Source organism: Kitasatospora sp. NPDC059812, from assembly GCF_042732075.1.
In the GTDB taxonomy this organism is placed as follows: Bacteria; Actinomycetota; Actinomycetes; order Streptomycetales; family Streptomycetaceae; genus Kitasatospora.
Genome location: NZ_JBHWIO010000003.1, coordinates 28,396 through 84,272 on the forward strand (window position 1 = coordinate 28,396; position 55,877 = coordinate 84,272).

Annotated in this window: 48 protein-coding genes, 2 pseudogenes and 2 riboswitches (1 of these 52 running past the window's edge); of the genes and pseudogenes, 27 read left to right on the forward strand and 23 right to left on the reverse strand. The window is 73.6% G+C overall.

What is annotated here, in order from left to right; translation table 11 throughout:
* Positions 1–103: 103 nt before the first annotated feature.
* Entirely contained in the window at positions 104–589 is a 486-nt protein-coding gene (locus tag ACFV6D_RS02205) for an ATP-binding protein (protein WP_380557807.1), read from the forward strand.
* Between the two features lie 228 nt (positions 590–817).
* On the opposite strand, the gene ACFV6D_RS02210 is transcribed toward ACFV6D_RS02205, so the two are convergent.
* A complete protein-coding gene (locus tag ACFV6D_RS02210) occupies positions 818–949 on the reverse strand; it encodes a hypothetical protein (protein ID WP_363376953.1) in 132 nt (43 codons plus the stop codon).
* A 633-nt stretch (positions 950–1,582) separates the two neighbouring features.
* On the opposite strand from ACFV6D_RS02210, the gene ACFV6D_RS02215 reads away from it, so the two are divergent.
* Together ACFV6D_RS02215 and ACFV6D_RS02220 are read left to right on the forward strand one after the other, a co-directional pair.
* Positions 1,583–2,404, forward strand: a complete 822-nt coding sequence (locus tag ACFV6D_RS02215) for a hypothetical protein (protein ID WP_380557810.1) — start codon at positions 1,583–1,585, stop codon at positions 2,402–2,404.
* 114 nt (positions 2,405–2,518) lie between these two features.
* The gene (locus ACFV6D_RS02220; protein WP_380557813.1) at positions 2,519–2,992 is read left to right on the forward strand and encodes a DIP1984 family protein; all 474 of its coding nucleotides are present in this window, start codon (positions 2,519–2,521) and stop codon (positions 2,990–2,992) included.
* A gap of 298 nt (positions 2,993–3,290) precedes the next feature.
* Here the strand turns inward: ACFV6D_RS02220 and meaB are convergent, their stop codons facing one another.
* The 4 genes and pseudogenes from meaB to ACFV6D_RS02240 all read right to left on the reverse strand — a co-directional run.
* Positions 3,291–4,292, reverse strand: coding sequence for a methylmalonyl Co-A mutase-associated GTPase MeaB (gene meaB / locus ACFV6D_RS02225; protein WP_380557816.1), 1,002 nt, complete (start codon positions 4,290–4,292; stop codon positions 3,291–3,293).
* 12 nt (positions 4,293–4,304) lie between these two features.
* Positions 4,305–6,509 carry a methylmalonyl-CoA mutase gene (scpA, locus tag ACFV6D_RS02230; protein ID WP_380344392.1) on the reverse strand — a complete coding sequence of 735 codons (2,205 nt, stop codon included), beginning with the start codon at positions 6,507–6,509 and terminating at the stop codon, positions 4,305–4,307.
* Positions 6,506–8,068 (reverse strand): annotated as a pseudogene (locus ACFV6D_RS02235) (methylmalonyl-CoA mutase family protein); the annotation flags it as partial. The pseudogene ACFV6D_RS02235 and the gene scpA, both read right to left, overlap by 4 nt.
* 187 nt (positions 8,069–8,255) lie before the next feature.
* Positions 8,256–8,504: pseudogene (locus tag ACFV6D_RS02240) on the reverse strand (methylmalonyl-CoA mutase); the annotation flags it as partial.
* A gap of 302 nt (positions 8,505–8,806) precedes the next feature.
* Between ACFV6D_RS02240 and ACFV6D_RS02245 the strand changes: the two are divergent.
* Entirely contained in the window at positions 8,807–9,877 is a 1,071-nt protein-coding gene (locus tag ACFV6D_RS02245) for a C40 family peptidase (protein WP_063346507.1), read from the forward strand.
* Between the two features lie 233 nt (positions 9,878–10,110).
* Complete coding sequence (locus ACFV6D_RS02250) at positions 10,111–11,130, forward strand: acetamidase/formamidase family protein (protein WP_063346506.1); 1,020 nt, start codon at positions 10,111–10,113, stop codon at positions 11,128–11,130.
* 38 nt (positions 11,131–11,168) lie between these two features.
* Here ACFV6D_RS02250 and ACFV6D_RS02255 read toward each other — a convergent pair whose 3' ends face one another.
* The 4 genes from ACFV6D_RS02255 to ACFV6D_RS02270 form a co-directional block, all read right to left on the reverse strand.
* The gene (locus ACFV6D_RS02255; protein WP_380557818.1) at positions 11,169–12,104 is read right to left on the reverse strand and encodes a M56 family metallopeptidase; all 936 of its coding nucleotides are present in this window, start codon (positions 12,102–12,104) and stop codon (positions 11,169–11,171) included.
* Positions 12,101–12,469: a BlaI/MecI/CopY family transcriptional regulator gene (locus ACFV6D_RS02260; protein WP_063350923.1), complete on the reverse strand. Its 369-nt coding sequence runs from the start codon at positions 12,467–12,469 to the stop codon at positions 12,101–12,103. Before ACFV6D_RS02260 ends, ACFV6D_RS02255 begins: the two co-directional genes overlap by 4 nt.
* Before the next feature lie 146 nt (positions 12,470–12,615).
* Positions 12,616–15,366, reverse strand: coding sequence for an FtsX-like permease family protein (locus ACFV6D_RS02265; RefSeq protein WP_380557821.1), 2,751 nt, complete (start codon positions 15,364–15,366; stop codon positions 12,616–12,618).
* Positions 15,363–16,259, reverse strand: a complete 897-nt coding sequence (locus tag ACFV6D_RS02270; protein WP_063346503.1) for an ABC transporter ATP-binding protein — start codon at positions 16,257–16,259, stop codon at positions 15,363–15,365. Before ACFV6D_RS02270 ends, ACFV6D_RS02265 begins: the two co-directional genes overlap by 4 nt.
* A 139-nt stretch (positions 16,260–16,398) precedes the next feature.
* Positions 16,399–16,576: riboswitch (M-box (ykoK) riboswitch) on the forward strand.
* A gap of 356 nt (positions 16,577–16,932) precedes the next feature.
* Here ACFV6D_RS02270 and ACFV6D_RS02275 point away from each other — a divergent pair.
* From ACFV6D_RS02275 to ACFV6D_RS02285, 3 genes are all read left to right on the forward strand, one after another.
* On the forward strand, positions 16,933–18,585 hold the full coding sequence (locus ACFV6D_RS02275; protein ID WP_380426873.1) for an NRAMP family divalent metal transporter: 1,653 nt from the start codon (positions 16,933–16,935) through the stop codon (positions 18,583–18,585).
* Between the two features lie 120 nt (positions 18,586–18,705).
* Positions 18,706–19,440: an MgtC/SapB family protein gene (locus ACFV6D_RS02280; RefSeq protein WP_063346501.1), complete on the forward strand. Its 735-nt coding sequence runs from the start codon at positions 18,706–18,708 to the stop codon at positions 19,438–19,440.
* A 59-nt stretch (positions 19,441–19,499) separates the two neighbouring features.
* Positions 19,500–20,177, forward strand: a complete 678-nt coding sequence (locus tag ACFV6D_RS02285; RefSeq protein WP_380557824.1) for a YoaK family protein — start codon at positions 19,500–19,502, stop codon at positions 20,175–20,177.
* A gap of 48 nt (positions 20,178–20,225) precedes the next feature.
* Here ACFV6D_RS02285 and ACFV6D_RS02290 read toward each other — a convergent pair whose 3' ends face one another.
* Positions 20,226–20,894 carry a hypothetical protein gene (locus tag ACFV6D_RS02290; protein ID WP_063346499.1) on the reverse strand — a complete coding sequence of 223 codons (669 nt, stop codon included), beginning with the start codon at positions 20,892–20,894 and terminating at the stop codon, positions 20,226–20,228.
* Positions 20,895–21,427: 533 nt separating this feature from the next.
* Between ACFV6D_RS02290 and ACFV6D_RS02295 the strand changes: the two genes are divergently transcribed.
* From ACFV6D_RS02295 to ACFV6D_RS02305, 3 genes are read left to right on the forward strand one after another with little or no spacing between them, the layout of a single operon-like run.
* Positions 21,428–21,952, forward strand: coding sequence for a PadR family transcriptional regulator (locus ACFV6D_RS02295; protein WP_063346498.1), 525 nt, complete (start codon positions 21,428–21,430; stop codon positions 21,950–21,952).
* A complete protein-coding gene (locus ACFV6D_RS02300) occupies positions 21,949–22,665 on the forward strand; it encodes an ABC transporter ATP-binding protein (protein ID WP_063346497.1) in 717 nt (238 codons plus the stop codon). Before ACFV6D_RS02295 ends, ACFV6D_RS02300 begins: the two co-directional genes overlap by 4 nt.
* On the forward strand, positions 22,662–24,902 hold the full coding sequence (locus ACFV6D_RS02305; protein ID WP_380557827.1) for an FtsX-like permease family protein: 2,241 nt from the start codon (positions 22,662–22,664) through the stop codon (positions 24,900–24,902). The genes ACFV6D_RS02300 and ACFV6D_RS02305 overlap by 4 nt, the downstream gene beginning before the upstream one ends.
* 109 nt (positions 24,903–25,011) lie before the next feature.
* On the opposite strand, the gene ACFV6D_RS02310 is transcribed toward ACFV6D_RS02305, so the two are convergent.
* Together ACFV6D_RS02310 and ACFV6D_RS02315 are read right to left on the reverse strand one after the other, a co-directional pair.
* On the reverse strand, positions 25,012–25,464 hold the full coding sequence (locus ACFV6D_RS02310) for an NUDIX hydrolase (RefSeq protein ID WP_380376571.1): 453 nt from the start codon (positions 25,462–25,464) through the stop codon (positions 25,012–25,014).
* Positions 25,465–25,505: 41 nt separating this feature from the next.
* Entirely contained in the window at positions 25,506–26,996 is a 1,491-nt protein-coding gene (locus tag ACFV6D_RS02315) for an SDR family NAD(P)-dependent oxidoreductase (protein WP_380483941.1), read from the reverse strand.
* A 297-nt stretch (positions 26,997–27,293) separates the two neighbouring features.
* On the opposite strand from ACFV6D_RS02315, the gene ACFV6D_RS02320 reads away from it, so the two are divergent.
* A complete protein-coding gene (locus ACFV6D_RS02320; RefSeq protein ID WP_380343415.1) occupies positions 27,294–28,733 on the forward strand; it encodes a GuaB1 family IMP dehydrogenase-related protein in 1,440 nt (479 codons plus the stop codon).
* Here ACFV6D_RS02320 and ACFV6D_RS02325 read toward each other — a convergent pair.
* From ACFV6D_RS02325 to ACFV6D_RS02335, 3 genes are all read right to left on the reverse strand, one after another.
* Positions 28,694–29,719 (reverse strand): DUF5995 family protein, encoded by a 1,026-nt coding sequence (locus tag ACFV6D_RS02325; RefSeq protein WP_380557830.1) that lies wholly within the window; start codon positions 29,717–29,719, stop codon positions 28,694–28,696. The genes ACFV6D_RS02320 and ACFV6D_RS02325 overlap by 40 nt on opposite strands.
* A 102-nt stretch (positions 29,720–29,821) precedes the next feature.
* Positions 29,822–30,211 carry a DUF3224 domain-containing protein gene (locus ACFV6D_RS02330; RefSeq protein ID WP_380557833.1) on the reverse strand — a complete coding sequence of 130 codons (390 nt, stop codon included), beginning with the start codon at positions 30,209–30,211 and terminating at the stop codon, positions 29,822–29,824.
* A 130-nt stretch (positions 30,212–30,341) separates the two neighbouring features.
* Positions 30,342–31,430: a PP2C family protein-serine/threonine phosphatase gene (locus tag ACFV6D_RS02335; protein ID WP_380557836.1), complete on the reverse strand. Its 1,089-nt coding sequence runs from the start codon at positions 31,428–31,430 to the stop codon at positions 30,342–30,344.
* Positions 31,431–31,760: 330 nt separating this feature from the next.
* On the opposite strand from ACFV6D_RS02335, the gene ACFV6D_RS02340 reads away from it, so the two are divergent.
* The 3 genes from ACFV6D_RS02340 to ACFV6D_RS02350 all read left to right on the forward strand — a co-directional run bounded on the left by ACFV6D_RS02340 (position 31,761) and on the right by ACFV6D_RS02350 (position 34,615).
* Positions 31,761–32,729 (forward strand): pseudouridine synthase, encoded by a 969-nt coding sequence (locus tag ACFV6D_RS02340; RefSeq protein ID WP_380557839.1) that lies wholly within the window; start codon positions 31,761–31,763, stop codon positions 32,727–32,729.
* 72 nt (positions 32,730–32,801) lie between these two features.
* Complete coding sequence (locus tag ACFV6D_RS02345) at positions 32,802–33,551, forward strand: SDR family NAD(P)-dependent oxidoreductase (RefSeq protein WP_363369728.1); 750 nt, start codon at positions 32,802–32,804, stop codon at positions 33,549–33,551.
* Positions 33,548–34,615 (forward strand): S-adenosylmethionine:tRNA ribosyltransferase-isomerase, encoded by a 1,068-nt coding sequence (locus ACFV6D_RS02350; RefSeq protein ID WP_380557842.1) that lies wholly within the window; start codon positions 33,548–33,550, stop codon positions 34,613–34,615. Before ACFV6D_RS02345 ends, ACFV6D_RS02350 begins: the two co-directional genes overlap by 4 nt.
* Before the next feature lie 95 nt (positions 34,616–34,710).
* On the opposite strand, the gene ACFV6D_RS02355 is transcribed toward ACFV6D_RS02350, so the two are convergent.
* Together ACFV6D_RS02355 and ACFV6D_RS02360 are read right to left on the reverse strand one after the other, a co-directional pair.
* Complete coding sequence (locus ACFV6D_RS02355) at positions 34,711–38,391, reverse strand: SpoIIE family protein phosphatase (RefSeq protein WP_380557843.1); 3,681 nt, start codon at positions 38,389–38,391, stop codon at positions 34,711–34,713.
* A gap of 196 nt (positions 38,392–38,587) precedes the next feature.
* Positions 38,588–40,096, reverse strand: a complete 1,509-nt coding sequence (locus ACFV6D_RS02360; RefSeq protein WP_380557845.1) for an MFS transporter — start codon at positions 40,094–40,096, stop codon at positions 38,588–38,590.
* 123 nt (positions 40,097–40,219) lie between these two features.
* On the opposite strand from ACFV6D_RS02360, the gene ACFV6D_RS02365 reads away from it, so the two are divergent.
* On the forward strand, positions 40,220–40,759 hold the full coding sequence (locus tag ACFV6D_RS02365) for a winged helix-turn-helix transcriptional regulator (protein WP_380557848.1): 540 nt from the start codon (positions 40,220–40,222) through the stop codon (positions 40,757–40,759).
* Positions 40,760–40,815: 56 nt separating this feature from the next.
* Here ACFV6D_RS02365 and ACFV6D_RS02370 read toward each other — a convergent pair whose 3' ends face one another.
* The 5 genes from ACFV6D_RS02370 to ACFV6D_RS02390 all read right to left on the reverse strand — a co-directional run bounded on the left by ACFV6D_RS02370 (position 40,816) and on the right by ACFV6D_RS02390 (position 46,253).
* Positions 40,816–42,009 (reverse strand): alpha/beta hydrolase family protein, encoded by a 1,194-nt coding sequence (locus ACFV6D_RS02370; RefSeq protein WP_380557851.1) that lies wholly within the window; start codon positions 42,007–42,009, stop codon positions 40,816–40,818.
* Between the two features lie 206 nt (positions 42,010–42,215).
* A complete protein-coding gene (locus ACFV6D_RS02375) occupies positions 42,216–43,022 on the reverse strand; it encodes a hypothetical protein (protein ID WP_363369716.1) in 807 nt (268 codons plus the stop codon).
* 157 nt (positions 43,023–43,179) lie between these two features.
* The gene (locus ACFV6D_RS02380) at positions 43,180–44,256 is read right to left on the reverse strand and encodes a serine hydrolase domain-containing protein (RefSeq protein ID WP_380557854.1); all 1,077 of its coding nucleotides are present in this window, start codon (positions 44,254–44,256) and stop codon (positions 43,180–43,182) included.
* A 189-nt stretch (positions 44,257–44,445) separates the two neighbouring features.
* Positions 44,446–45,513, reverse strand: coding sequence for a glycoside hydrolase family 19 protein (locus ACFV6D_RS02385; RefSeq protein ID WP_380492598.1), 1,068 nt, complete (start codon positions 45,511–45,513; stop codon positions 44,446–44,448).
* Between the two features lie 326 nt (positions 45,514–45,839).
* Positions 45,840–46,253, reverse strand: a complete 414-nt coding sequence (locus ACFV6D_RS02390) for an HIT family protein (RefSeq protein ID WP_363369713.1) — start codon at positions 46,251–46,253, stop codon at positions 45,840–45,842.
* Positions 46,254–46,420: 167 nt separating this feature from the next.
* On the opposite strand from ACFV6D_RS02390, the gene ACFV6D_RS02395 reads away from it, so the two are divergent.
* Entirely contained in the window at positions 46,421–46,609 is a 189-nt protein-coding gene (locus ACFV6D_RS02395) for a DUF1508 domain-containing protein (RefSeq protein ID WP_063346479.1), read from the forward strand.
* Positions 46,610–46,666: 57 nt separating this feature from the next.
* Here ACFV6D_RS02395 and ACFV6D_RS02400 read toward each other — a convergent pair whose 3' ends face one another.
* Entirely contained in the window at positions 46,667–47,362 is a 696-nt protein-coding gene (locus ACFV6D_RS02400; RefSeq protein WP_380343448.1) for an MSMEG_1061 family FMN-dependent PPOX-type flavoprotein, read from the reverse strand.
* A 141-nt stretch (positions 47,363–47,503) separates the two neighbouring features.
* Between ACFV6D_RS02400 and ACFV6D_RS02405 the strand changes: the two genes are divergently transcribed.
* The 10 genes from ACFV6D_RS02405 to ACFV6D_RS02450 form a co-directional block, all read left to right on the forward strand.
* Positions 47,504–47,818 (forward strand): antibiotic biosynthesis monooxygenase, encoded by a 315-nt coding sequence (locus tag ACFV6D_RS02405; RefSeq protein WP_159398348.1) that lies wholly within the window; start codon positions 47,504–47,506, stop codon positions 47,816–47,818.
* Positions 47,819–48,015: 197 nt separating this feature from the next.
* A riboswitch (FMN riboswitch) is annotated at positions 48,016–48,143 on the forward strand.
* A 208-nt stretch (positions 48,144–48,351) separates the two neighbouring features.
* Positions 48,352–49,014 carry a riboflavin synthase gene (locus tag ACFV6D_RS02410; RefSeq protein WP_063346476.1) on the forward strand — a complete coding sequence of 221 codons (663 nt, stop codon included), beginning with the start codon at positions 48,352–48,354 and terminating at the stop codon, positions 49,012–49,014.
* Between the two features lie 56 nt (positions 49,015–49,070).
* Positions 49,071–49,658 (forward strand): nicotinamide riboside transporter PnuC, encoded by a 588-nt coding sequence (locus ACFV6D_RS02415; protein ID WP_380376590.1) that lies wholly within the window; start codon positions 49,071–49,073, stop codon positions 49,656–49,658.
* The gene (locus ACFV6D_RS02420) at positions 49,655–50,932 is read left to right on the forward strand and encodes a bifunctional 3,4-dihydroxy-2-butanone-4-phosphate synthase/GTP cyclohydrolase II (protein WP_380557856.1); all 1,278 of its coding nucleotides are present in this window, start codon (positions 49,655–49,657) and stop codon (positions 50,930–50,932) included. Before ACFV6D_RS02415 ends, ACFV6D_RS02420 begins: the two co-directional genes overlap by 4 nt.
* Before the next feature lie 98 nt (positions 50,933–51,030).
* Positions 51,031–51,504: a 6,7-dimethyl-8-ribityllumazine synthase gene (gene ribH / locus ACFV6D_RS02425; protein WP_063346473.1), complete on the forward strand. Its 474-nt coding sequence runs from the start codon at positions 51,031–51,033 to the stop codon at positions 51,502–51,504.
* A 100-nt stretch (positions 51,505–51,604) separates the two neighbouring features.
* On the forward strand, positions 51,605–51,877 hold the full coding sequence (locus ACFV6D_RS02430) for a phosphoribosyl-ATP diphosphatase (protein WP_063346472.1): 273 nt from the start codon (positions 51,605–51,607) through the stop codon (positions 51,875–51,877).
* 45 nt (positions 51,878–51,922) lie between these two features.
* A complete protein-coding gene (gene hisG, locus ACFV6D_RS02435; RefSeq protein WP_363369700.1) occupies positions 51,923–52,771 on the forward strand; it encodes an ATP phosphoribosyltransferase in 849 nt (282 codons plus the stop codon).
* A 194-nt stretch (positions 52,772–52,965) separates the two neighbouring features.
* A complete protein-coding gene (locus ACFV6D_RS02440; protein WP_063346470.1) occupies positions 52,966–53,406 on the forward strand; it encodes a PH domain-containing protein in 441 nt (146 codons plus the stop codon).
* A gap of 310 nt (positions 53,407–53,716) precedes the next feature.
* Complete coding sequence (locus tag ACFV6D_RS02445; RefSeq protein WP_380343456.1) at positions 53,717–55,060, forward strand: hemolysin family protein; 1,344 nt, start codon at positions 53,717–53,719, stop codon at positions 55,058–55,060.
* A protein-coding gene (locus tag ACFV6D_RS02450) for a hemolysin family protein (RefSeq protein ID WP_063346468.1) crosses the window boundary here: on the forward strand, positions 55,057–55,877 show its 5' portion. It continues 226 nt past the right edge of the window; the window shows 821 of its 1,047 coding nt (coding positions 1–821); it begins with the start codon at positions 55,057–55,059; the stop codon falls past the right edge of the window. Before ACFV6D_RS02445 ends, ACFV6D_RS02450 begins: the two co-directional genes overlap by 4 nt.

Sequence of the window (55,877 nt, forward strand, 5' to 3'; positions counted from 1 at the left end):
TTGACTGACGGTAAGGAATCGGCTTGTGCTTTGGTGTCTCGGCTGCTGCCGAGACACCAACGTCGGGCCCTGTGCTGGCAGTTGTGCCCGGCTGGTTTGGAGGGTGTCCGTGGTGGTCAGTCCACTGAGTAATGCGCGGTTTCCGGTTCCGCTGGAGTGGGGTGAGCCGCCCGGGGCCGAAGCGGTGCCGGCGGCGCGGCGGTTGGTGGGGGCGATCGTGCGGGAGTGGGGTGTGCCGCTGTCGGCGGACGGGCTTCAGGAGGTGGAGCTGTGCGCCAGCGAGGTGATCGCCAATGCGCTCGTGCACACCAAGGAGCGCTGTGCCGTGACCGTCCGGTGGTGTGCCGGGCGGGTGCGGGTGGAGGTCGCCGATCGGTGCCCGGAACTCCCGAAGCGCGAGCGTGACGCCGGATCGACCAGCGGGCGTGGCCTCCTGCTCGTCGAAGCGCTGGCGCACACGTGGGGCTGGCGCCCGGCGGGGGTGGGCAAGGTGGTCTGGTTCGAGTACCTGGAAGTCGCCGAAGTGCCGTGCCCCACGCATGGATGGGGCACGGCACTGGACCTTCACGCTCTGCGAGAGGTGGCGTAGTGGCGACCGTCGGGCGCCTCGTGACTGTGACGGATTGTTGACTGACGGTAAGGAATTGGCTTGTGCGTCGGTGTCTCGGCTGCTGCCGAGACTGAGCCAGGACACGTTGGCTGGAACTTGGTCACGGTTGTTGGAACCGGAGTGCCCCAGCGCTGGAATCGCTCTTGGGGCTACTACTCCAGCTGTAGTTCGTGAGGCGTGTGTGACTGAAGGCGTGAAATGGGTTGATCATTCCCAGCCGTGCTCGGCGTAGGTCCGGTTGTCCCACTCCGGGTGCTCTGTGGTGTAGGTGCCCCAGCCCATGCGCTGGTAGTACAACGTCATCGCGTCGAAGTAGCTCGCGGCCTCAACGGTCCACACGAGCCGGGCACCTTCGGACAAGAGCGCACGAGCCCCGTCTCCGCGCGGTCCGGCCAGGCAGAACATCTTTCCCTCTTCGCCTTCGTCCCACAGCTCGTGAAGCATTGGTTCAGGATAGGTCCCAAGCGGCGCGGTGTGACGACAACGGTTGAACCGCTGTCGTCCCCGCCGCTCCAGTTGTCCTGCGTACGCGCTCGCTCGGTTCCAAGCCCCTCAGCGGAGCGGCCACGGACGCCGCGAGCCTGGGTAGTTCGGAACTGGTTCCAACATGAATGGCAATCCACCGCAGGTTGCAAGAAGGATGGCCAGATGGTTCCAACAAACGTGTCCCACCGGGTCGAAACGGCCAGGTCATCACACCGCGTTAGTTCCACCTATCGTGTCCCGGCTCAGAGACACCGACGTTAGGCCCTGTGCTGGCAGTTGTGCCCGACTGGCTCAGAGGGTGTCGGTGGTGGTCAGTCCACTGAGTAATGCGTCGGGGTGGGGTGAGCCGCCCGAGCATCCTCGGCAAGTGATTTTGATCGGTTGTCAGGTGATGCCGGTGGATCGAGTGGCGGTCCTGGGGTCGTGCCCGTGTGGGTGCGTCAAATGTGGTGGCGGTCCGGTGCTGGGGGTGGTCATTCTGGGTGGATGGGTGATCGTGCGAATTTTGTCGTTGTCCGCGAGAGCGGTGAGTTCGAGCTGTACCTGTCGCGGTTCGGGGCGGTAGGAATCGACCTCGACCTCCTGGCCGGGCCGGCGGAGGCGCTCTCGATGGTCCGGCGCCTGAGAGCGGTCGACTGGTGGCTGGACGATGTGCACTGCCAGGGTGCGGCGCTGATCGACCTCGGCCGGAAGGTGCTGATGCTGTTCGCCTGGGAAGGGCCGAGCGCCGAGATGCGCCACAGGGCGGCCACTCTGGAACTGTTGCAGGAAGCATGGGTGGGGTGGGACGTCCGGTGGATGTACGACGGCCCTGCCGAGCTGCGGACGTACCTGGGGCTGGACCCCGAACACGTCCGTGCTCGTGGGCGCGGGCATGCGGTGGGGCCGCTGCTCGAACCGGGCGACGAGGAACTGGCTGACCCCGAGTCGATGGTTGCGGTGGTGACGGTCGGGACGGAGCACTGCTACGTGCTGGCGAACGTCAACGACCATCCGGTCCGGGAGGGGGCTGCGCTGCTCGACCGGCTGGCGGGCGGCCCCGAGCACGGGGTCTGCCAGGCGTCGGCCGATGCCGGCATCCACGTCGATCCGCTGCGCCGGCGGGTGGGCTGGTGGGTGCTCGGGGCGTCGGCAGAGGCGTACGAGATGCCGCAGCGATGGCCCGGTTGGACGGTGGAGTTCTGGCAGGACCGCTGGGAGGAGCACGTACTGGCGGCGCCCGGACGCTTCTCGCCCCCGCCGGTCGACCGCGCGAGGGCGCTGGCGGACGTACGGGCTGCAGCGGCCGAACGCCGTCGAGAGGCATGAACCCGCCCGGCGCCCGCCGGGTCGGCCCGGCCGACCCCACCCCGCGAACCGTGCCGGCAGGCACCGACGTGCATACTTGCCGGACGATCAGCAGGACGTAGAGGTGATGACGCGGTGAAACTGGCTGAAGCGCTCGCGCAGCGCGCGGCTGCGGTGCGGCGGGTGGAGCAGTTGCGGGCGCGCGTCGTCGGCAGTGCCCGCTACCAGGAGGGCGAGGAGCCGGCCGAGCCCGCGGCGGAGGTCCTGGCCCAGGCCGGAGAGGTGCTGGACGAGCTGGAGCGGCTGATCCGTCAGATCAACCGGACCAACTCCACCGCGCTCATCGAGGGCGGCGGCACGCTGACCGACGCCCTCGCCCGCCGGGACGTCCTGCGGCTGCGCCACTCGGTGATCACCGCAGCCGCCGACGCCGCCTCCGGGCGCGACCAGCGCGGAGCCGTACGGCAGTTGCGGTCCGAACTCAGGATCCTCGCCGCCCTGCCGGTCGCCGAGCTCCGCGCCCAGGCGGACGCCCTGGCGAAGGAGATCCGCGAGGTGGACACCCTGATCCAGCGCACCAACTGGGAGATCGACCTGATCGAGGACTGACCCCACCAGCTGGGTGTGGGAAGCAGGTAGTCGCCACGGAGGCGTGCACACACCGCGGGCCGGCGGTTCATCCGGCCCTTGGCGCGTGAAGAGCAACGCAGGGGGTTCGATTCCTCATCAAACAATGCAGCTCAGCATCGCGTACAGGTGACAGAGCACACCGAACAGCTCACCACCACGTGCAGATCCGGGCGACGAGGGCGGGAACGGGGCGCCCCACACCCGGTGCGAGGGCCGTGCACACCAGCACGGCCCTCGCACCTGTTCCTCCCCGGGGCTGCTCAAGAAGCGCCTCCCGTCAGGGCGCGCCGAAGAAGCCGAAGAAGGCGTCCAGGATCTGCTGCGCGGCCAGCCCCGCCGGCATGGTGCCGGCGCGGACCTGGGCCTCCAACTCGACCGCGAGCCGCCGCACTTCGGGGTGTTCGTGCAGCCGCGCGTAGAGCTGGTCGTGGACCATCGTCCAGGTCCATTCGACCTGCTGTTCCCGCCGTTTCGCGGCCAGTGCGCCGGTGGCGTCGAGGACCTTGCGGTGTTGCTGGAGCCGTTCCCACAGCACGTCGAGTCCGGCGCCGTCGCGGCCGCTGCAGGTCAGCACGGGCGGCGTCCACGCCGCGTCGGGGGCCTGCAACAGCCGTAGGGCGCCGGCGAGTTCGCGGGCGGCGGCGCGGGCGTCGGGTTCGTGCGGGCCGTCGGCCTTGTTGACGGCGATGACGTCGGCCAGCTCCAGGACGCCCTTCTTGATGCCCTGCAACTGGTCGCCGGTGCGGGCGAGGCTGAGCAGCAGGAAGGTGTCGACCATCCCGGCGACGGCGGTCTCGGACTGGCCGACTCCCACCGTCTCGATCAGGACCACGTCGTAGCCGGCGGCCTCCATCACCACCATGGACTCCCGGGTGGCCTTGGCGACGCCGCCCAGCGTCCCGGAGGTGGGCGAGGGGCGGACGAAGGCGTGCGGGTCGATGGCGAGGCGTTCCATCCGGGTCTTGTCGCCGAGGATGGAGCCGCCGGTGCGGCTGGACGTGGGGTCGACGGCGAGTACGGCGACCCGGTGGCCGAGCGCCGTGAGCATGGTGCCGAAGGAGTCGATGAAGGTCGACTTGCCGACACCGGGCACGCCGGTGATGCCCACCCGGACCGCGCCGCCCGCGTGCGGCAGCAGCCGTTGGAGCAACTGCTGCGCGAGCGCGCGGTGGTCGGGCCGGGTGGACTCGACGAGGGTGACGGCGCGCGCGATCCAGGCGCGCGAGCCGTCGAGGACGCCTGTCACATAGCTGTCGAGGTCGATCGTCCGCGGAGGCATACGATCAAAATCTCACAGCTCGTGGCCGAGGTCGGCCGCCAGCGAGGTGAGCAGGTCGTAGGCGGCGTCCGGGATGACGGTGCCCGGCGGGAAGACCGCCGCCGCTCCCGCCTCGTACAGCGCGTCGAAGTCCTGCGGGGGGATCACCCCGCCGACCACGATGGTGATGTCCTCCCGGCCGGCCTCGGCGAGTGCGGTGCGCAGCGCGGGGACCAGGGTGAGGTGCCCGGCGGCGAGCGAGGAGACGCCGACGATGTGCACGTCCGCCTCGACGGCCTGGCGGGCGACTTCGTCGGGGGTCTGGAAGAGCGGGCCGACGTCCACGGTGAAGCCGAGGTCGGCGAAGGCGGTGGCGATCACCTTCTGGCCGCGGTCGTGGCCGTCCTGGCCCATCTTGGCGACCAGGATGCGCGGGCGCCGGCCTTCGGCCCGCTCGAACCGCTCGACCAGGTCGCGGGTGCGCTGGAGGGAGGCCGAGGGGCCCGCTTCGTCTCGGTACACGCCGGAGATGGTACGGATCTGGCCGCTGTGCCGGCCGTACACCTTCTCCAGGGCGTCCGAGATCTCGCCGACGGTGGCCTTCGCCCGGGCCGCGTCGACGGCCAGGTGCAGCAGGTTGCCGTCGAGCGAGCCGCCGCGCTGCGGGCCGGCCTCGGCGGCCCGGGTGAGCGCGTTCAGCGCGTCCTGGCAGGCCGCCTCGTCGCGCTCCTCCCGGAGCCGGCGCAGCTTTTCGAGCTGGCGGGCGCGCACCGAGGAGTTGTCGACCTTGAGCACGTCGATCTGCTCGTCGCTGTCCACCCGGTACTTGTTGACGCCGATGACCGGCTGGCGGCCGGAGTCGATCCGGGCCTGGGTGCGGGCGGCGGCCTCCTCGACGCGCATCTTCGGGATGCCCGCGTCGATGGCCTTGGCCATGCCGCCGGCCGCCTCGACCTCCTGGATGTGCTGCCAGGCGCGGCGCGCCAGGTCGTGGGTGAGCTTCTCGACGTAGGCGGAGCCGCCCCACGGGTCGATGACCCGGCAGGTGCCGGACTCCTGCTGGAGCAGCAGCTGGGTGTTGCGGGCGATCCGGGCGGAGAAGTCGGTGGGCAGGGCCAGCGCCTCGTCGAGCGCGTTGGTGTGCAGCGACTGGGTGTGGCCCTGGGTGGCGGCCATCGCCTCCACACAGGTGCGGGTCACGTTGTTGAACACGTCCTGGGCGGTGAGCGACCAGCCGGAGGTCTGCGAATGGGTGCGCAGCGACAGCGACTTGGCGTTCTTCGGGTCGAACTGCTTGACCAGCTTGGCCCACAGCAGCCGGGCCGCGCGCAGCTTGGCGACCTCCATGAAGAAGTTCATGCCGATCGCCCAGAAGAACGACAGCCGCGGCGCGAAGGCGTCGACGTCCAGGCCCACGTCCAGGCCCGCGCGCAGGTACTCCACCCCGTCGGCCAGGGTGTAGGCCAGCTCCAGGTCGGCGGTGGCCCCGGCCTCCTGGATGTGGTAGCCGGAGATGGAGATGGAGTTGTACCGGGGCATCTTCTGCGAGGTGTACGCGAAGATGTCCGAGATGATCCGCATCGACGGCTGCGGCGGGTAGATGTAGGTGTTGCGGACCATGAACTCCTTGAGGATGTCGTTCTGGATGGTCCCCGCCAGCTTCTCGGGTGCCACCCCCTGCTCCTCGGCGGCCACGATGTACAGGGCCAGGACGGGCAGGACGGCGCCGTTCATGGTCATCGACACCGACATCTTGTCCAGCGGGATGCCGTCGAAGAGTTGGCGCATGTCGTAGATCGAGTCGATCGCCACGCCCGCCATGCCGACGTCGCCGGTGACGCGCGGGTGGTCGCTGTCGTAGCCGCGGTGGGTCGGCAGGTCGAAGGCGACCGAGAGGCCCTTCTGGCCGGCTGCCAGGTTGCGGCGGTAGAAGGCGTTGGACTCCTCGGCGGTGGAGAAGCCCGCGTACTGGCGGACGGTCCACGGCTGGTTGACGTACATGGTCGGGTACGGCCCGCGCAGGTACGGGGCGATGCCCGGGTAGGTCTCCAGGAAGTCCAGGCCGGCCAGGTCCGCCGTGGTGTACAGCGGCTTGACGCCGATGCCCTCGGGGGTGTCCCAGACCAGCTCGTCGACGTCCTTGCCGGTGGACTGCCGCCAGGCGGCCCGCCACTGGCCGTCGGTGACGTCCCCGGAGGGATCCCCGTTCAGCCCGATTCCGGTGAAGTCGGGGATCATCGTGCCACTCCGATCTGGTCGAGCAGGGAGGTGAGGACGGCGATGGCGTCCCCGCCCGCGTGGATGAACTCGTCTACTCCTGCCGGGACTTCGCCGAGTCGACCGGCCAGCAGCACCCGTCGGGCTCCGGCCGCCTTCAGTGCGCCGGCGACGGCCTCGGCGTGCTCGCCGTACTGCGCGTCGCCGGAGCACAGGCAGGCGGCGGTGGCGCCGGAGGCGGTGAAGGCCTCGGCGAAGGCGGCCGGGTCGACGGACTCCAGCGAGGTCGTCGCGATGCCGCCGGCCTGGAACAGGTTGGCGGCGAAGGTGGTGCGCGCGGTGTGCGCGGAGGCGGTGCCGATCGAGGCCAGGAACAGCTTCGGCCGCTCGCCGGTGGCCGCGAGCTGCGCGTCCGAGCGGTCGCGCAGCGCCTCGTACGCCTCGGCGCGGCGCACCTGCGGCAGCCCGCCGCCCGGTGCGGCCGGGGCCGGTTCGCGGACCAGCGGCTGCTCCTCCAGGTGCGGGAACTCGCTGACACCGGTGACGGGTTCGCGCCGCTTGGCGAGCTTGACGGAGCGCTCCGCCCAGGTCGCGGCGATCCGCTCGCGGACCGTCCCGTCGGCGAGCGCCGCCTGCTGGCCGCCGGCCCGCTCGATCTCCTGGAACCAGGCCCAGGCGGCCGCCGCCAGCTCCTCGCCCAGCTGCTCGACGTACCAGGAGCCGCCGGCCGGGTCGATCACCCGGGCGAGGTGGGACTCCTCCAGCAGGATCGACTGGGTGTTGCGGGCGATCCGGCGGGCGAAGGCGTCCGGCAGGCCGAGGGCGCTGTCGAAGGGCAGCACGGTGACGGCGTCGGCGCCGCCCACGCCGGCGGCGAGGCAGGCGACGGTGGTGCGCAGCATGTTCACCCACGGGTCGCGGGCGGTCATCATCACCCGGGAGGTGACGGCGTGCTGGCGCTGCGCCGAGGCCGCCGCGGAGGCCCCCGACACCTCGGCGACGCGGGACCAGAGGCGGCGCGCGGCACGGAACTTGGCGATGGTGAGGAACTGGTCGGCGTCGGCCGCGTAGCGGAATTCCAGCTGGCCGAGCGCGGCGTCCACCGACAGCCCGGCGGCGGTGAGCGCCCGCAGGTAGGCGACGCCGGTGGCGAGCGAGCAGCCCAGCTCCTGGGCGGGCGAGGCGCCGGCCTCGTGGTAGGGCAGGGCGTCCACGGTCAGCGCCCGGACGCCGGGGTACTCGGCGGCGCAGCGGGCGGCCAGCGCGGTGGCCTCGGCGAGCAGCGCGGCGGTGCGCCCGGTCTCGCCGGTGCGGGCCTGGAGGCCCAGCGGGTCGGCGCTGAGGTTGCCGGCGGCGGCGCCGGGGGAGACCTCGCGCTCCTCGTACAGGGCGAACAACTGCTCGGCAGCGGCGGTGAATTCGGGTCCGGCGTCGAGTGCCACGGCGGCCAGGTCGAGGTACACGCCGGTCAGCGTCTCGGGCAGGGCCGTGACGGGCAGGCCCGCGCCGCCGAGCTCCAGCCAGAGCGAGCCGACGCCGTTCTCCAGGTCGGCCAGGACCGCCTCGTTGGTGCGCCGGCGGTCCGGGTCGGCGTGCCGCTGGCGGACGTCCCAGCCGGCGACGGCCGCGCCCTGCGGCCGGGGGGGGGGGGCGGGGGGGGGGGGGCGGCGGGGGCCGCGGGGGGGGGGGGCGGCGGGCGCGGGGGGGAGCCGGCGGGTGGGCGTGCCGCGGGCGGACGACCCCGCCGGCGCCGGCCGCGCCCGGCGGCCGGCCGCCGCGGACGACGGGGGGGACGCCGGGGTAGCCGGCTTCGGCCGGGGCGTCCTCGGCGGTGTACAGCGGGCGGGCGCGCAGCCCGTCCGGGAGTTCGGTGGTGAGCGCCCGCTCGGCGGCGGCGCCGTCCGCGGGCTGCGCGCCGGACTTGCGCAGCACGCCCTCGACGAGCTGCTGCCACTGCTCGCGGTGTGCGGCCGGGAATTCGGCGGCGAGGGGGAGCCCTTCGGGCAGGACGTTCATGACCGCAGGTTAGCGCTCGTTCGCAGGCCCGCAGGAGGGGCGGCCCGTGTGACCTTTCCCTCGATTTGGCACGTTCTCAGCACTCCGGGCGGCGAGGAGTGCCGCGGACGGTGGCACCCGAGGTCAACGCCGGTGCCGGGGGCCACGATCGATCGCCCGGAACGGCCCGGAACAGGGGGATTGCGGAACCCCTCCACTCATCTATTAAGTTACTTCGAAGAAGGTGGGCGGGGACCGAACCCCCGTAGGTCCTCGCCCGCCTTCGCCGTCCCCTGCCGTCCCCCGAAGGAGAGCCCCCCGCCATGGGAAAGCGTCGCAAGCCCAGCCCCCCGAGCCGGGCCCGCATGGCGGTCCTCACCACGGCCATGGCCGGCGGCGCCGTCCTCGCCTCCGGCACCGCCCACGCCGAGCCCGCCCCCAACCTGGCCTCCGTCAAGGAGCAGGTGGACAAGCTCAACGAGGAGGCCGAGCAGGCCGTCGAGCAGTTCAACGGCTTCCAGGAGAAGCAGCAGAAGCTCCAGGGCGACGCCAGCAAGATCCAGGAGAAGGTCGCCCGCGGGCAGGAGGCGATGAACGAGCTGCGCTCCCAGCTCGGCGCGGTGGCCGCCGACCAGTACCGCACCAACGGCATCGACCCGTCCTTCCAGCTGATGCTCGACTCCGACCCGGCCGCCTACCTGGAGCGCGCCTCGGTCCAGAACCACCTCGCCGACTCCCAGATATCCCTGCTCAAGCAGGCCCAGAACGAGCAGCGCAAGCTCGACCAGGACCGCGCCGAGGCCACCGCCACCCTGGCCCAGCTCGACTCCGTCGGCACCGAGCTGGGGGAGAAGAAGAAGCAGATCCAGGTCAAGCTCGCCCAGGCGCAGGGCATGCTCAACAAGCTGAGCGCCGAGGACCGCGCCAAGATCAACGCCCAGCAGAACGCCGAGAAGGCCAAGGCCGAGGCCCAGGCGGCGGCCGCCGCCGACCGGGCCTCCCGCTCCTCGGAGCGCCCGAACATGAACACCCCGGCGCCGCCCGCCAGCGGTCGCGCCGCCGCCGTCCTCCAGTTCGCCTACGCCCAGCTCGGCAAGCCCTACGGCTGGGGCGCGACCGGCCCCAACAGCTTCGACTGCTCCGGCCTCACCGGCGGCGCCTACCGCGCGGGCAACGTCAAGCTGCCCCGGATGTCCCAGGACCAGTGGAACACCGGCTCCCGCGTCCAGCGCGCCGACCTCCAGCCCGGCGACCTGGTCTTCTTCTACCCCGACATCCACCACGTGGGCATCTACATCGGCGACGGCAAGATGATCCACGCCCCGCGCACCGGCAAGAACGTCGAGGTCCTCCCGATCAGCGCCATGCCGTACGTGGGCGCCGTCCGGCCGTAGCCGTAGCCGTAGCCGTAGCCGTAGCCGTAGTCCGTGGCTGCAGCTGTGTGCTGTGGCCGGCAGCCCGGCAGCCCGGCAGCCCGCTCCCGCCTCGGCGGGGGCGGGCCTTCGCGTTCTCCGGGGCCGCCATCTGGACATACTTGCCTCCGCAGTCTCCCCACACCCGCAGGGTCGTCACGGAGAGAGAGCACCATGGTTGACACGCCCGCGCCCACCACCCGCGAGGAGAACCCGTGAGCCTGCCCGAGACCGTTCAGCTGGCCCCCGCCCCGGCCGACTACGCCTACACCTTCGGCGGGCGCGCACCGCTCGTCACCGTGCAGCCCGGCACCATCGTCGAACTGACCACCGAGGACTGCTTCGGCGGCAAGGTGCGCGGCACCGGCGACCTGCCCAGCCAGGTGTGCGTCTTCCCCTACCTCAACCCGGTCACCGGGCCGATCGCGGTGGCGGGCGCGGAGCCCGGCGACGTCCTCGCGGTGCACTTCGTGGAGATCACCCCGGCCCGCGACTACGGCGTCTCCAGCACCTTCCCGCACTTCGGCGCGCTGACCGCGACCCACAGCACGGCGATGCTGCACCCGCCGCTGGAGGAGCGGGTCTGGGTCTACGACCTGGACCTCAAGGCGGGCGTCTGCCGATTCCGGGCCCGCAACAGCGACTTCACGGTGGACCTCCCGCTCGACCCGATGCACGGCACCGTCGGGGTCGCCCCGGCGGCCGGCGAGGTGCTGGCCTCGATCACGCCGGGCGCGCACGGCGGCAACCTGGACACCCCCGAGATGCGGGCCGGCACCACCGCCTACTTCGGGGTGAACGTCCCGGGCGGGCTGCTCGCCATCGGCGACGGCCACGCGCGCCAGGGGGAGGGGGAGGTGTGCGGGACGGCGGTGGAGGCGGCCATGCGCACCACCGTGATCGTCGACCTGGTCAAGGGCGGCGGACCGGCCTGGCCCCGGCTGGAGGACGACCGCTTCCTGATCAGCACCGGCTCCGCCCGCCCCCTGGAGGACGCGTTCCGGATCAGCCAGCACGACCTGGTCGGCTGGACCGGGCACCTGCTCGGCCTGGACCAGCTCGACGCCTACCAACTGGTCAGCCAGGCCGGGCTGGCGCCGGCCGCCAACGTCTGCGACACCAACTACACGATGGTCGCCAAGCTGCCGAAGAGCCTGCTCGGGCGGGTCCGCGCCTACGACGGCCTGCACGACCGCCTGCGCGAGACCGCCGAGGCGTACCTGCGGCACCGGTAGGGTCGGTCCGGGATCGTGACCGGGGGGCGGCGGACGCCCTACGGGTGCGGCGCGCAGGCCAGCAGGTACGGCAGCAGCGGGAGCGCCGACACCGCCAGCCAGAAGGCCAGTTGGCGCCCGCGCCGACCGTGCCCCGGGCGGGCCAGCCGGCGGACCCGGGCCAGCACCCCGCTGGCGGCCGCCGCCAGCGCCCCGCCCGACGCGGGGCCCAGCGACCCGCCCGGCGGGATGCCGGGCGCGGCGCCCGTCGGGGCCCCGGACGTCGCCAAGGCGCAGAGCGCGGAGGCCAGTTCGCTGCGCGACACCCGTGCCAGCGCGGCGTCGTCGGCCGCCATCTCCAGCAGCAGCCCCACCTCCGCCCGCCCGCGCCGGGCCAGCGGCAGCGGGCCGAACAGCAGGGCGAAGGTGTCCGCCGGGAGCCGGAACAGGTGGTGGCGGCCGCGGATGTGTCCGTGCTCGTGCGCCACCGCCGCGGCCAACTGCCGTTCGTCCAGCAGCCGCAGCGCCCCGCGCGACAGGACCACCCGGGAGCTGCGGCCGGGCAGGCAGTAGACGGTCGGGTGGGCGTGCTCCAGGATCAGGGCGCCCCAGCGCCCGTCCCGGACGGCGACCAGGTCCAGCATCGCCCGGTGCCGCCGGCGCGCCCGCCCGGCCCGGACGCCGACGGCCGTCACCACCGTGGCGATCGCGGCCCCGGCGGCGGCCAGCAGCCACCAGTCGTGGGTGTGCGGGGCGACGGGCCCGACCGGCTCCGGGTGCGGGAACAGCCCGACCAGCCCGGCCGGCTCGTGGGCGAACGGCTCCACCGCGTGGTGCGCCGCCAGCAGCAGCGCGACCAGGAAGGAGGCCATCAGGGCCAGCCAGAGCGCGGCGCCCGCCGCCGGGCGCGCCTGCAACCGGGCCGAGCCGGCCAGCCGGCGCGGCAGCAGGACCCCGGTCACGGCCAGGTGGAGGCCGAGCAGCGCGAGGGTCACTCGGCGTCCCGGGCCTTCACCTGTTCCAGCGCCGCCAGCAGCGCGGACGCCTCGTCGCTGCTCATCCCGTCGACGAAGTGCAGCAGCGCACCCGCCCGGTCCGGCGTGGTCTCCAGCGCCTGGCGCATCAGCTGCGCGGTGTAGGCCTCCCGGGTGCAGGTCGGCTCGTACGCCCAGGCCCGGCCCACCTTGTCCCGGCGCAGCCAGCCCTTGGTGTGCAGGATGTCGGCCACCGTGGTGACGGTGGTGTACGCGACCGGCCGCTGACGCTGGAGGTCGTCCACCACCTCGCGTACGGTGGCGGGCCGGCCCCAGGACCACAGCCGGTCCATGATCTCGGCCTCCAGGTCGCCGAACCCGCGCAGCACCGCCGTTCTCTCCCTCGCCGACCCGCCGGCGCCCTTCGCCCGCTAGAACCCGCCCATGGTACGGCCCTCTCGCGTGTGGGTCGCCCGCGCACGCCGAAGCCCGCCCCCCATTTCGGAGGGCGGGCTTCGGCGTGCGCCGGGGATCAGGACAGCCGCCGCCCCATCGGGATGCGGGAGCGGGTCAGCAGGGCGGCGAGCAGCCCCGCCAGCACCGGGAGCACCAGGACGACCAGCAGCAGCTGGCCCCAGGGGGCGGTGATCAGGGCCGGGTGGCCGCCGAACCCGCTAGCCCGGGACTTCAGCAGGCCCACCGCGGGGACGAAGCCGTTGACCGCCCCGAGCAGCGCCCCGAGCAGGGCGATCATCGCGCACTGCAGCCCCGCCATGGTGCGGCGGATCCGCGGTGGTGCGCCGACGGCGGCCAGGGTGGCCTGGTCCTGGCGGGAGTCGGCGGCGGCCAGGCCGGTGGCGATGCCGGCGGCGCCGAGGACGACCAGCCCGGCGAAGCCGCTGAGGGCCAGGGTGAGGGCGTCGCCGCGGGGCTGGAAGCCGCGCTCGACCTCCAGCTGGGCGGCCCGGTCGAGCCGGACGACGGCGGCCTCGGCACGCTGCTGGGCCTTGCGGTCGGGCGGGGTGGCGGGCACCCAGATCGCGCCGGTGGGCCTCGCGGCGAGCCCGGGCAGGAGCTTGGGCAGCGCCGAGGGCAGGATCAGGCCCTGGGCGAAGCGGGCGGCGTTCGGGTTCTCGACCAGGACGGCGTCGGCCGGGATTTCCTGGAGGTCGGGCTTGGGGACCTCGCCGGGCTGGAGCGGCGCTCCGGAGCTGCCGCGCAGTTGGAGCACCGCCCGGCCGTCGCCGGCGAGGAAGGCGCGGTCGAAGACCAGGATCTTCCCGGCGGCCAGGGCCTGTTCGGCGGCCGGGTCGTGGATGCCGAACTGGGTGCGGAGCATGGCGGCGTCCCCGGCGGCCAGGTGCGGCGGGCCGGACGCGGTGCGCCAGTTCACGGTGCCCTTGAGCTGGACGGTGCTGGAGCAGTTGGCACAGAACTGGTACACCGCCTCGCCGAGGTCGGCGCGCGGCCCCAGGTCGGTCAGCTGCTTGCCCACCTCGGCGCGCAGGCCGTCGAGTTGCGGTCCGTCGGCGGTGGAGAGGAGCTGCACGGCGCCGTACGGGGCCTGCGGCCGGTAGTCGCGGCGGTTCTCGGCGTCGGTGCTGGTGCTGTAGACGCCGATGGCGACGGCCCCGGCCACGGCGGCCATCACGGCGGCGACGGCCGGCGCGGTGCGCGAGCGGTGCCGGGCGGAGTCGCGCAGGGCGAGTCGGGGGCCGAGCGGCAGCCGCTTGGCGAGCCGGCCGAGCAGGGCGACGAGTGCGGGGGTGCAGGCGAGCAGGCCGAGTTCGGCGATGACGGAGCCGCCGAGCACGGTCAGCGTGCGGGTGTCGTAGGTGCTGACGACGGGCACGCCGCCGTGTTGCACCGCGCTCGCGCCGTACAGGGCCAGGGCGGCGCCGGCGGCGAGCAGCAGCACACCGAGCACGGTGACCCAGCGGTTCGGGGCCTGGACGGTGTCCCGGCCGGTGAGTCCGGCGGTGACGCTGCTGCGGGCGGCCTGCCGGGCGGGCAGCGCGGCCGCGAGGAGCGCCGTGAGCAGGCCGATCCCGCCGATCGCGAGCAGGTCCAGTGGCGGCAGGGCGAAGTGCCCGAAGCGGGCGCCGCCGGCCCGTTCGATCCACGGGCGCAGCCCGGCGACGAGGCCGCCGCCGAGGACCACGCCGACCACGGCCCCGGCCGTGCCGAGGACGAGGGCGCCGCCGAGCACCACCGCGCCGACGTGCGTCCGCCGGCCGCCGGCGGCGCCGAGCAGCGCGAGCTGGCGGCGGGAGCGGCGGGCGCCGACCGCGAAGGCGGGGCCGGCGAGCAGGGCGACCTCCAGCAGGCCCATGCCGGTGACGGTGGCCACCACGACCTTGGTGTTGTCGTCGGCGGAGGGGCCGAAGGAGCGGTAGGCGTCCCGGTAGTAGGGGACGGCGGCGCGCGGCGGCGGGGCGAGCGCGACCGAGCGGGCGGTGAGGGTGTAGCCGTGGGCGTTGAACTCCTGGACCTTGGCCCAGTCGAGGGTGGCCCCGGCGGGGAGCCGGACCAGCCAGGCGCCGCGTTCGGGCTCCGGCGGTGCCGCGGCCGGGCTGCCGGGAGGCGTGGCGGCGGCGAGCTGGCTCAGCAACGCGCCCGGCTGGGCGACGAGTTCGACCCGGCGGAGGTCGTCCGGGTGCTCGACGACGCCGGTGATGGTGAAGGTGGTCCGCTCCAGGCCGGGAAAGGTGGTGGTGCCGCCGACGGCCAGTCCGGAGTTGTCGAGGAAGGCCCGGGTGGCGGCCAGTTCGCGCGGGCCGCCCGGGGCGTGGCCGTCGACCAGGTCGAGCCGGCCGTGCCAGAGCGGGTCGGCGAGGTCGGCCTCGGTGGTGAGGGCGCGGACCAGGCCTTCGGGGGAGGTGGCGCCGGTCTCCGGGCCCTGCCGGGCGGAGGTGAGCACGCTGCCCGGTGGCAGGAGTCCGGTGACCAGGGCGACGGGGTCGGTGCCGGCGCCCTTCTGCTGCTCGGCCGTGGGCGGCTGCCCGGGGCGGGGCTGGACCGCGAAGGCGCCGTCCTCGGCGACCGGGGCCTGCTCGACGGTCCGGCCGGGGGCGAGTGACGTGACCAGGGCGTCCGCCCCGCCCAGCACCCGTTCGACCCGTTCGGCCGGGGTGAGCTGCCCGCTGCGGTGGACGACGTCGGCGCCGGTGACGCCGAGGACGGGCAGCGCGATCATGGCGACGATCAGGGCGCTGCGGCCCTTGGCGCGCAGCGCGTCGCGGCGGGCGATGCGCAGGGCGACCTTCCAGGCGCCGAGTCTCATCGGGTCACCTCGCCGAAGCCGCCGGCCGCGTGGCCGAAGTCGCCGGACGTGTGGCCGGTGCCGGTGGTCGAGTGCCCGGCCCCGTCGGCCGCGTGGCCGTAGCCGTCGGCCGGGGCGCTGAGCGGCTCGCCGGTCAGTCGGCGCTTGCCGGTGCGCCGCCCGTGGCTCTCGGAGTCGACCGCGCCGTCCTTCAGGTGGACCACCCGGTCCGCCCAACTGGCGTGCGCGGCCTCGTGGGTGACCATCATCGCGGCGGCCCCGGCGTCGCAGCGGGCGCGCAGCACGGCGAGCACGGCCTCGCCGGTGGCGGAGTCGAGGGCGCCGGTCGGTTCGTCGGCGAGGACGAGCCGGCGCTCGCCGATCAGCGCGCGGGCGATGGCGACGCGCTGCTGCTGGCCGCCGGACATGTCGTCGGGGAAGCGGTCGGCGAGTTCCCCGATGCCGAGTTCCTCCAGGGCGGCGAGCGCCTCGCGGCGGGCGGTGCGTCCGGAGACTCCGTCGAGTTCGCGGGGGAGCGAGATGTTCTCGGCGGCGGTGAGGGCGGGGATCAGGTTGTAGTCCTGGAAGACGTACCCGATGGAGCGCCGCCGAAGGTCGGCGAGCCGGCCGCGGCTGAGGCCGCCGAGCGCTACGCCCTCGACCAGGATCTCGCCCTCGCTGGGCGCGTCGAGTCCGCCGGCCAGGGTCAGCAGGGTGGACTTTCCGGAGCCGGACGGGCCCATGACGGCGACGAACTCGCCGGGGTGGACGGCCAGTTCGACGCCGCGCAGGGCGTGTACCTCGGCGGCGCCCCGCCCGTGCACCCGGGTGACGTTGGCCAGGTGCAGGACGGGTGCGGATCGGGTCGGATCGCTGTGGGACACACTTCCCCCTCGTGAGCTGTTGAGCTGCATATGTCGGTGAACTATATATGCCGGATGGGGGTGCACGTCGAGGGGTGGGTTTGGTCAAGCTTCTACAAAGCTGTCGAAGTTCGGTCGAGACGCCGCTATCCGGGTGAAAGGGAGGGTCTATGCTTGACGAGGTTTGAAGAAGGCACCTCGTTCGGTGAGGCTTCTTCACGGACACAGGCCACTGATCCGACGACGTCGAGAGACGCCCAGGGTTAGGACAGATCTTCCCGACCTAAGGGTTGATCCGAAGTGGCTTCCGGCCCGACCGGGCTGGACACGCCGTGGAGTGCCAAAGCTCTGACGAGTTGGGGTGTGCCGGTCCCGTAGGGCTGGTCCGCTCCTTGCCGTGTCGCGATGCGGTGCACAGACGGTGCACCCCCGACCGGGAGGAGGCGAGAGACATGGACTGCGATAGTCCGGGCCATAGTCGCCCCTACCCCCGCATGCTCTCGATCACCTCTGGCACGCGGTAACAACCTTCCCTGCGCGTTCACCTGACGCTGCGTCATGCGCTCAACCGCGCCCCGACGCACAGCGTCTGACGCTCCGTCATGCCCTCACGGCCGCCGCCGCTCAGCGTCGCCGTGCGGTCCGACGCCGTGCGCTCGCAGGGAGGATCGCTGCTGCGTGCCCCCTGTCGCCCCCTCAAGGAAGGGGGCAGGGAGGCCCTGCCATGACCAACGTGATGCTGGACCCGAAGGTCCCCACCACCACCACCCGCACCGCCGTGCTCGACGACGCCCACGTCGGCGACATCAGGGGTGCGCTCGGCACCATCCGGCTCGACGACACCACGCCGCGCCACGGCCTGTCAGCGCGGCTCAAGACCCTGCTGGCGATCGTGGGCCCCGGCCTGATCGTGATGGTCGGCGACAACGACGCGGGCGCCTTCTCGACGTACGGGCAGGCGGGGCAGAACTACGGCACGCAGCTGCTGTGGACGCTGCTGATGCTCGTCCCGGTGCTGTACGTGAACCAGGAGATGGTGCTGCGCCTGGGCGCCGTCACCGGTGTCGGGCACGCCCGGCTGATCCTGGAGCGCTTCGGGAAGTTCTGGGGCGCGTTCAGCGTCATCGACCTGTTCCTGCTGAACGCGCTGACGCTGGTCACGGAGTTCATCGGCGTCACCCTGGCGGCCGGGTACCTCGGGCTGCCGAAGGTGGCCGCGGTGGTGCTGGCGGCGGTGGTGATCATCGCCTCGGCGTTCACCGGCTCGTTCCAGCGCTTCGAGCGCGTCGCCGTCACGCTGTGCGTGGGTTCGCTGCTGCTGGTGCCGATCTACTTCATGGTCCACCCGAAGACCTCGCAGATGGCGCACGACTTCACGGTGCCCAGCATGCCGGGCGGCTCCGGCCAGCTGGCGGCCGTGATGCTGGTGATCGTCTCCATCGTGGGCACCACCGTCGCCCCGTGGCAGCTGTTCTTCCAGCAGTCGTACGTCATCGACAAGCGGATCACGCCGCGGTTCATGAAGTACGAGAAGGTCGACCTGTGGATCGGGATCGCCATCGTCATCATCGGCGCCGCCGCGATGATGGGCTTCACCGCCGCGGCCTTCGCCGGCACCGACGGCTTCGGCCAGTTCTCGGATGCGGCCGCCGTCGCCAAGGGCCTTGAGGACAAGGCCGGGCACGTGGTCGGCGTGCTGTTCGCCATCGCGCTGCTGGACGCCTCGATCATCGGCGCCTTCGCCGTGTCGCTGTCCACCGCCTACGCGATCGGCGACGTGTTCGGCATCAGGCACTCGCTGCACCGGGGCGTCAAGGGCGCCAAGGGCTTCTACGCGATCTACGCCGGCCTGGTGGTCGCGGCGGCCGCGATCACGCTGCTGTCCACCGGCTACACCCAGGGCCTGATGACGCAGTTCGTCCAGGTGCTGGCCGGTGTGCTGCTGCCCTCGGCGACGGTGTTCCTGCTGCTGCTGTGCAACGACAAGGCCGTCCTGGGGCCCTGGGTCAACGGGCCCAAGACCAACGCCTTCACCTCCGCCGTGGTCGGCGTGCTGGTGATGCTGTCGCTGATCCTGACCGCCGCCGTGGTCTGGCCCGACATCAGCTCGCAGGCCATCCTGTGGATCATGGCCGGCTGCGGCGTGGCCGGCGTCCTGGTCGCCGGATACTTCTTCACCTTCGGCCGCCGAGGGACCAAGGAAGACCCCGTCGACCGCACCGGCCGCGAGGAATGGCGGATGCCCCCGCTGGAGACCCTCGGCAAGCCGGTCATGTCCACCGCCCGCAAGGTCGGCATGGGCGCCCTGCGCGCCTACCTCCTGGTCGCGATGGTGATGGTCATCATCAAGATCGTCCAAACCGCACTCAACCACTGAGCCGAAGACCGCAGCCCGGACGGACGGGTGGTGGGCAGCGGCCCGCCACCCGTCCGTCCGTCTCCCCGCTCTTCCAGCTCTCCCCGCTCTCCCAGCTCTCCCAGTGAAGGAGGTGCCGTCGTGCACACCCTGACCACCGCCGACTTCCTCGTCCGGCTCGCCACGGGGGTCGCCTGCGGCGCGCTCATCGGCGTCGAACGCCAGTGGCGGGCCAGGATGGCCGGCCTGCGCACCAACGCCCTGGTCGCCGCCGGCGCCACCCTGTTCGTGCTGTACAGCGAGGCCGTCGGCGACGCCGCCAGCCCCACCCGGGTCGCCTCCTACGTCGTCTCCGGCATCGGCTTCCTCGGCGGTGGCGTCATCCTGCGCGACGGCGCCGGCGTCCGCGGCCTCAACACCGCCGCCACGCTGTGGTGTTCGGCTGCCGTCGGGGTGCTCGCCGCCGCCGGGAAGCTCGAATTCGCCGTCCTCGGCACGCTCGGCGTCCTCGCCGTCCACCTGATCCTGCGCCCGGCCGGCCGGATGCTCGACCGGGCCCCGCAGTCCGGCAGCGACCCCGACTCCACCGTCCGCGCCACCGTCCACCTGGAATGCGAGCGCAAGGCCGAGACCCACATCCGGGCCCTGCTGCTCCAGGCCCTGTCCGCCTCCGGCCTCGCCCCCACCGGCCTGCGCGCCCGCCGCACCGACAGCGGCGACGCCACCAGCCTGCGCGCCACCGTGGCCATCACCGGGCAGGTCGCCCCGGCCCTCGAACAGGTCGTCAGCCGGCTCTCCCTCGAACCCGGCGTCCGCGACCTGCACTGGCACCTCGACGACGAACCCGACGACCCGAGCCGCCCGGCGCTCGCCTAGGGCGCGGCCCGGGGGAGGTAGAACGGAGGCACCGTCACGAGGCCGACCAGGAGGTCCCGATGTTCACCCCCGATCCCAGGCACGGGCCGCTGGTGCCGATGCTGCTGGTGCTCACCGTCGTCACCGGACTGGTGGACGCCGTCAGCTACCTCCGGCTCGGCCACGTCTTCGTCGCCAACATGACCGGCAACGTGGTCTTCCTCGGCTTCGCCCTGGCCGGTGCCGCCGGACTCTCCGCCACCGCCTCGCTGAGCGCCCTCGCCGCGTTCGTACTCGGCGCCCTGGTCGGGGGCCACCTCGCCCGACGGCTGCCCGACCACCGCGGGCGGCTGCTGACCACGGCGGTGGTCGCCCAGACGGTGTTCGTCGCCGCGAGCATCGCCCTGGCCACCGTGGCCGGCTACACCTCCGACCCGGCCCGCTACGGCCTCATCGGGCTGCTGGCCTTCGCCATGGGCGGCCAGAACGCGGTGGTCCGCTCCCTCAAGGTCCCCGACCTGACCACCACGGTGCTCACCATGACCATCACGGCCCTCGCCGCCGACCGCACCGGCCCCCGCCGGCTGGCCTCCGCCGTCTGGATGTTCGTCGGCGCCCTCGTCGGCGCCCTCCTCATCCGCCAGGCCGACGTCCCCGTCGCCCTGACCCTCGCCCTGGCCCTCCTCGTCGCCGTCGCGGCCCTCACCCACCGGGCCGCCGGAGCCCACCCCGCCCCGGACTGGACCCACCCGCTCTGACCTGGTGCCGCGTCCCGCTGCTCGCCGGTTCCCGCTCGTCCGCAGGGGTCAGTCGTCCTGGCGGTGGCCGGCGCGGCCGCTCCAGAGGGGTTCGAGGCGGGCCCAGCCCTGGGTCCAGGCCTCGTCGGCGCGGCGGTCGAGGACGTGCAGGCGAAGGCGCAGGGCGAGGGTGAGCAGGGCCAGGAGGGCGAGGAGGGCGCCGGCGCCGGTGCAGACGGCGGAGACGGCGACGGCGGCGCGGTTGGTCGGGGGCGAGGAGAGGGCTCCGGCGGGGTCGACCCAGACGGGGACGACGGTGCCGGTGACAGCCGTACGGGGGGCCTGGACGGTACCGGTGTGCGGCTGGCCGTCGGGGTAGGTCCAGGAGGCCTCGGCGTCGACGCGGGTGCTGTAGCCGGCGCCGAAGCGTCCTCCGGCGCCGGTGCCCGTGCCGGAGCCGTGGTCGGGGAGGGTGAGCACCACGGCGTCGACCTTGTGGAGGCGCAGGCGGTCGCTGTCGGCCTGGGGTGCGGTGGCGTGGTAGGCGAGCAGGGAGCTGCCGGTGGCGAAGGCGAGGGCGAGCAGGGCCCCGAAGGCGCTCAGCAGCCAGGCGCGGGCGCGGGCCCGGTCGACGGGCCGGACCAGCGGTTCGTGCCGGGCACCGAAGGCCCGCCGCAGCCGGCGGCCGGTTCGCGGCGGGCGCGACGATGGCCGGGCGGGGCGGGGTGTGCTGGACACGTCGACGGCTCCTCAGGGGGGTTGGGGCGGCGCAGTGGTGAGGTCGTGAGGCTTCGTCACCCAATTTCCACCCGGTGGCCGCCCGCGCACAAGAGTCGTGCGGGCTCGTACCACCGGGACCTGCGGACGGCGCCGCCGCGCGCCGGTCGCGTTCCGGGTCGCGCCCGGGTGCGCGGCCGCCCGGCGCCCCTTCGCGCACCAGGGACGTTCGGCCCTCGGCAGCGGCCGGGCGGGCGGGCAGGCTGGGGTCCGGCCGCATCCTTCGTGCCAGGGGACGGCTTGGCCCGGTTGACCGTGGGGGTGCCGGGCCGTGGTGCGGTGCAGGGGGTGAGCGTGGGGCTGCCTCCTGCCCGCCCGCACCCGGGTGACGGTGTTTCCGCCCAGGTTCTGATCGCGCTCCGGCCGCGCTCTGGCCGCGTTCTGACCGACTTCCGCCCGGGTCCCGGCCGGGTTCTGACGGGGTTTCCGCAGGCAGAGGCCGTATTCTCGCCAGCTATACACTCGGAGTATACGCGTGGGGTATGGTCTCCCCCATGAGTGTTCCTTTGACCCTGCTGGGGCTGCTGGAGCGGGAGCCGAGCCATGGCTACGACCTCAAGCGCGACTACGACTCCCTCTTCGGCCGCGGCAAACCCCTCCCGTACGGACAGGTGTACGCGACCCTCGGCCGGCTGGCCCGGGACGGCAAGGTGGTCGCGGGCGAGGCGGAGCCCGGCGACGGACCCGAACGCAAGCGCTACGTGATCACCGACGCGGGGGTGACGGAGTTCGAGACCTGGCTCCGGGATCCGGTCGCGCCCGAACCCAACCTGCAGAGCGTGCTGTTCACCAAGGTGGTGCTGGCCCTGATGCTGGGCCGCGACGCCGAGGAGTACCTGGACACCCAGCGCGCCGCCCACCTGCGCCGGATGCGCGAACTCACCGAACTGCGCCGCACCGGCGCCCTGGTGGACGCCCTGCTCGCCGACCACGGCCTGTTCCACCTGGACGCCGACCTGCGCTGGATCGACCTCACCGCCGCCCGCCTGGACGCGCTGGCCGAGGCGGTGCGCTCATGACCGCCGTGATCGAGGCCCGCGACGTCGCCCTGTCCTTCGGTGAAACCCCCGCCCTGCGCGGGGCGAGCCTGTCCGTCGAGGCCGGCGAGGTGCTCGCCATCATGGGCCCGAGCGGCTCGGGAAAGTCGACGTTACTGCACTGCCTGGCCGGCATCCTGGTGCCCGACGCGGGCGAGGTGCTGTTCAACGGGCAGCGCCTGGACACCCTGAACGAGGCGGGGCGCAGCGCCCTGCGCCGCGACAAGTTCGGCTTCGTGTTCCAGTTCGGCCAGCTCGTCCCGGAGTTGACGGCGGAGGAGAACGTGGCGCTGCCGCTGCTGCTGAACGGCGTGCGCCGCGCGGACGCTCTCGCGCAGGCCCGACCGTGGTTCGCCCGGCTCGGCCTGGACGGCATGGAGCGGCGCCGCTCCGGCGAACTGTCCGGTGGTCAGGCGCAGCGCGTGGCGCTGGCCCGGGGCCTGGTGGCCCGGCCGCAGGTGCTGTTCGCCGACGAGCCGACCGGCGCGCTGGACTCGCTGACCGGCGAGCAGGTGATGGAACTGATGGTCGGCTCGGCCCGGGAGCAGGGCACCACCGTCATCCTGGTCACCCACGAGCCGCGGGTCGCCGCCTACGCCGACCGCGAGGCGATCGTCCGCGACGGCCAGGCCCGCACGCTCTCCGCCGGGGCCGGGGCCGGGGCCGGGGCCGGAGCCGGGTCGGTGGCCTCGTGATCCGGTTCTCGCTCCGGCTGGCGGTCAGCGGCGGCCGGGAGGCGCTCGCCCGGCTGCTGATGATCGCGGCGGCGGTGGCGATCGGGGTCGGGCTGCTGCTGTCCACGCTCGCCAGCATGAACGCGATCGACCGTGCCAACCAGCGCCAGGTCTGGCTCGATTCCGGGGCCCGGAGCCGGACCGAGAGCGCGCAGGTCGACCCGCTGTGGTGGCGGCCCCACAACGACTACTACGACGGCTCGGAGATCCGCGAGATCGACGTCGCCGCGACCGGGCCGACCTCGCCCGTCCCGCCGGGGCTCGACCGGGTGCCGGCCCCCGGCGAGTACTACGCCTCCCCGGCGCTGGCAGCGCTGCTGCGCACCGTCCCGGCCGTCGAGCTGGGCGACCGCTTCCCGGGCCGGATGGCCGGCACCCTGAACGACTCGGCGATGCCCTCTCCGGACACGCTGGCCGTGGTCGTCGGCCGGACGGTCGGCGAGGTCGAGGCCGCGCCCCGCGCCGTCGCCGTCACCACCATCGCCACCACCCGGCCCGAGTGCGGGAACGGTGACTGCCTGAGCCGGGGCATCCGGGGTGACGCGATGACGCTCATCCTGTCGGTGGTGGGCGGTGCGATGATCTTCCCGGTGCTGATCTTCATCGGCACCGCGACCCGCCTGTCCGCCGCCACCCGGGAGCAGCGGTTCGCCGCGATGCGGCTGGTCGGTGCCACCCCGCGGCAGATCTCGGTGATCGCCGCGGTCGAGTCCACCGTCGCCGCGGTGGCCGGTACGGCCGCCGGCTTCGGCCTCTACCTGGCGCTGCGCCCGCTGGTGGCCGACGTGCCCTTCACCGGCGGCCGCTTCCACCTCGACGACCTGAGCCTGACCGGCCTCCAGGTGCTGGGCACCGTCCTGGCCGTGCCGCTCGCCTCGGCGGTGGCGGCCCGGTTCGCGCTGCGCCGGGTCACCGTCTCCCCGTTGGGCGTCAGCCGCCGGGTCACCCCGCGGCCGCCCCGGGCCTGGCGGCTGGTCCCGCTGCTGGCCGGGCTCGCGGAGCTGCTGTACTTCCTCGGCCGCCGCCCGGCCACCGGGAACGGACAGGCGGCGGCCTACCTGCCCGGGTTCCTGCTGGTGATGCTCGGCCTGGTGATCGCCGGGCCGTGGCTGACCATGGTCGCTGCCCGTGCGGTCGCCCGCCGCACCAGCCGTCCGGCCACGCTGATCGCGGTGCGCCGGCTCGCGGACGACCCGAAGGCCGGATTCCGCGCGGTCAGCGGCCTGATCCTGGCGCTGTTCGTCACCACGTCGACGGTCTGCGTCATCGGCACGATCAACGCCAACCGCGGCTCGCTGGACGGCGACCAGTCGTCCCGCGCGTCCGTGGTGCAAGGCGACTACCGGGACGGCAGGCAACTGACGGACGCGGTGCCGGAGCAGGTCCTGGCACAGGCGCGGGCCGTGCCGGGCCTGCGGGGTCTCGCGGTGCTCCACACCAACCCGGCCGGCCTCGGGAAGATCCCGGTCAGTCCCCGCCCGGACGCCCCGCTCCTCACCCCCGGCCTGGTGTCCTGCGCGGACCTCGCCGAGGTCCCGGTGGTCGGCCACTGCGCGGCCGGGGCGAGCGTGGCGGCCGTCCCGTCGCGCGAGTTCCTCAACCTCACCTCGCACCCGGACGCCGAGTGGCCCGCCGTCCCGGTCTCCGCGGAGGAGGTCGCGAAGCTCCCGGTCCAACTGCTCTACGCCACGACCGACGGATCGACGGCGGCGAAGGAGCAGGTCCGGACGGTGTTCACTGCGGCGTGGCCCGACCACGACGCGCACACGGTCGGTGACTGGGCCACCGAAGGCCAGCAACGGCTCGCCGGATGGCGGCAGTTGGCGAACGTGGTGCTGCTGACCACGCTCCCGATCGCCGGGTGCAGCCTCGCGGTCAGCGTGGTGGCCGGACTCTCCGACCGCAGGCGGCCGTTCGCGATGCTGCGGCTCACCGGTTCGCCGCTGCGCCTGCTCCAGCGGGTGATCGCGCTGGAGAGCGTGCTGCCGCTGCTGTCGGTGGCGGTGATCTCGATCGGCGCGGCCCTCGCCGCCTCGGCCCTGTTCCTCAGCTCCCAGATGGACTACCACCTGGTGTCGCCGGGCGCGGTGTACTTCGGCTTCGTCGCCCTCGGCGTGGTGGCCTCGGTCGGGATCATCGCCTCGACGCTGCCGCTGCTGAAGCGGATCACCGGCCCCGAGGCCGCCCGCAACGGCTGACGGCCCGCCGCCGCCCGGCGTGGGCGGCGGCCCGTCGCCGTTCGGGCGAGCCGGACCGTCGGCGCCCGGGTGAGCTGGACCGTCGCCGCCCGGGCGTACCCCGTCACCCTCAGCGGGTGACGGGGTACCCGGTCGTTCCGGCCCGGACCGCCGACGGCCGTTGCGGCAGCCAGCTGCCGAGGACCAGCGAGGACGGGTAGAACATCGGCTCCGGCAGCGCGTCCAGCGCGACGCGCTCCCAGCCGCCGCAGGCGTGCGGCTCGGTGACGACCGCCTCGGCCAGGCTCGGCGGCGCCAGCACGGCGGCGGTCAGCCGGGGCCGGCCGAGCTCGTGGTCGAGCAGGAGGGCGAGCACCCGCATCTGCTCGGCGGGCAGCACGATGCCGGTCTCCTCGGCGAGTTCGCGGGCCGCGGTCTGCTCGAAGGACTCGCCGGGATCGACCTTTCCGCCGGGCAGGCTCCAGGTGGGCGGCTCGCCGGCGGTGGTGCGCCGACCGATCAGCACCCGGCCGTCCCCGGTGGGCACGATGATTCCTGCGCCGAGCAGCGGTGCGGTGGTCAATTCGCCATCTCCTTCGCGGGGATCCTCGCGGGGGACCGGGGTTACCAGTTGGAGCGCTCGTAGTCCTTCAGGAAGCAGCCGTACAGGTCCTCGCCGAGCTCGCCGCGGACGATCGGGTCGTACACCCGGGCCGCGCCGTCGACCAGGTCGAGCGGGGCGTGGAAGCCCTCGTCGGCCAGCCGCATCTTGTCCGGGTGCGGCCGCTCGTCGGTGATCCAGCCGGTGTCGACGGCGGTCATCAGGATGCCGTCGGTCTCGAACATCTCGTGCGCGCTGGTGCGGGTGAGCATGTTGAGCGCGGCCTTGGCCATGTTGGTGTGCGGGTGGCCGGCGCCCTTGTAGCCGCGCTGGAACACGCCCTCCATCGCGGAGACGTTGACCACGTACTTGCGGCGGGAGGCGGAGGCGGCCATCGCCGGGCGCAGCTGGCTGATCAGGATGAACGGCGCGGTGGAGTTGCAGAGTTGGACCTCCAGCAGCTCGACCGGGCCGACCTCCTGGACGGTCTGCACCCAGCTGTTGGTGGGCGCGAGGTCGGGCACCAGCCCGCCGGCGTCGATCGCGGTGCCGGCCTCGATCCGGGCGGGAGTGGCGGAGCCGGTGACGAGCGCGAGCGAGGTGACGTCCTCGGCGGCCATCCGCTGCGCGTCGCCGCTCGCCTGGTGGGGGAGGGCGGGAAGGTCGACGCTGCCGCTGCCGAAGCGGCCGATGGTGGTGGCCTGCGGCAGCTCGCCGGCCGGCAGCGGCGCGGACTCGGCGGCGAGCAGCTCGCGGTAGGACTCCGGCGGGCGGCGCACGGTCTGCGCGGCGTTGTTGATCAGGATGTCCAGCGGGCCGTCGGCGGCGACCTCGTCGGCGAGCGCCATGACCTGGGCCGGGTCGCGCAGGTCGATGCCGACGACCTTGAGGCGGTGGATCCACTCGGCGCTGTCCGGCATCGCGGTGAAGCGGCGGATGGCGTCGTTGGGGAAGCGCGTGGTGATGGTGGTGTGGGCGCCGTCGCGCAGCAGCATCAGCGCGATGTACATGCCGATCTTGGCCCGGCCGCCGGTGAGCAGCGCGCGCTTGCCGGTGAGGTCGGCGCGGGCGTCCCGGTGGGACCGGTTCTTGACGGCGCAGTCCTGGCAGAGGTTGTGGTAGAACGCGTCGACCTCGACGTACCGCTGCTTGCACGTGTAGCAGGAGCGGGGCCGCTCCAGGATGCCGGCGATCTCGGTGCTGGTGACGGTGGTCAGGCCGAAGGCGCCGGCGGTCTCGTCGTCGATCCGGGTGGGGGCGCCGGTGGCGGTGCGCGCGGTGACCTCGCGGTCGTTGGCGGTCTTGCGGGCCCGGGTCTCCTGGCGGCGGCGCTGCTTGAGGGTCCGGAATATGCCGCCGACGGCCTGGCGGACGGTGATCGCGTCCGGGTGGTCGACGTGCAGCTGGTCGAGCTCGGCGAGCACGTCCAGGCAGAGCCGCAGCCGCTCGGGGTCGAGGCCGGGACCGTAGTCGATCTCCTCCCCGGTGTCCGTGTCGCTCTGGTCCTGCTTGATGTCCACGCCCGCCGTCATTGCCTGTCGCCGCTTCCCGCTCGCCTCGCCGTTACCGCGTGAATGCTACGGGAGCGGCCCTGGCCGGGGCGAAAACCGTCGGACTTGGATGATCGTCCAAGTCTACGCGCGGAGCATTGATCATGGTTTGTACACAGTGCCAGCAATGGGCCTCGAACTGGCTTTTGATCCCACCGTCCCGGAGAATCGAATGCTGGGTGCCGGGCGCCCGAGTGCGCCCGGCGGCAGTGCCGCAACCGCACCCGAGGTGTAATTTCTCCCAGCCAGAGAGCCCCCTTCATGCGCTTCCTGAACGACCTCAAGCCCTCGTACGACCTCACGTACGACGACGTCTTCATGGTCCCCAGCCGTTCCGCCGTGGGCTCCCGGCAGGCGGTCGACCTCTCCTCGAACGACGGCACCGGCACCACCATCCCGCTGGTCGTCGCCAACATGACCGCCATCGCGGGCCGCCGGATGGCCGAGACCGTCGCCCGCCGCGGCGGCCTGGTCGCGATCCCGCAGGACATCCCCACCGAGGTCATCGCCGAGGTCGTCTCCTGGGTCAAGCAGCGCCACCTGGTGCACGACACCCCGATCACCCTCGCCCCGGGCGCCACCGTCGCCGAGGCGCTGTCGCTGCTGCCCAAGCGCGCGCACGGCGCCCTCGTGGTCGTCGAGGACGGCAAGCCGGTCGGCGTCGTCACCGACTCCGACTGCCAGGGCGTGGACCGCTTCACCAGCCTCGCCGACGTGATGTCCCGCGACCTGCTGCTCCTGGACGAGGGCATCGACCCGCGCACCGCCTTCGACAAGCTCACCGAGGCGCACCGCAAGCTCGCCCCGGTCGTCGACGCCGAGGGCCGGCTCGTCGGCATCCTCACCCGCAAGGGCGCGCTGCGCGCCACCCTGTACACCCCGGCCGTGGACGCCGCCGGCAAGCTGCGGATCGCCGCCACCGTCGGCATCAACGGCGACGTGGCCGGCAAGGCCAAGGCCCTGATCGACGCCGGCGCCGACGTGCTGGTCGTGGACACCGCGCACGGCCACCAGGAATCGATGATCAGCGCGCTGCGCGCGGTGCGCGGCCTCGACCCGCGGATCCCGATCGTGGCCGGCAACGTGGTCTCCGCCGCCGGTGTCCGCGACCTGGTCGAGGCGGGCGCCGACATCCTCAAGGTCGGCGTCGGCCCCGGCGCCATGTGCACCACCCGGATGATGACCGGCGTCGGCCGCCCGCAGTTCTCCGCCGTGCTGGAGTGCGCCGCCGAGGCGCGCCGGCTCGGCAAGCACGTGTGGGCCGACGGCGGCGTCCGCCACCCGCGCGACGTCGCGATGGCACTGGCCGCCGGCGCCTCCAACGTGATGATCGGCTCCTGGTTCGCCGGCACCTACGAGTCCCCGGGCGACCTGCAGACCGCCGCCGACGGCCGCCAGTACAAGGAGAGCTTCGGCATGGCCTCGGCCCGTGCGGTCAGCAACCGCACCTCCCAGGACTCCTCGTACGACCGGGCCCGCAAGGCGCTGTTCGAGGAGGGCATCTCGCACTCCCGGATGTTCGTCGACCCGGCCCGCCCGGGCGTCGAGGACCTGATCGACTCGATCGTGGCCGGTGTGCGCAGCTCCTGCACCTACGCGGGCGCCAACACCCTGGAGGAGTTCCAGGAGAAGGCGATCGTCGGCATCCAGAGCGCGGCCGGCTACGCCGAGGGCAAGCCGCTGCACTCCAGCTGGGCCTGATCGGGCCGGGCCCGAGCGCCCTCTCCTTCACCGGCCGGCCGGTTCCTCGCCTCGGGGAGCCGGCCGGCCGCCGTGCGGGGCGCGTCCGGTGCCTTGCGGGGTACGTCCGGCGCCTTGCCTGGTGCGTTGGGCGCCGTGCCCGGTGCGTGCAGTGCCTTGCCTGGTACGGCCGGTGCGGCCGGTGCGTCCGCCGTGCGTGGTGCGCCGCAGGCTGCGTCCCGTGCGGGGTGCGGGCCGAGCGGGAGCAGCAGGGCGTGGCCGAGCAGGCCGGCCGAGCAGTCCAGGGCGGCGGCGAAGGCCCGCGCGGCGGTCGGCACCGCGCGCAGCTCCCAGAGCGCCTGGACAGCCGACCACGCCCCCTCGCGGGCGGCCTCCACTGACCAGACGCCGAGCAGGTGGGTGAGCGGCTCGGCGCGCTCCAGCACGTCCGGGCCGGGCATCAGCTCCTCCCGGACGGCCGTCTCCACCTCCGCCAGCAGGCCGTTGATCCGGTGGTAGTCCGCCGCGAGCCCGGCCGGCTCGCAGCCCCGCCGCAGGCAGGTGTCCACGACGGCGAGCGGCAGGTCGTGCTGGATGTGGGCGTTCATCCCGGCCAGCGCGAACTGCAGCGGGTGCACCCCCGGGTGGGCGCGCAGCGCGAACAGCGGCCGCCAGCAGGCGGGCGGCTCCTGCCCGGCCGTGTCGGCGGCCACGGCCAGCAGGTAGCGCCCGGCGAACACCGTGTCCAGTTCGGCCATCGCCGCCGGATCGGCGAAGTACGAGCCGCCGAGCCGGTCGCGGACGGCCTCCGTGACGGTGAGGTAGAGCCGGTTGAAGACCGCCACCCCGTCCGCCGGGGGCAGACCCGCCCCGATCTCCCGCAGCCGACCGACCACCTCCTCGACCGTGACCGGCGCCGTGACGTGAGCCGTGACTGGCGCCGCGACCGTATTCGCGGCCAGCATCGCGACCGGCGTGCCGTCCGCCGCCATCGTCGTACCGGGCATGCGCCACCCTCCGATGTCGATCGTGCACTGATCGCATCATCGTGGCAGCGCGGACGGCAGCCCGGTGCGTGCGGCACGCGGCGCGCGGGGGAGACCAGGTGATCAGCCCAGGTCGTACTCCAGGACGTAGGTGTGGGTGCCGGCCTCGTCGACGGTCAGGCGGAACTCGCCGGTGAGCCCGGCCAGCTCGCCCGACCCGGTGCCCGGCACCACGCGTATGGTCGTCCCGCCGGTGTCCCATGCCGCGTGCTGGAGCACGAACGAGCCCCTCCGCCCGTCCAGTTCGCCCGTCACGTGCTCCACCGCGACGTACGACGCCGGGCCGCCCGAGGGGCCCGCGACGGAGAGCATCCGCACCTCGCTGGTGCCGCTCAGCCCGCCCGTGAAGTTCTTGGAGATCCGGACCCGCCCGAAGGCCGCACCCTCGCGCTCCTCCGTCTCCACCGGTTCGAAGCTGGTCAGCTCGAACGACCCGCTGGCCTTGGACCCCATGGCGCTCTCCTCCCGACGATCGTCACCCGGCCGGCCCCTCACCGACCGTGTGTGAAGCCTTGCACACGGCTCTGACAATCGGCCGGGCCGTCACTGCTCCCGCCGGCCCGCCGGCCTGCTCGTCCGCCCGTCAGTGCTCCCAGCGGAGCGCCAGCAGCGCCGCGTCGTCCGTCAGCCCGGCGTCGCCGACCCAGCCGTCGACGTCCGCGAGCAGGTCCTCCAGCAGGTCTGCCGGGCTCCCCGCGGGCAGCTCCGGCAGCCGCTCCTCCAGCGGGTAGAACCGCCCCTCGGCGTTGCGGGCCTCGGTGATGCCGTCGGTGTACAGGAGCAGCAGGTCCCCCGGCAGCGGCTCGAAGCGGCCCGTCGGATAGCCGTCACCGGTCAGCCCCAGCAGCCCGAGCGGCGGCGCGGCGTACGGCGGCGTCAGCGCGTGCACCCGGCCCGCGCGGCGCAGCAGCGGGGGTGGGTGCCCGCAGTTGACCACGCCGACCTGCCCCCGCTCCGCGGGCACGGTGAGCAGCAGCGCGGTGGCGAAGCGCCCCTCGCCCGGTCGGGCGGCGAGCGCCGCGTCCAGCCGCTCGGCCAGCCGCCCGAGATCGGGCTCCGTCCGGGCCGCCTCGCGGAACACCCCCAGCACGTCCGCCGCCGTCTCCACCGCCGGAAGCCCGTGCCCCTGCACGTCCCCGAGCAGGATCCGGGCGCCGTAGCGGGTGTCGACCACCGCGTACAGGTCCCCGCCGATGCGTGCCTCGGCCGCCGCCGCGACGTAGCGCACCGCGGTGCGCAGCCGCCCGATCCGCTCCGGCGGCGGGCGCAGCAGGGCCCGCTGCGCCGCCTCGGCGACCGTCCGGACGTGGAACAGCTCCCGTTCCCGGGCCGAGACCAGGACGACGTTGGCGGCGCTGGCCAGGGTCGCCGCGAGCACCGTGATCAGCGCGGTGATGTGCACCTCGGCCGGCAGTTCGGTGTTGGTGGTCTCCAGCAGCCCGACCGCCACGACGGCGATGCCCCCGGCGGCCAGCGGCACCCGGGCGCTGCGGGTGGTCGCCCCGGCCAGGACCGGCGCGACGGCCAGTACGGGGGAGAGGGTCGTCCCCGGCCCGGTCACCAGGTCGGCCACCACGGCGGCGACCAGCAGCCCGAAGGCGCCGACCAGCAGCATCCGGGTGCGCCGCGGCAGGTGCAGCGGCGGCACACCGCCCGGGCCGTCTGCGCTCACACGTCCTCCCGGCTGCTCCCGGCGGATTGGCGACCTACCGTCCACTGTGCTCCGCACTCCCCGTGAGCGGCACCTCGGGGACCTCGGCCGAGGCCGCCCCTGGGGCGGGTCTTCAAACCCCCGCCTGCGCGCCGACGCCGGGGCACGCACCTCGCGGCGTTGTCGTCGGTCGCCGATGGCCCCCAGCCTTCGGCCGGGAGGTGCCCCCACCGCATGGACTCCCTCCTCCGCCTTGCGATGCACGCACCCCAACGCCGCCACGCCCGCCCTCCGGGCGGACGACGGGGGCTTGAAGACCCGCCCCAGCGGGCGGACTACGCTGGCCGGGAGATGAGACGCAAGAGCCGCCGCCCGGCCTCCCCCCTTCCGCAGCGCCACGGTGTGGACCCGGTGCACCTGCGGCTGCCGCCCGAGGGCCCCTGGCCGACCGTCCGCGCCTACCTGGTCGAGCGGCTGCCGGCCGTGGGCGCCGCGCGGATCGACGCGGCGTTGAGCGGCCGCGAGATCGTCGGCGAGCACGGCCCGGTCGCCCCGGACGAGCCGTTCCGGCCCGGCGCGCACCTGTGGTTCTACCGGGACCTCCCCGAGGAGGTCCACGTCCCGTTCGAACTGGAGGTGCTGCACCGCGACGAACACCTGGTCGTCGTCGACAAGCCGCACTTCCTGGCCACCACCCCGCGCGGCCGGCACGTCGTCGAGACGGCGCTGTCCCGGCTGCGGCACAGTCTCGACCTGCCCGCCCTCAGCCCCGCGCACCGGCTCGACCGGCTCACCGCGGGCCTGGCCATGTTCGTGGTGCGGCCCGAGGAGCGCGGTGCCTACCAGACGCTGTTCAGCGACCGGCTGGTGCGCAAGGAGTACCAGGCGATCGCCCCGTACGACCCGGCGCTGGACCTGCCGCGCACCGTGCGCAGCCACATCCTCAAGGAGCGCGGGGTGATCGCGGCCCGGGAGCTCGACGCGCCGCCGAACAGCGAGAGCCGGATCGACCTGCTGGAACGCCGCGACGGCCTGGCCCGCTACCGGCTGCGGCCGCTGAGCGGGCGCACCCACCAGCTGCGGCTGCACATGTGCGGCCTCGGCGTGCCGATCCTCGGTGACCCGGTGTATCCGGTGGTGCTGCCCGAACCGGCCCCGGACGACTTCCGCCGCCCGCTCCAACTCCTCGCCTCGGTGGTCGAGTTCACCGACCCGCTGACCGGCCGGGAGCACCGCTTCGACACCCGCCGCGCCCTCGCCGCCTGGACGGACCCGCAAGCCTGGGCCGCCGGCCCCGGTCCGGCGACCCAGAGGCCGTAGGCCCAACGGACGACCGGGTCCCGGTTCCGGTGGCCGATCCGCCGCCGCCTCCTGCGGGGCGAGGGTGGGGGCATGAACGCAGCACAGCACACCGCCCCCGCCCCCGTCGCCGTGGTCACCGGTGCCTCCCGGGGGCTCGGCCTGGCGCTCGCCCGGGCCCTCGCCGCCGACGGCTGGCAGTTGGTGATCAGCGCCCGCGGCGCGGCCGGACTCGCCGCCGCCGAGGCGGCCCTGGCCGCCGTCACCAAGGTCGTCGCCCTCCCCGGTTCCATCGTCGACGACGACCACCGCGCCCACCTGACCGCGGCCGCCGACGGGCTCGGCGGCGCGAGCCTGCTGGTCAACAACGCCGGTACGCTCAACGGCGCCACCGCGCCCGGCGCCGAACCGCTGCCCCGGCTGGCCGACTTCCCGCTGCCGGACCTGCTGGAGACCTTCGAGGTCAACGCGCTCGCCCCGATCGCCCTCACCCAGCTCGTCCTGCCGCAGCTGCGCGCCCACGCCGGGGCCGTGCTCAACATCAGTTCGGACGCCGCCGTCGTGCCCTATCTCGGCTGGGGCGGCTACGGCGCCAGCAAGGCGGCGCTCGACCTCGCCACCGCCGTACTCGCCCGGGAGGAGCCGGAGTTGCGGGTGTGGGCGGTGGACCCGGGAAGCATGCGCACCGGGATGTTGCAGGAGGCCAGCCCCGGTGAGGACATCTCCGGCGAGCCGCTGCCCGAGGAGGTGGTGCCGGTCCTGCTCGGACTGCTGCACGACCGCGCCCCCTCCGGCCGCTACCGCGTCGAGGACCTGAGGGCCGCGGCCCGGGGTGGGCGATGACCGGACTGGCGGACCTCGGCCTCGACGTCGCCGTGCCGCCCGAACTCTCCGCCCGGGCACCGGCGGAGGCGCGCGGCGGGGCGCGGGACGGGGTGCGGATGCTGGTCGGCCGGCGCGACCGGGGGAGCGTCGAGCACCACCGCTTCACCGGGCTGCCCGGGGTGCTGCGCGCGGGTGACCTGTTGGTGGTCAACAACTCGGCCACCCTGCCGGCCGCGCTGCCCGGCCGGCTGCCCGACGGTACGGCGGTCGCGCTGCACCTGTCCTCCGCCCAGCCCGACCAACGCGGCTCCTACCTGGTGGAGTTGCGGCGGGTGGTGTCGGGTGCGGCGGCCGCCTGCTACCCGCCGGCCGACTCCCCGGCCCGGCCTGGTCTGCGGGTGGCGCTGCCCGCCGGTGGCGCGGCCGAGCTGGTCGCACCGTTCACCGCCCGGCTCTGGTACGCCCGACTGACCTTTCCAGCAGGGCTGTTGTCGTACCTGGAGGCGCACGGCAAGGCGATCCGGTACGGCTACGTGGACCGCGACTGGCCGATCGAGGCCTACCAGACGGCCTTCGCGACCGTCCCCGGCAGCAGCGAGATGCCCAGCGCCGCAAGGCCGTTCAGCGCGGAGGTGGTGGCCCGGCTGGCGGGTCGCGGGGTGCTGGTCGCGCCGGTCACGCTGCACACCGGGGTGGCCTCGCCGGAGGCGCACGAGGCGCCGTACGCCGAGTGGTTCCACGTCCCGGCGGCCACCGCCCGCCTGGTCGGCCATGTGCGGGCCGGCGGCGGGCGGGTGATCGCCGTCGGCACCACGGTGGTGCGCGCCCTGGAGTCGGCCGCCGCGCCGGACGGCACCGTCCAGGAGGCGGACGGCTGGACGGAGTTGGTGATCACCCCGGAGCGCGGGGTGCGCGCGGTCGACGGCCTGCTCACCGGCTGGCACGAGCCCCGCGCCTCGCACCTGCTGATGCTGGCCGCCGTCGCCGGGCGGCCCCTGCTCGCCGAGTGCTACCGGGCTGCCGTCCAGCACCGTTACCTCTGGCACGAGTTCGGCGACGTGAACCTGCTCCTGCCGGACTGAGCCCGCGGGCCGTGCCTCCTGGTCGCGGGCCGAACCGCCCGGTCGCAGGCCGCGCCACCCGGTCGCGGGCCCGGATCGCCCGGTCGCGGGCCGGATCACTCGGACGGGCTGCCCGGGGGCAGTTCCAGCTCGAACCAGACCACCTTGCCGTCCCCGGTGCGGCGGCTGCCCCAGCGGTGCGCGAGCTCGTTGACCAGGTGGATGCCGCGCCCACCCTCGTCCTCGGCGCGGGCGCGCCGGATCCGGGGCGTCTCGCTCTCCTGGTCGGCGACCTCGACGGTGAGCGCCCGGTTGCAGAACAGCCGCAGCTGGGTGGGGGATCCGGCGTGTACCAGGGCGTTGGTGATCAGCTCGCTGGTGAGCAGTTCGGCCCAGTCGGCGAGCGCTTCGAGGCCCCAGGCGGCCAGCGTCTCGCGGGTGAAGCGGCGCGAGTGGGCGACCATCGCGCGGTCGCCGGTGAGCGGCAGGCTGGCGATCCGGTCCGCGCCGACCGGCCGGACCTGCGCCATGATGACGGCGATGTCGTCCTCGCTGGTGGGGCCGGTGAGTTCGGCCAGGACGGCGTCGCAGGTCTGCTCCAGCGAGCGGCGCCGGTCGGCGACCGTCCGACAGAGCAGCTGCAGTCCCTCGTCGATGTCGTGGCCCCGGCGCTCGACCAGCCCGTCGGTGTAGAGCACCAGGATGGCCTCCTCGGGGAGGGTGAACTCCACGCTCTCGAACGGGACTCCGCCGACGCCGAGCGGTGCGCCGGGCGGCAGTTCGACGAGGTGCGCCCGCCCCTGCGGATCGGCGACGACGGGCGGCAGGTGGCCGGCGCAGGCGGCGGTGCAGTGGCGGTCCACCGGGTCGTACACCACACAGACGCAGGTGGCGAACTGGCCCTCGCCGAGGGCGCTGGAGGCCTCGTCCAGCCGGTGCAGGACGCGCTCCGGACTCAGGTCCAGGGTGATCAACGTCCTGGCTACGGTGCGTAGTTGGCCCATGGTGGCGGCTGCCCGGATGCCGTGGCCCATCACGTCGCCGACGATCAGCGCGACCCGCCCCGAGGAGAGCGGCACGACGTCGAACCAGTCGCCGCCGACCTCGCTGACCACGCTGCTGGGCAGGTAGCGGTAGGCGAGGTCCAGGCCGAGCGTGCGGTGGATCTCCTGCGGCAGCAGGCTGCGCTGGAGGGTGAGCGCGGTGTCCCGCTCGCGCCGGTAGAGCCGGCCGTTGTCGATCGCGAGGGCGGTGCGCGCGGCGAGTTCCTCGGCCAGTGAGCGATCCTCCGGGCCGAACGGCTCCGGGTTGCGGGTGCGGACGAACTCTGCTCCGCCCAGTACGAGTCCGCGCGCCACCAGCGGCACCATCAGGTACGAGTGCACCCCGGCGGCCAGCCCCGGCTGGACCCGGTCGGGCGAGGCGGCGATCCGGCGCATCTCCTCCTCGGTCACCTCGGAGACCAGGATCGAGCGCCGGGTGCGCAGGCTCTGCGCGTACAGCTGGGCGGACTGCGAGGTCTCGCCGACCTGGTCGGAGGCCGCCGTCATGGTGCCGTCCTGAGCCGTTTCGCCGACCGCCACCGCCCGCATCAGTATCGACTCGTTCTCCGGGACGGGGCCGGGCTCCTCGCCGCCGAGCACCGCGTCGCGCAGGTCCACGGTGACGAAGTCGGCGAAGCGCGGGATCACCATCTCCACCAACTCCTGGGCGGTGCGGTGCAGATCGAGGGTGGTGCCGATCCGGGTGCTGGCCTCGTTGAGCAGTGACAGCCGCTGCTGCGCGGCCCGGGCCGCGTCCAGCGCCCGCTGCCGGGCGGCGGCCGCGTCGCGCTCGCGGGTGAACAGCAGCGCGTTGTCGATCGACACGGCGGCCCGCACCGCCAACTCGCCGGCCAGCGCCATGTCGTCCTCCTCGTACGGGCGCTCCACCAGGGTGCGGTAGAAGCCCGCGACGCCGACCGCGGTGCCGCGCGCGATCAGCGGGACGACCATGAAGGAGTGGACGTTCTGCTCCCGCACCGCCGCGGCGCGCACCGGGTCGTCGGCGAACCAGGCCAGCCCCTCCGCGTCCATCCGCGGCACCAGGACCGGCTTGCGGTGTGCCAGGCTCCACGCGTACGGCGTGCCGGGTGCGAAGCGGTGCACCCCGCCGAGCCGGGCGACCGGCCGCAACGTCGAGCCGGGCACCGAGTGGAAGGCCATCCGCCGCAGCAGCGCCGAACCGTCCTCCGGGGCGCGGGCCTCGCGCTCGCCGCGGACCAGGTCCTCCAGCACCTCCACCACCACGGAGTCGGCCAGCCTGGGCGTCGCCACCTCGGCCAACTCCTGCGCGGTCTGGGCGAGATCGAGGGTGGTGCCGATCCGGGCGGAGGCCACGTTGACCAGCGCCAGCCGCTCCTGGGCGGCCTTCGCCTCGCGCAGCGCCTGCTGCCGGGCCAGGACGGTCTGGTGCTGGCGCAGGTACAGCCGGGCGTTGTCGATCGCGACGGCGGCCCGCGAGGCCAGCTCGTCGCCGAGGGTGATGTCGGCCTCGGCGAACGACTCCCGGTCGCCGCGCCGCGAGTACACCACCATGCCGAGCGTGGTGCCGCGCGCCACCAGCGGGGTGATCCGCACCGAGCGCGGCCGGTCGCCGAGGTAGGCCCGGCGGTGGCTCTCGGTGATGGCCTCGCTCAGCAGCGGCAGCTCCCAGGACGGCACCACCACCGTCCGCCCGGTGGCCAGCGCCCGGGCGTACGGCGAGTCCGGGGTCAGCTCGTACAGCGATTCCACCGGCAGTGACTCGGCCGGGTACAGCGGGTCGGTGGTGGCCAGGGCCAGCCGGCGGACCAGCTGCGGCGCGTCCGGGTCGGGCGGTTCGACGTTCCGCCCGGCCACCAGCACCTCCAGCGCGAACACCCCGCTGATGTCGGCGACCCTGGGCACCATCGTGTCGGCCAGCTCCCGGGCGGTCTGCCGCAGGTCGAGCGTGGTGCCGATGGAGGCGGTCGCGTCGACCAGCAGGGCCAGCCGCTCCTGGGCCCGCGCCGCCCGGGCCTCGGCGCGGAACCGCTCGGTGACGTCGATGACGGTGGAACTCACGCCGAGCACCCGGCCGCCGGGTTCCTCCAGCCGGAAGTACGAGGCGGACCACGCGTGGTCGCGCTGCGGGTCGCCCGGGGTGCGGCCGTGCGAGCGGGTGTCCACCACCGGTTCGCCGCTCTCCAGTACCCGCCGCATCACCGCCTCGGCCTCGGCGCCGTTGATCCCGGGCAGCACCTCGGTGAGCCGGTGGCCGAGCTGCTCCTCGACGGGCAGGCCGTTGGCCCGGGCCAGCGCCTCGTTCAGCCGGACGAACCGCAGCTCGGGGTCGAAGACGCCCATGCCCACGGGGGACTGGGTGAAGAAGCCGTCGAGCACCGCCAGGTCCGCCTGGATCCGGCGCAGCGTGGTCACGTCGGAGGCGACGGCCAGCACCAGCGTGCGGCCGTCCGGCCCGGTGATCGGATGGGTGCGGAACTCCAGGTTCACCAGGTGCCCGTCCCGGTGCCGGACCGGGAACACGCCGGACCAGGCCCGGCCGTTCAGGATCTGCTGGAACAGCTCCAGCACCTCGGGCCGCTGCTCCTCGGAGGTCAGCAACTTGGCGGCCTTGGCCCCGACCGCCTGCCCCGGGGAGTAGCCGAGCAGTGCCTCCGCGTCGCCGCTCCAGTGCAGGATCCGGCCGTCGGCCTCGATCAGCGCCGTCGCGATCGGCACCATCAGCAGGGCGTCCTGTTGCGGCTCGCCCTGGTGGTGTTCGTTGTCGTTCACCATGGCCAGAGAACCGTCCGGAGATCGTCCCCACCAGCCCTGCCATCTTCGCACGCGGCCCCGGCGGGCCGCTCACCGTAGCGGGCTCACCGGTGCGGCAGCGGGCGCTCCGGGAAGGACTCGCCGGGCTTCCGGCGGCACCGGCTGCGCCGGCGGCGGTCGAGCGCGCGAAGTCGGCCGGGCCGACTTCCCGTGCGCCTCACCGGGTCGCGACCCGCTCGCCGGCCGGGGCGGCCTCCGGGGCGCAGCCGCCCCGGGCTTCGGCGCCCCGGGCTTCGGCGGTGCGGGCTTCGGCGGTGCGGGCGGCCAGGGCGAGCAGCGCGCCGACGAGGCACAGGGCGGCGGCGACCAGGACGGCCCGGTCGGTGCCCGCCGCCAGGGCACGGGCGGCGGCCTCCCGGCCGGGGCCGCCCGGTCGGGCCGAGCCCGCGACGGCCACGGTGACCGCGACGCCGAGCGCCGAGCCCAGGTACCGGGAGGTGTTGTTGGCACCCGAGCCCATGGCCGCCCGGTGCGCCGGGACGCTGCTGACGGCCAGCCGGGCCAGCGCCGCGTTGAGCACCCCGCTGCCGACGCCCGCCACCGCCAGACCCGGCGCGAGCCGCAGCCAGCCGGAGCCGGGCGCCAGCCCGTACAGGCCCGCCTCGCCGAGGCCGCAGACCGCGAGTCCGACGGCGACCTGCGCGGTGGCCGACAGGTGCGCCGCCAGCCGCCGCGCCTGGAGCGCGGACAGCACCGACAGGCCCGACCAGAGCGCCAGCACCCCGCCCGCGGCCAGGCCGGACAGGCCCAGGACGCCCTGGAGCAGGGTCGGCAGGTAGCTCATGAAGCCGACCAGCGAGAGCCCGGTGAACAGCGCCCCGACGGTGGCGGCGACGAAGCCGGGGCTGCGGAACAGCGCGAGGTCCAGCATCGGCTCCCGGGTCTTCGCCTCGACCAGCCCGAACAGCGCCAGCAGCAGCACGCCGAGGGCCAGCAGCGCGACGACCACCGGCCGCCCCCAGCCGCCGCGCCCCTCGGCCAGCCCGGCGATCAGGCAGGACGTCCCGGCGGCCAGCGTGAGCACCCCGTACGGATCGAGGGCGCGTGGCCGTTCGGCCCGGGACTCGGTGAGGACGGTGGCCGCGTACGCCGCCACGGCGGCCGAGACGACCGCGATCCCGCCGCTGACCGCGCGCCAGCCGGCCCACTGCCCGACCAGCGCGCCGTACACCGGGCCGACGGCGATGCCGAGGCCGACGGCGGCGCCCCAGACCCCGAGGGCCCGGATCCGGCCCGGTCCGGGCGGGTGGGCGTGGCTGATCAGGCCGAGCGCGGGTGCCAGGACGGCGGCCGAGGCGACGCCGAGCAGCACCCGGGCGGCCAGGTAGACGGCGCCGCCGGGGGCCAGCGCGGCCAGCGCCTCGGCGGCCGCGAACAGCAGCACGCCGAAGGTGAAGACCCGCTTGCGGCCGTGGTCGTCGGCGGCGCTTCCGGCGGTGAGCAGCAGGGCGGAGATGCCGACCAGGGTGCCGGTGAGGATCCAGGTCCGGCCGGTGGCCCCGAGGTGCGCGGCCTGGGCGGTGGCGGCGAGCGAGGCGGTGGGGGCGGTGTAGGCGACGGTGACCAGCGCGGTCGCGGCCGCGGTGGCGGCCAGGGTGGCGCCGGGCCGGGCGGGCGTGGTGACGGGTGCGGTGACGGGGGAGGAGCCGGGTGGTGCGGGGGACATGGGGGTGTTCCCTCCGGAGCGCGGACCCGTAGGTCTGGTGAATGAACCTTCGTCTCGGTCGGCACGCTACCACCATTGGTCTGTTCATTGAACCCTCTGTCGGGGTGGACTAGGCTGACCCGCATGGCGCTGGGAACCGACTACGAACAGCAGGACTGCGCACTGGCCCGCGCCCTGGAGGTGGTCGGCGAACGCTGGAGCCTGCTGATCCTCCGCGACGCCTTCTACGGAGTGCAGCGCTTCAACGACTTCCTCGCCCACCTCGGCATCCCCCGCGCCGTCCTCACCGCCCGCCTCAACGCCCTGGTCGCGGCCGGGGTGCTGCGCAAGGAGCCGTACCAGCAGGCGCCGCTGCGCCACGGCTACCTGCTCACCGGGACCGGCCTCGAACTGTGGGGGCCGCTCTACCAGTTGAGCCGCTGGGGCGGCCGGCACGCGACCGCGGGCGGCCCGCACCACCTGTTCGCGCACGCCGTCTGCGGCACCGACCTGGACGTCGTCGGTGTCTGCCCGCGGTGCGGCGGCGCACCCGTCCCGCCGGCCGAGATCGCGATGCGCCCCAACCCCGCCCGCGGCGGCACGCACCGGGACGACCCGGTCTCCCGCTCCCTGGTCCGCCCGCACCGGCTGCTCGAACCGATCGCCTCGGCGGCGGCCGCGTAGCGAACGGCGGCGCGGCCGCCGGCGGGCTGCCGACGGCCGCGCCCACCACGTCCCGGTTACGGCTGGAACGTCACCTCCGGATTGGCGGCGGTCGGCCCGTCGAGGAGCGGCTGCTGCACGCCCTTCAGCTGGAGGTCGAAGAAGGCCGCCACGTACGAGCGGGTGAGCTCCACGCCCCGCTCGCCCGACATCGTGGTGCCGGGAGGCTGGGGCAGGTTGAGCTTCTCGAAGAACAGCGGGAAGTCGGTGAAGGTGCCGTGGTTGGAGCCGGCGAAGGTCAACCAGCGCTTCCAGCCGTCCAGGTGCGGCCAGCTCTCCGTCCAACTGCTGTCCTCGGCGCCGTCGGGCAGCGGGTGGCCGATCATCAGGAAGGGCTTGCCGCCGATCCCGGAGGTGGGGACGGTGACGTCCATGGTGCCGTCCAGGTCCACCCCGGCCCGGATCCGGTCGTCGGTGAGCAGGGACGGGACGGTCGAGGCGCCGCCGGCCGAGTGCCCGGCCATCCCGATCCGGTCGCGGTCGATCATGCGGGCGTAGCGCCAGGCCGGGTGGGGGCGGGCGGTCAGCTGGTCGATGACGAAGGAGACGTCCTTCGCCCGGCTGTTGTCCACGGCCGCCCAGGACTCCGGGGTCGTCAGCTTGTTGCACAGCAGGCACGGGAGGGTCTGCCCGTCGGGGAACGTCGTCCCGGTGTTCTCGTAGGTGTGGTCGATCAGCGCGACGACGTACCCGCGGCTGGTCAGGTCCTCGGCGAGGCTGCTCAGCGAGGCCCGCGGCATGGTGAAGCCCGGCGACAGCACCACCATCGGGAAGTGGCCGCCCTGCGGGCGCGCGTCGGACTTCGCCCAGGTCCGGGTGCCGGTGACCGCCTCGGTCGGGATGGTGTTGCCCGGGAGCTTCCCGTCCAGCAGCATCCGGGCGGCCGCAGGGGTCATGTACGGGGCCGTGCTGCCCGTCCCGGCCTTCGCGGGGTAGTACATCGACACCATCAGCTGGCGCGGACCGGCGGAGGGGACCCACGGATCCGGGCGGTCCTGGTCCACCAGGTGCAGGACCTCCTGCCCGACCGCGTACGGGCCGGTCGGGCGCGGCAGGTCGACGTGGACGGCGGTCGGGGCGGGAGCGGAGGCGGAGGTGGAGGCGTTCGCCGGGGCGGCGGGAGCGGCCAGGGCCGGCGCGGCGGCGGCGACGGACAGCGGCAGGGCGAGCAGCAGGGCTGCCGCGGCGGCGGTGGTGCGAAGTCGGTCCATGTGAGGGACGGTAGGCCGGGGGAGCGGAAGTTGACGTCCACTCAGCGGCGTAGAGATCCCTTCCGGGATGTGCAGGCAGGGACCCTTAGGGGTCGGCCGAATGGAGACCGAATGGAAGCCGGTCGGACCAGGCCGGGGTCGGTTGAGGAGCCGAACTCACCGCAGAGCAGTGGGTTCGGGAATCCACCCCTCGAATCGTCCGCCGGTCAGAGGCTCCGGGCCCGGACCTCCTCGACGAAGGCCGCCGCCGCACCGGCGTTCGGCACCGGGAGGGTGAGCGGCAGGCCGGCCGAGTGCGTCCGGATCTCCAGCTCCCCGAGATCCGAGGCCCGCGCGGACTGCACCTCCGCCCACCGGAACGCCTCCGTCGCGGCGAGCGGATGCGGCGGCCGGTGCACCAGCCCGCCGGCCGTCAGCGTCAGCCGCCCCCGGGCGAACCGGACGCCGCCCTCCGTGCGCAACGCCTCGTGCAGCGCGGCCCGGAGGGTCGGGCGGAGCCGCTCGTCGAGCTCCCGGAACAGCTCGTCCAGCCGCCGCAGCTGCGCCAGTGCCAGCGGCTCGTCCGCGCCGACCAGCCAGATCCGGCCCTGCTCGCCCACCCCGTGCCGCCCGCCGGGGGAGTACTCGGTGGCCTCCACCGCACTCCACGGCAGGGGCCGCTCCGCGCCGTCCGCCCCGACCAGCACCAGCCCGCGCTCGTGCACTCGGACGGCCCGCAGGCCCGGCGCCGGCCGCAGCCGCCCGTACCCGCTCGCGGCCGTGATCGCCGCCGCGGCCACCACGGGCGCGGGCCACCACTCCCCGCTCGCCAGCCAGGCCGCCCCGGCGACGGCGGCCGCCGCCGCGTCCAGCCAGGCCCGCGTCCGCCACGGCAGCGGCCGGAACCGCCGGTACACCCGCACCGCCCGGCCGAGCCGCCCGTCGCCGCCCGCGACCGACCGAGCCCGCGACAAGGGCCACACCACCGCCACCTCGGCCACCTCCCGCTGAGCGAACACCACAACCGGAACCACGACTGTCAGATCCTCAGCATCGACCGACCGCCGCGCCCTCGAACAGGGCCAATTCGTACCTCTTGGCCCTGAAACGAACTCACCCCATCCTCCACCTCACTCCGCCGACGGCCGCACCCGGTCCGCCGCCGGGCCCGCTCACCGCCTCGCCCCGGCCTCAGCTCGCCGTCGCGTACTCGTTCTGCAGCGTGCGCAGCAGGGCCGTCCCGGCCGGATCGGCGGAGCGACGGGTGTTGACCAGCACCGCCACCCCCACCTGCTTCTCCGGATCGAAGGCCACGAAGGAGCGGAACCCGCCCGTGCCGCCGTTGTGCCAGATCTGCAGGTGGCCGCCCTGCTGGGTGTGCAGGCGGTGGCCGAGCCACCCCAGGTGCATCCAGGCGAACGGGTTGACCCGGTGCCGGGTCGCCCGGGTGAGGGTGATCGCGGGCGCCAGCGGCGCGTCCGGCTCGCGGTCGGCGGCCAGCTGGGCCCGCAGGAGTATCGCCAGGTCGGAGGCGGTCGACCGGAGCCCGCCCATACCGGGGACGTCCGCGAAGTCCCAGTACGGCACGGGCCGCCCGCCGGAGGTGTGCCCGTGCGCCAGCCGCCCGGACTGCTCCCGGCCCGAGCGCACGTGGGTGTCCACCAGTCCCAGCGGCTCGCATATCTCACGCGCCACCAGCTCCTCGTAGCCGGTGCCGGCCCGGTGGGCGAGGGCCAGGCCGAGCAGCCCGGCGCCGAGGTTGGAGTAGCGGAAGCCGCGCCCGGGTCTGGCCCGCAGTCTCGTCCTGGCCAGCCCGAAGAGGACGTACTCGGTGCTGCAATGGGCGTACGGATCGGGCTTGTTGGGATTGAGCAGTGCCGTCGCCAGCAGGCCCCGGGGCAGCCGGGGGAGCCCGGAGGTGTGGGTGGCGAGGTGCCGCAGGGTGATCGGCTGCCCGCCCCTGGCCGGGACGGCGATACCGCCGGGCCGTACGTCGGCGAGCACGTCGGCGAGCGGTTCGTCGAGCCCGGTGGCGGCCCCGCCGGAGTCGGCGAGCACCAGCCGCGCGAGGGCGAGCGAGGTGAACACCTTGGTGACGGAACCGACTTCGAACAGGGTGTGCGGCCCGGGCACGGCGCCGCCCGGACCGGTCCGCCCGGCGCCGCGGATCTCCACGGCGCCGCCGGCCAGCCCGGCGACCACCGCACCGACGTGCTGGCCTGCGAGCCGGTCGGCGGTCTGCTGCACGAGGCTGGCGAGTTCGTTCATGCCTTGAGCGTAGGGGGCCGCGACCTGCGAAGTCGTCCGCCGGAACGACGATTTCAGCCAGCCTCCGCTGCTCCCGCAGGAGGACGCCCCCACATGAGTACGCCCCGCTACGCTCGGCAGCGTACGGGCACCACGGTGTGATGACCGGTCCGGGCGTAGTGGGGCGCGTGGTGGGGCGGGGGCGAGCCGTCAGCAGCTCAGGTTGCCCCCGGGGACGGTGCCGAGGATCTGGACGAAGCTCTGGTACAGGCTGATCCGGTGCTGCATCTGGGCGGTGTTGTTGCCGTTGCACTCCAGCGAGCCGTTGATGCTGCGGATCGTCTCACCGAAGCCGTACCCGTTGACCATGGCGTTGTGCGCGGTCATGGTGCCCGGCCCGTTCTGGGTGTTCCAGTACCAGAGGCCGGTCTTCCAGGCCACCGCCGGGTCGGTCTGCACCAGGTTCGGATTGTTCAGCAGGTCGATGCCGAGCGCGTCGCCGGCGGCCTTGTAGTTGAAGTTCCAGCTCAGCTGGATCGGCCCGCGCCCGTAGTACGCGGCCTGCCCGGCCGGGCACCCGTACGGCTGCGAGGTGTCGCAGTAGTGCGGGTAGTTGGCGGTGTTCTGCTCGACCACGTACACCAGTCCGCCGGTCTCGTGGCTGACGTTGGCGAGGAACGCGGCGGCCTCCTGCCGGCGCACGGTGTCGCTGCCGGTGGCCGCGAAGCCGGGGTAGGCGCCGAGCGCGTCGAGCAGGCCCTGGTAGGTGTAGAAGGAGTTCCGGCCCGGGAACATCTGGTCGAACTGGGCCTGGCTGACCGGGAATCCGCCCGGGTTGGGCGGCTGGGTCGAGCCGCAGCCGTACGGCTCCCAGTACCAGGTGCTGATGACCGGGTCGTAGCCCGGGTTGTCGTGGGTGGCGCGGTAGTAGCCGCCGTTGGTGTACCGGACGATGTCGCCGGCGACGTAGGCGCGGCCGGCGACCCAGGCGGGGTGGTTGCAGGTGCCGGACGTCGGGGTCGGCGTCGGGTCGGTGGACCCGCCGCAGGAGCCCTGGTCGGCCCAGACCCCGGTGCCGCCGGTGCTCGGGGGCTCGTTCTGGGTCCACCACTTGGCGTTCCAGTTGTGCCCGTTGTACGAGACGGCCGCGCCGCCGGTGTAGGCGGTGGCCGCGCTCCACGGCGTGCCGCAGGCGGCGGCGCTGGCGGAGGCGGGGAGGAGCACCGCGACCGCCAGTGCCGTGACCACGGCGGAGAGCAGCGCGAGCAGGCGTTTCATTGACACGTCATCACCCCTTGTGCGGTGGGGGCCGCACGTCGTCGTGACAGGGACTTGAGCGGGGCAGGGGAGGCGGGCCTCGTGCGGGGGTGCGCCAGGGGAGGCGGCCGACCGGGGTGTGGGCCGGTGCGGGGCCGTGAAGGCGACTCAAGCGGAGTGTTCTATACCTGTCAAGAGAGTGGGTGAAACCGGCTCACAAATGCGGTGCGCACGCCCCCCGGGGCCCCCGCGAGCCCCCCTTAGCCGCCGAGCGCCCCCCTCGGCCCCCAAGCGCCTACTCGGCCCCCAAGCGCCCCCTCTGTCCCCTCTGTCCCCGAGCCGCCCCTTCAGCCCCCGAGCGCCGCCCGCAGCCGGGCCGCGACCTCCGCCGCCCCCGCCTCGTCCGGGTACTTCCCCCGCGGCCAGAAGAAGCCGCGCAGCCCGTCCTTCGGATTGCGCGGCACCACGTGGACGTGCAGATGCGGTACCGACTGGCTGATCCGGTTGTTCGCCGCCACGAAGCTGCCCGCCGCGCCCAATCCGCGCTCCACCGCGGCGGCCACCCGCTGCACCTGGAGGAAGAATGGCCCCACCTCGGCGGCCGGCAGGTCCGCCAGGGTGCGGCGGTGGGCGCGCGGGACGACCAGCACGTGGCCGGGGAACAGCGGCCGCCGGTCCAGGAAGGCCACCGCCGCCTCGTCGTCCAGCACCCGGTGCGCGGGCTCCTCGCCCGCCACCACCGCACAGAAGACGCAGTCCATCCGTCCATTCAAACCACCGGCGGCCGCCCCGGCACCTCCGCGATCGCGCGGTTGCGGGGCGTCACCCGTCCGGCGGCCGAGCAGGTGCGGCCGCCCGGTCGGGGGGCGCACGGTGCTGGAGGGGGTCGACCAGAGGCGCGCCGCGCGCCGTACGAGGAGGTGGCCCGATGGCGGGCAAGTTCGAGGTCTACGAGGACGCCGGCGGCAAGTACCGGTTCCGGCTCAAGGCGGGCAACGGCGAGATCGTCGCCACCGGCCAGGGCTACTCCAGCAAGGAGGCCGCCCACAAGGGCGTCGAGGCCGTCCAGCGGGCGGCCAGCGACGCGCCGGTGGTGGACGTACCCAAGGCCGCCTGAGCACGCCGAGCACCGAGCACCGAGCACCGGGCGCGCCACGCCCGCCCGCACCGTTCGTCACTCGTAGCGGTAGAGCAGCGCCTCCCGCTCGGTCTGCTCGATCATCTCGACGGTCAGCGACTCGTCCCGCAGGTGCGAGAGGGTGATCTCGGCCGAGGTCGGCTGCGCGTCCTTGGCCGGCCAGTTCTCCGGCTTCCACGCCGAGCCGCGCAGGAAGGCCTTCGGGCAGTGCGCGTACACCTCCTCGACGGCCACCACGATCGCGCTGCGCGGGGGCTTGCCGACGGCGGTCAGCTGCCGCAGCAGCTCCGGGTCGGTGGAGATGCAGGCCCGCCCGTTGACCCGCAGCGTGGTGTCCCGGCCCGGGACGACGAAGAGCAGCCCGACCCGGCCGTTCTCCAGGATGTTGTGCAGGGTGTCCAGCCGCTTGTTGCCGGTGGCGTCCGGGATGGCCAGGGTGTGCTCGTCGAGGACGGAGACCACCCCGGCCGGCCCGCCGCGCGGGGAGACGTCGCAGCGCCCGGCGGCGTCCGAGCTCGCCACGAACACCAGCGAGGAGCAGGCGATCAGCCGCCGCGCGACCTCGTGCAGGTGGTCGACCTGCTTGCGGCGCGCGTGCTCGCCGGGCTGCTCGTAGATCTCGCGCAGCTGCGCCTGGTCGGTCAGCGCCCCTGTGCTGAGGGCGGCGAACAGGCTGCCCGGCATGTCCGGAGCGGTGGTTGACGCAATGACAGATTCCGGTGTGCTGGTCATACCGGAAATCTAGCCGAGCCCCTTCCCGGAGCGCCTGGCCGCCGGGCGGTGCAGCCCTCGGTAAAGCTTCCCCGCCACCCCTCCCCACCAGCGGTTTTACGCTGATAATGGGGCCAGGCGCTCCGCTCGGAGGTGGTGGTCGTGATCGTGAGGATCTGGGCCGGGCAGGTCCTGGCCGGTCGCATCGAGGAATTCTGTGTGCTGCTGACAACCCAGGTGATCCCGCAGCTCGGGCGGACCGACGGTTGCCTGGGCGGCGAACTGCTGCGCTCGGTGACCGAGGACGGACACCGGGTGCTCGTGGTGAGCCGCTGGCGCGACGAGGCGGCCCTGCGCGGGTACGCGGGGCCGATGTGGCGGATCCGGCCGGTCTGGTCGGAGGGCGAGCTGTGCTACCTCGCGCACCCGCCGGTGGTCACCCACTTCACGTCGATCGCCGCACCCGCCACGCTCTGACCGCACCCGCCGCGCTCCGGCCGCGTTCACTACCCTCCGTACGTGCTCGCCACCCTCCGTAGGTGACCGCCACGTTGCGGGCGTCACCTACCACCCGGCCGCACATTCCCCGCATCCGCGTGAAACAGGCCACAGCGGAAGGCTCTCCCTGGCCTTGCGCGCGTCGTGGCAGAATGACCCCAACAGCAGTGACGTTCAGCGCACTCCGGGGTCGGTGAAAATCCGAACCGGCGGTTACAGTCCGCGACCCGTCCGCAGCCAGCGGCCGGTTGACCAGGTGAAATTCCTGGACCGACGGTTAAAGTCCGGATGGGAGGCGTGCGCGGGCGGACGAAGAGCAGTATCCGTGGTCCCCCGGTGGACCACGGCCAGGTGAACGGCGGGAGAGGTGTCTCCCGGGCCGGGCGAGCGATCTCCCGGCGGCCTCGGCATCCCGGCGACGGGTCGTGCCGTCGGCTCGCGCGCCGTTGCCCGTCCGTGTCATCTCCCATGCCGCCCCGGAGTCCGCGCCCCCAAGCGCGAGGAGAACCCGGGTGTTCACCGGCATCATCGAAGAGCTCGGCGAGGTCGTGTCGATCGAGGAGATCGGCGACTCCTCGCGAATCCGCCTGCGCGGCCCGGTGGTCTGTACGGGTGCACGGCACGGCGACTCCATCGCGGTCAACGGCGTCTGCCTGACCGTCGTCGACAGCCCGGACCAACTGGCGGCCGATACGGGCGAGTTCAGCGCCGACGTGATGGCCGAGACGCTGCACCGCTCCAGCCTCGGCGAGTTGAAGCCCGGCTCCCGGGTCAACCTGGAGCGCGCCATGGCGCTCGGCGACCGGCTCGGCGGCCACCTCGTCCAGGGCCATGTCGACGCCACCGGCACGCTGTTGGGCCGCGAGCCCGGCGAGCGCGACGCGGCCGGCGACCTGCGCTGGGAGGTGCTGCGCTTCTCGCTGCCCGGCACCATCTCCCGCTACCTGGTGGAGAAGGGCTCGATCACGGTCGACGGCGTCAGCCTCACCGTGGTGGAGGCCGCCCGGGACAGCTTCACCGTCAGCCTCATCCCCACGACCCTCGCGCTGACCTCGCTCGGCGCCAAGGCCGTCGGCGAGAGCGTCAACCTCGAAGTGGACGTGCTCGCCAAGTACGTCGAGCGACTGCTCGACTCCCGCACCCTTCCCCCGACGATCGCCGGAGAGTCCAAGTGAACTGGCTCAGCGGAGAAGCGTTCACCGTCTTCGGCGAGCACGTGAAGTGGGCCGACATGCTCGGCAACCTGCTCGGCCTGGCCGGGCTGGCCTTCGGCTGGCGCCGCTCGGTCTGGAGTTGGCCGCTCCAACTCCTGTCCGGCGCCGTGCTGATCGCCGCCTACCTCGGGGGCCACGTCCCTGGCCTGATCGGCAAGCAGCTGATCGTGCTCGTCACCGCCGCCTGGGGCTGGGCCCAGTGGCGGCGGGGCCGCCGGGACACCGGCACGATCGCCGTCCGCTTCGCCACCTGGCCGGAGCGGGCCGCCCTGGTGGTCGGCACCGCGGCCGGCACCGTCGCGCTGGCCTGGCTGTTCACGGCCCACCCCAGCCTGTCCTGGAGCCCCTGGTCGGACGCCTACATCTTCGTCGGCACGCTGGCCGCGATGGTCGCCCAGGCCCGTGGCTGGCTGGAGTTCTGGTTCGCCTGGATCGCCGTCGACGTGGTCGGCGTCCCGCTCGCCTTCAACAACGGCTACCCCTTCTCCGGCCTCACCTACTCGATCTACTTCGTCCTGGTGCTGCTCGGCCTGCGCTCGTGGTGGCTGAGCAGCCGTGAGCCGCGCGTCAACTCCGCCAACGTCCCGCAGGGAGCCACGGTATGACCGAGAACCACACCGCCGACCGCGACCGCGAGGTGGCACCCGAACTCGTCCTCGACCCGGTCGAGCGCGCGATCGCCGACATCGCCCTCGGCCGCGCCGTGATCGTGGTCGACGACGAGGACCGCGAGAACGAGGGCGACATCGTCTTCGCCGCCTCCGCCGCCACCCCGGAGCTGATGGCCTTCACCATCCGCTACAGCTCCGGCGTGATCTGCGCCCCGCTGACCGGCGAGGAGCTGGACCGGCTCAAGCTGCCGCCGATGACCCAGGTCAACGAGGACCGCAAGGGCACCGCGTACACCGTCTCGGTGGACGCCCGGGAGGGGGTCGACACCGGCATCTCCGCCGCCGACCGCGCCCGCACCGTCCGGCTGCTGTCCTCGCCCGGCACCGAGCCGGGCGACCTCACCCGCCCCGGGCACGTGTTCCCGCTGCGCGCGGTCGAGGGCGGCGTGCTGGTGCGCCCCGGCCACACCGAGGCCGCCGTCGACCTGGCCCGGCTCGCCGGGCTGCCGCCGGCCGGTGCGATCGCCGAGGTGGTCAACGACGACGGCACCATGGCCCGGCTGCCCGAGCTGGTCGCCTTCGCCCGCGAGCACGGCCTCGCGATCATCTCCATCGAGGACCTGATCGCCTACCGCCGCCGCACCGAGCTGCACGTCGACCGGGCCGCCGTGACCGCCCTGCCCACCGTCCACGGCGAGTTCACCGCCGTCGGCTACCAGGGCACCATCGACGGCGTCGAGCACATCGCGCTGGTGGCCGGCGGCCTCGGCGCCGACGGCCGGCTGCCCGAGGGCGAGGACGTCGTGGTCCGGGTCCACTCCGAGTGCCTGACCGGCGACGTCTTCGGCTCGCTGCGCTGCGACTGCGGCCCCCAGCTGGAGGCCTCGCTGCACAAGGTCGCCGAGTCCGGCCGCGGAGTGGTGCTCTACCTGCGCGGCCACGAGGGCCGGGGGATCGGCCTGGCCCACAAGCTGCGCGCCTACGAACTCCAGGAGCAGGGGCGCGACACCGTCGACGCCAACCTCGACCTCGGCCTGCCGGCCGACGCCCGCGACTACAGCATCGCGGCGCAGATGCTGGTGGACCTCGGGGTCCGCTCGCTCATCCTGCTCACCAACAACCCGGAGAAGCTCACCGCGCTCACCGAGCACGGCCTCAAGGTCAAGGGGCGCGAAGCGGTCGAGATCGCGCCGGGTGAGCACAACCTGCGCTACCTGCGCACCAAGCGCGACCGGATGGGCCACGACCTGCCCGGCCTCGACTCCTGAACCCACCCCGCGCCCCACGCACCGCGCCCACGCCCCACGCACCACGCACCACACCCCACGTACCACGCACCCCATGACGACGGACAGGAAGAACGAGCATGAGCGGCCACGGAGCCCCCGAGCTGACCATCGACGGCGCCGCCGACCTCAAGGTCGCCGTCGTCGCCGCCCAGTGGCACGACGTTGTGATGAACGGCCTGCTGGACGGCGCCCACCGGGCGCTCAAGGAACTGGGCGTCACCGAGCCGACCGTGCTGCGCGTCCCCGGCACCTTCGAGCTGCCGGTCGCCGCCAAGCGCCTCGCCGACCACGGCTACGACGCGGTCGTCGCCCTCGGCGTGGTGATCCGCGGCGGCACCCCGCACTTCGACTACGTCTGCCAGGCGGCCACCGCCGGCCTCACCCAGGTGAGCGTCGACACCGGCGTCCCGGTCGGCTTCGGCGTGCTGACCTGCGACAACGAGGAGCAGGCGCTCGACCGCGCGGGCCTGCCCGGCTCCGCGGAGGACAAGGGCCACGAGGCCGTCACCGCCGCCGTCGCGACCGCCGCGGTGCTGCGCGCCGCGCTCTGAGCGCACCGCCCCGACCCGGACCGTGGACGTCCAACGGACTGTCCACGGTCCGGGACCGTTTACCGCCGGTCAGCCCGCACGCCGTAAGGTGAGTCCCATCATGGCTTCGAAGACATTCGAGGAGCTCTTCGCCGAGCTCCAGCAGAAGGCCGCCACCGGCGACCCCTCGTCCTCCCGTACCGCGCAGCTCGCCCAGCAGGGCGTCCATGCGATCGGCAAGAAGGTCGTCGAGGAGGCCGCCGAAGTCTGGATGGCCGCCGAGTTCCAGACGGACGAGCAGACCGCTGAGGAGATCTCACAGCTCCTGTACCACGTTCAGGTGATGATGATCGCCCGCGGGCTGACGCTCGACGACGTCTACAAGTACCTCTAAACCCGAACCGCACGCCCCTCCCCACAGGTAAGGAACCAACCTCCCATGCTGCGCATCGCCGTCCCCAACAAGGGTTCGCTCTCGGGTCCCGCGGCGGAGATGCTCCATGAGGCCGGCTACCGCCAGCGGAAGGACCCCAAGGAGCTCGTCCTCGTCGACCCGAACAACGAGGTCGAGTTCTTCTTCCTGCGCCCGCGCGACATCGCCGTCTACGTCGGCTCCGGCCGCCTGGACGTCGGCATCACCGGCCGTGACCTGCTGCTGGACTCGCACTCCAACGCCGAGGAGGTGCTCGCGCTCGGCTTCGCCGCGTCGACCTTCCGCTTCGCCCGCCCCGAAGGCGTCGCCGTCGAGGACGTCAAGGGCCTGGAGGGCCTGCGGATCGCGACCTCCTACACCGGCCTGGTCGAGCAGCACCTCGCCGACCACGGCGTGAAGGCGACCGTCACCAAGCTGGACGGCGCGGTGGAGACCGCGGTGCAGCTGGGCGTCGCCGACGTGATCGCCGACGTGGTGGAGACCGGCACCAGCCTGCGCAACGCCGGCCTGGAGGTGTTCGGCGAGCCGATCCTGATCTCGGACGCCGTGGTGATCCGCCCCAAGGGCGCGGGCGAGGACACCCGGGTGGACCAGTTCCTGCGCCGCCTCCAGGGTGTGCTGGTGGCCCGCCGCTACGTGCTGATGGACTACGACATCCGCGCCGAGAAGGTCGGCGCCGCCGTGGCGCTCACCCCCGGCCTGGAGTCGCCGACCGTCTCCCCGCTGCACACCGAGGGCTGGGTGGCGGTGCGCTCGATGGTGCTCCGCAAGGAGGCCCAGCAGATCATGGACGACCTGTGGGCCATCGGCGCCCGGGCCATCCTGGTCACCAACATCCACGCCTGCCGCCTCTGACCGGCGCGGCGGCGACCTCGCCCGCCGTGGTGCGGGTAAGGAACGGTTGAATGGGGCGGGGACGCTGACCGGCGTCCCCGCCCTTCGTCTGGAACCGTCGTCCGGAACAGCCCTTCGTCCGGATCCGTCCGTTGCCCGGAACCGTCGTTCCCGGGAACGACCGTTCCCCCGAACCACCCCACCGGAGACCCCACGTGTCCACGCCGCCCGTCGAGTTCCCCGTCACCTGGGCGCCGCGCCGCACCCGCGCCGTGCTGCTGCCGGTCTGCGCGCTGCTGGTGGTGCTGTTCGCCGTGATGGCCGTGGTGCTCCCGGAGAACTGGCAGCTCAACGACCGGATCATGATGGCGGGCAGCGGCGTGCTGTTCGCGTGCGTGGGCCTGATGCTGGCCCGCCCCCGGGTGAGCGCCGACGCGCAGGGCGTGACGGTGGTCAACTTCGTCCGCAGCCGCCGGCTCACCTGGGCCGAGATCGTCCGGGTCAACTTCCGCCAGGGCGACCCGTGGGCCACCCTCGACCTGGCCGACGGCACCTCGCTCGCCGCGGTCGGCATCCAGTCCGGTGTCGGCAAGGACCAGGCGATCGCGCAGGCCCGTGCCCTGCGCGACCTGGTCGAGCACCACGCCAGGGCCTGAGCCCCGCGCCACCGCCGCCGCCGCCGGTCGGCGCCCGCCCGCTTCACACCGGCACCGCCCGCCCGCCGACGCCCCGCCGACACCCCTCCCGACACCCCGCCGGGCCCCGCCGGGCCTGCGAATCCTCGGCCCGGCGGGTCCGAACACTCTTCCTACCATCGTCCGGCTATGGTCTACGCTGGTAAAAGCAGGGCAAAACTTCCGTCCTGCCCGAAAGACGACTTGAGGAGTGACTTCCCCCCTCGATGGACGATCCGTCCGGTAGTACCTGCGCCGCCCACCTTCCTGTCAGCGGAAGGCAGGCGGCACTGTGATCACCGCCTGGCTGCTGTTGCTCGCAGCCCTCCTGCTGATCCTCGCCAACGGCCTGTTCGTGGCCGCCGAGTTCGCCTTCGTGACCGTCGAGCGCGGGGCGGTCGAACGCTCCGCCGGGGCCGGCGACGCCAAGTCCGTCCGCGTCTCCCGGGCCCTGCGGCACCTCTCGTTCGAACTCTCCGGTGCCCAGCTCGGCATCACCGTCACCTCGCTGGTGGTCGGCATGCTCGCCGAGCCGGCGCTGTCCACCCTGCTCAGCCCCGTCATGACCGGGATCGGCGTGCCCGAGTCGGCCGCCCGCGGCGTCGCCGTGGTCGTCGGCATGGTGCTCGCCACCGTGGTGCAGATGGTGATCGGCGAGCTGGTCCCGAAGAACTGGGCGATCTCCCGCCCGCTCCAGGTGGCCCGCGCGGTCGCCGCCCCGCACATGGCCTTCTCCTTCGCCTGCCGCCCGCTGATCAGCTTCCTCAACGGGGCGGCCGACCGGACGGTCCGCGCCTTCGGCGTCGAGCCGCAGGAGGAGCTGGACCACGCCCGGACCCCGGCCGAACTGGTCTCACTGGCCCGCCACTCGGCCAAGGCCGGCGCGATAGACGAGGAGTCGGCGACCCTGTTCGTCCGCACCCTGGGCCTGGGCGAGCTGACCGCCGAGTCCGTGATGACCCCGCGGATCGACGTCGCCTCCCTCCAGAGCGACGCCACCGCCTCCGACGTGATCAACCTGACCCGGGCCACCGGCCTGTCCCGCTTCCCGGTCTACACCCACAGCCTGGACGAGGTCACCGGCATCGTGACCCTCAAGGACGCCCTCGCCGTCCCGGCCGCCCGGCGCGGCCTGGTCCGGGTGGGCGAGCTCACCTCGCCGCCGCTGCTGGTGCCCGAGACCCTGCCCGCCGAGCGGCTGCTCGACCAGCTGCGCCGCCTCCAGCCGATGGCCATCGTGGTCGACGAGTACGGCGGCACCGCCGGCGTCGTCACCGTCGAGGACATCGTCGAGGAGATCGTCGGCGAGGTGCAGGACGAGCACGACCCCGCCGACCGCCCCGAGCTGCTCCCGCTGCCCCCGGTGAACGGCCTGCCGGCCTGGGAGGCCGAGGGCCGCGCCCGGATCGACCAGCTGGAGGCGATCGGCCTGATCGCCCCGGACGGCCCGTACGAGACGCTGGCCGGCCTGGTCGCCGACCTGCTCGGCAAGCTGCCCGAGGTCGGCGAGCAGGCGGAGCTGCCGGGCTGGCGCTTCACCGTGACGGGTGTCGACCGGCACCGCACCAGCCAGGTCCGGGTCGAGCGCACCAGCGCGCCGGCCTCGTTCGGAGACGACCAGGAGAACGCCCGATGACCGCGCTCCAACTGGCCGTCGCCGTCCTGCTCCTGCTCGGGAACGCCTTCTTCGTCGGCGCCGAGTTCGCCGTCGTCTCGGTGCGCCGCAGCCAGATCGAGCCGCTCGCCGAGGCCGGCCACAAGCGTGCCCGCACCGTGCTGCACGCGCTGTCCAACGTGTCCGCGATGCTGGCCGCCGCCCAGCTCGGCATCACCGTCTGCTCGCTGGGCCTCGGCGCCCTGGCCGAGCCGACCATCGCCAGTCTGCTGGAGGGCCCGTTCCATGCGATCGGCGTCCCGTCCGGTCTGATGCACCCGCTCTCGTACGGCATCTCGCTGGCCGTCGTGGTCTTCCTGCACATGGTGATCGGCGAGATGGTGCCCAAGAACATGGCCATGGCGGGCCCGGAGAAGGCCGCGCTCTGGCTCGGCCCGCCGCTGGACCGGCTGGCCCGCTGGCTGGCCCCGGTGATCAGCCTGCTGAACGCCATCGCCAACGGTGTGCTGCGGCTGTTCCGGGTCGAGTCCAAGGACGAGGTCGAGTCGGTGTTCACCACCGAGCAGCTGATGTACCTGCTGGTCGACTCCCGGGACGCCGGCCTGCTCGACGAGGGCCGCCAGGAGCGTCTGGAGGACGCCTTGGAGCTGGGCCACCGCCCGGTCACCGAGGTGCTGCTCAAGCCCGAGCAGCTCGTCACCGTGGACACCAAGGTGACCGCCGCGGAGGTCGAGGAGCTCGCCCTGCGCACCGGCTTCTCGCGCTTCCCGGTCACCGACGGCGACCCGGCCGGCCACGGCTACCTGGGCTACCTGCACCTCAAGGACATCCTCGACGT

Bases quoted from the DNA above. Each gene is read 5' to 3' on its own strand.
- ACFV6D_RS02330 (WP_380557833.1), bottom strand. From the start codon at position 30,211: ATGGGGTCCAAGGCCAGCGGGTCGTTCGAGCTGACCAGCTTCGAACCG.
- ACFV6D_RS02245 (WP_063346507.1), top strand. From the start codon at position 8,807: ATGGGAAAGCGTCGCAAGCCCAGCCCCCCGAGCCGGGCCCGCATGGCG.
- ACFV6D_RS02300 (WP_063346497.1), top strand. From the start codon at position 21,949: ATGACCGCCGTGATCGAGGCCCGCGACGTCGCCCTGTCCTTCGGTGAA.
- hisG (WP_363369700.1), top strand. From the start codon at position 51,923: ATGCTGCGCATCGCCGTCCCCAACAAGGGTTCGCTCTCGGGTCCCGCG.
- ACFV6D_RS02390 (WP_363369713.1), bottom strand. From the start codon at position 46,253: ATGGACTGCGTCTTCTGTGCGGTGGTGGCGGGCGAGGAGCCCGCGCAC.
- ACFV6D_RS02325 (WP_380557830.1), bottom strand. From the start codon at position 29,719: ATGCCCGGTACGACGATGGCGGCGGACGGCACGCCGGTCGCGATGCTG.
- ACFV6D_RS02385 (WP_380492598.1), bottom strand. From the start codon at position 45,513: ATGAAACGCCTGCTCGCGCTGCTCTCCGCCGTGGTCACGGCACTGGCG.
- ACFV6D_RS02295 (WP_063346498.1), top strand. From the start codon at position 21,428: ATGAGTGTTCCTTTGACCCTGCTGGGGCTGCTGGAGCGGGAGCCGAGC.
- meaB (WP_380557816.1), bottom strand. From the start codon at position 4,292: ATGCCTCCGCGGACGATCGACCTCGACAGCTATGTGACAGGCGTCCTC.
- ACFV6D_RS02215 (WP_380557810.1), top strand. From the start codon at position 1,583: ATGGGTGATCGTGCGAATTTTGTCGTTGTCCGCGAGAGCGGTGAGTTC.
- scpA (WP_380344392.1), bottom strand. From the start codon at position 6,509: ATGATCCCCGACTTCACCGGAATCGGGCTGAACGGGGATCCCTCCGGG.
- ACFV6D_RS02415 (WP_380376590.1), top strand. From the start codon at position 49,071: ATGCTCGGCAACCTGCTCGGCCTGGCCGGGCTGGCCTTCGGCTGGCGC.
- ACFV6D_RS02365 (WP_380557848.1), top strand. From the start codon at position 40,220: ATGGCGCTGGGAACCGACTACGAACAGCAGGACTGCGCACTGGCCCGC.
- ACFV6D_RS02350 (WP_380557842.1), top strand. From the start codon at position 33,548: ATGACCGGACTGGCGGACCTCGGCCTCGACGTCGCCGTGCCGCCCGAA.
- ACFV6D_RS02270 (WP_063346503.1), bottom strand. From the start codon at position 16,259: ATGCAGCTCAACAGCTCACGAGGGGGAAGTGTGTCCCACAGCGATCCG.
- ACFV6D_RS02265 (WP_380557821.1), bottom strand. From the start codon at position 15,366: ATGAGACTCGGCGCCTGGAAGGTCGCCCTGCGCATCGCCCGCCGCGAC.
- ACFV6D_RS02360 (WP_380557845.1), bottom strand. From the start codon at position 40,096: ATGTCCCCCGCACCACCCGGCTCCTCCCCCGTCACCGCACCCGTCACC.
- ribH (WP_063346473.1), top strand. From the start codon at position 51,031: ATGAGCGGCCACGGAGCCCCCGAGCTGACCATCGACGGCGCCGCCGAC.
- ACFV6D_RS02275 (WP_380426873.1), top strand. From the start codon at position 16,933: ATGACCAACGTGATGCTGGACCCGAAGGTCCCCACCACCACCACCCGC.
- ACFV6D_RS02370 (WP_380557851.1), bottom strand. From the start codon at position 42,009: ATGGACCGACTTCGCACCACCGCCGCCGCGGCAGCCCTGCTGCTCGCC.
- ACFV6D_RS02430 (WP_063346472.1), top strand. From the start codon at position 51,605: ATGGCTTCGAAGACATTCGAGGAGCTCTTCGCCGAGCTCCAGCAGAAG.
- ACFV6D_RS02355 (WP_380557843.1), bottom strand. From the start codon at position 38,391: ATGGTGAACGACAACGAACACCACCAGGGCGAGCCGCAACAGGACGCC.
- ACFV6D_RS02380 (WP_380557854.1), bottom strand. From the start codon at position 44,256: ATGAACGAACTCGCCAGCCTCGTGCAGCAGACCGCCGACCGGCTCGCA.
- ACFV6D_RS02320 (WP_380343415.1), top strand. From the start codon at position 27,294: ATGCGCTTCCTGAACGACCTCAAGCCCTCGTACGACCTCACGTACGAC.
- ACFV6D_RS02400 (WP_380343448.1), bottom strand. From the start codon at position 47,362: ATGACCAGCACACCGGAATCTGTCATTGCGTCAACCACCGCTCCGGAC.
- ACFV6D_RS02395 (WP_063346479.1), top strand. From the start codon at position 46,421: ATGGCGGGCAAGTTCGAGGTCTACGAGGACGCCGGCGGCAAGTACCGG.
- ACFV6D_RS02285 (WP_380557824.1), top strand. From the start codon at position 19,500: ATGTTCACCCCCGATCCCAGGCACGGGCCGCTGGTGCCGATGCTGCTG.
- ACFV6D_RS02340 (WP_380557839.1), top strand. From the start codon at position 31,761: ATGAGACGCAAGAGCCGCCGCCCGGCCTCCCCCCTTCCGCAGCGCCAC.
- ACFV6D_RS02420 (WP_380557856.1), top strand. From the start codon at position 49,655: ATGACCGAGAACCACACCGCCGACCGCGACCGCGAGGTGGCACCCGAA.
- ACFV6D_RS02345 (WP_363369728.1), top strand. From the start codon at position 32,802: ATGAACGCAGCACAGCACACCGCCCCCGCCCCCGTCGCCGTGGTCACC.